This is a genomic window from Bacillus cereus group sp. MG1 (genome assembly GCF_040460035.1).
GTDB lineage: Bacteria > Bacillota > Bacilli > Bacillales > Bacillaceae_G > Bacillus_A > Bacillus_A cereus.
The window spans coordinates 1-57,671 of sequence record NZ_JARVGY010000007.1 but is presented as its reverse complement, the minus strand read 5'-3'; the positions used below and the strand labels follow the sequence as shown (position 1 = coordinate 57,671).

Genomic DNA, 57,671 nt, shown 5'->3' with positions numbered 1-57,671 from the left:
CATTAAAATGAAGAAAACATTAATTAGTTTAATGGGGATCGTTACAATTTTAACTTTTACAATAGGTTTATCTAATCCAGGAGAAGTTCAAAAGTTTATTCAGACTAAGGTTGCTGCATCCGAAGGCGACTATGGAGGGTAATAATTTTTCAGAGGTAAAGGAAATGGCTTTATTGTTACTTAACTAGGGCTCATGGCACGGGATGTACGGCAGTTGCCTACATTCCGTAAGCCACCGCTCCACCTTTACTCAACTCGATAACTACAGATTGTAGAAAAAAGATTAGCTGGCAGCTGCAGCTAATCTTTTTTACAATCTGTACGTTCCTGAGTTTCGCTTAACAAGGTGGACGGAGCGTAAAACCCGAAAAACAAAACCTAAACCCTTTAAAGGAAGCCAGGCTAGTGCCTGGCAAAAAAAGTACCTGGTATAGCAAGCCCATCCCCACCTGACTTTGAACGTGTGGGACCCCGAACCCTTCACGCTCAAAATCTAGGTGGGGAGCTCGTCTGTCAAGGGCAAGACAAGAAGCGGAATAGCCCAACTCTTACTGCTTTTGAGTTTCGTATGACCTACTCGTCATGCTTCCTCGTATCCCAACTCAACTAACAAAAGACTAGTAATCGTATAGCCTCTCCCACTTCCCTTGACAGACGAGCTCTGGGCTTGCTGTTAAGCTTCGCACCCCGTCGGGAAAAATAATTCCCAACGGGAAGGATAATACCAGGTATTTTTTTAAAAGAAAAAACAAATACCCCAATGGGCTATTTGCCTAATAACAAACAAACGTTAGCCCATTGGATCGCTAATATGATTAAACAATAGTAGATACAGCTTGTTTATAGATAAGTTGTTGTTTTCCATTAACGATCATAAGTATAGTAAATTTGTCTACACCTACAATTCGTCCTGTCATACGCACACCACTAATTAAAAACAGTGTAATTTCTTTTTTTGCTAATTTTAATTGCTCATATAATTCATTTTGAATATCTTTCATTTCAGTATTATATCCCCCATTCTAGTAATATTTACAATATAAATAAAATTCTATCGTTTAATTCTTACTATGGCCACTAAGAATTAAAACATGAAATATTAAACTAAATCATTTTCGTGATATTATTTATCGTTTTTATATAAAAACGATAAATAATACTGTATTTTTTAGGGGTATTATGCTATAATTATATATGTAAGGGAAATAGAAAAATTGAAAGGATTGAATAACTATGAATGAATTATCAATTGTTAAAGAAACAAATCTTATTATTTTAGAATCACCAAAAAGATATGTGAAAGCATTTGAGGAAGAAGCTACAACTAAAGTGGATTCAAATAATATGGATCTTACAAAAAACCAGTATAAATGTTTTTTAAATGCTGTTACAAGTTTAACATTTTTATTAGGTGAAGCACTGACACAAGAACAAAAGGATAAAATTATTAAAACAAGGCAGAGCATAATTAATATAGCAGGGGAATTAGGTTATAACCGCCATGAGATAGTTAGATCAGCATTATTTTATAGTGAAAATAAAGCACTTTTTAAAAGTGTATTATAGTTTACCTCTAACATATACCAAACCGATATAACGGAGGATGGAAATGAATATATTCGTTGTTGCAATTTCATACAATCTTAGTGTTAGTCAAAAAGGAAGGCAAGTATATGCGGAAGTATTTACTACATTTAAAGAAGCTTTTGATTATGCTAAAGATGAAATCTTTGATTTACAAGATGAAGGGATCGAGGTTGATTATAGAGAGGTTATAAATGATGAGTTAAAAGATAGAGAACATAACTTATCATTTTTAGTACAAGAACTAAATGGAACAGATTTTATACAAGTTACGATTAGACCTAAAAAGATATAGATAAATATAGAGATAAAAAATAACAAACAAAATAACAAATCATTAAGAAAAAAAGAGGCCATATATATGAACCAAATAAACGTAGTATTTAAACGTAGAGCTGTTACAGCAACAGTAGAAATTCGTCATAATAATTTTTACGTAGAATTCAATCATTTAACGGGATATCTGTATATTTGTAAATTTGAAAGAGGAATTTCATATTCAAGGTCAAATGAAGTGAAAATATACAAGGGATACATTAAGTATTCGGCTGATAATCCATTTGGAGCGATTCCTACTATTGAAGAAATGTTGAAGAAAAGTGACCTTGGTACAATCAGAATAGCAAGAAATTATGTAGAGGCTTATTATGTGGGCCATAATGAACAGTTAGAACATTTGTATCCAATTATAAAAAATGATTTATCTGTATATAAGGGTGTTTTTGTTGATGGATTAACAGTTAGAGAAGTGATAGAACAAACAGATTTTGATATGTTAAAGGATTTTAAGATGTTTAAAGTAGAACGTGTTTGGGATGCAATTGAACCTCATTTAATGAAAATTGAAGAGATGTTCTTTACAGAAATATACACATTCTTCAAAGGGAATTTTTTCAAAGTGAATTATAGAGATATTTGTACGAAGTTCTTTTCATAATAGAATCCCTCCTTTTTTTAGAAGGGGGATAAAAGGAGAAAATAAGATGAAAAAGTTTATATATATTACAAGTATTTTAATAGGCGGTTTATTAGGTAGCTATATATCACTAACTTACGCAAAGGATGCAACTTTATTTGAAAAAGCAGGAATGTATTTCCTTATTTTCCCTACAATCATAAATAGTTGTGCAAAATTATGCTATAAAGAAATTACTGGAAAAGGAGAAAAAAATGAAACATTATTTTTTCCTACGGTACATTGTGCCATTTGTTGGACAACACTATTGTTCTATATCAATATAAAATTGAATTTCCATTTTGTTTTAACATTAGTTCTAATAGTAAATATAATCGTTTGGGTAATTCTAACAATTACAGCATGGAAGCGTAAGCAAGAAAAGTTAATTGCAATAAAATAAAAGAAAATCAAAAATCTTTGACTTTAAGATATACCAAATAGATATAATAAGAAGTTGTAATTTAAAAAATGGAGGACTTTTTATGAGAAAAGTAAAAGTTATAGTTAATACACTAGAGGGAGAAGCTGGGAGAATTGCTTTTAAAGATGTTGGGTGCGCCGATGCCTTTATTATGGTAATGAACAGAGAAGCTTTAAAAACCAATCAATTAAATTGGAAAATTGAAGTTGAATTGGTTTTACAAGAAGAAGATTCTCGAAAAATTCTTAAATTATTTTATAAAGTTAATGAAAATAATGATGATTCGCCGATTCAGGATGAACTAATAAGAAGTTATATCCAAACCAAGAATGAAATGCAAGAAGAAAAGGATTTACAAAAAATTAAGGAACTAGAAGAACTAATTAAAAAGTATAAGTCTATTATAAGAGAGCTAATCCCTAATATTTTATAAATAATAATTCGAATATCATTATATAAATCTAAAAAGCTCTTATAATATACAAATTTTAAAATAGTAACATATTAGAAACCTGTTAGAATGGCCAACTGGAGAACAAATTATATCTTTGAGATCCAGTTGGTTGCAACAGGAAATAAAAATACTAAATACTATGAAAGGTGTAATGAATATGGGGGATTTTTTAATTGGTTTGTTTAGTGTTATAGTTGTATTAATCATATTATTCTTATTTTACATAGGAATAAGTTACACAAAGATAGTGGGAATTGTATTTGGAGCTTTTCCACTTGCATTGATTTTCTTATTTTTATTATATAAATTTTTAGAAACTACAGGTCAGCTTGTTAATGAAATATATAATAATGCAGGTGTTAAAGGAATTATAATAGGAGTCTTTGGTTTTTGTTTTATACTAGGCATAGTTGGATTGATAGTTAATGCTAATGAAAAACAAATACGTAAAGAAGAATTTTGATTATAAATTTATTTATATGGATTAAAGGTTATATAAATATAAAAAAGGGTGTGTTTTGATGGATAAGATACATGAAGTAGAAATGTTGGAAAAGAAGAGGAAATCAAGCCTTAGACAAACGACCCTTACTATAGTATTAGTACTTATATTGGGAATAGTTATAGAATATTTTTCTTTTTTTGCTGATTTATTTGGGCTTATGGGAATAGAAGGTTTTTTAAAATTCCTTTTACAAATTATATTTTTGGGGTTAGGAATGATTAGTGTTTGTAACTTTCTTATACTTCTTACAATAATTCATCAACTTGATAAAAAAAGGGACGATATTAAATCAAGTAAAACTTTATTATAAATAATAATTTATTAACTGTATAAAAAAGGATCACCCACCTGGGATGATCCTTTTTTATACGCCAGGAAAGAAGCGGCTCAATAGGAGCCGCTTCTTTTTATTTGAAAGGTTGGCATCGAGCCAACTTATGGAAATGCTATGCTATCGCACAGCATCTTTATTTAGAAGGTTAAGCGTCAAGCTTAACCAAACTAGAAACCGCCCTGTTCTCCCTTAGCATAACAAAATACCACTCCATGCAAGGGGCAAAAAATTTCTTTTCCACTTTTCTTCTTCCGTGTTTCGTTTGTCCTTTCGCTGCGCTCCGAGTTTTGATATTTCATTTTATCAAAACTCTCCACTTGCAAAAGCTCAACTCAACATCGAAAGCGTTCCAAAGAAATTTTTATGCTAATCCCTTGCATTCCGTTCTCCCATTTTGTTCAGCACGGTTCGAACAGGGCGGTAAAGAAAAAAACTAAAAGATTAAAAGACTAAAAAACAATATCGAAAACTATTGGAGGTTTTACAAAATGTTAAAAATAATTGAAAAGTCATTCGACTTATATCTATTAAATGAAAAGGAAGGTGAGAATATAGTAGAATGCATCTTACATTCTTATGAGCTATTCGGTGAGGTCGAAAAGAATGATGAGTATGTCGGTCATGTACTAATCACAATAGGGAAGCGCAAACCGTTTGATTTTGCCATTTGGAAGAGTGATTATGAACCAGGGGGAAATTGGACTAATCATTATGTGTGCTTACCTACGATGCTAGAGGAAAATGAAGATGATGAGCTAGAAATTATACCACTTGGTGATTTATTAGAAGGTATGGAAGAGGAAAATGATTTCAAAGATTCAGCAACTAAGGGGGAAGACCACATCGCTATCAAGTTAAGCTTATGCAAAGTCAATTTTAGGCGAGATTGTTTCTTTTTTCTAAGGAGCAAGTATAGGTGATTGAAAGATTTGCATACGAAATAAACCCTACCGGGTTTCACTTTTTTGAATTAAGCGGCTTGATTATCAGACATAGAATTGTAAACGACACCTAATATATCAAAGACCGTTTTTTTCTCATATCGATGAGATTTCCGCCCGTTTTGCTGTAGAAGATTGAACAGACGAAGTAACACCTTTGATAGCTCTTGGGTGTTTTTCTGTATAGTTTGGAATAGAAGAAGAAAATAGTCTTTAATCATATATATGGCTTTATACTCACTAAGCTCTCGTTTTTTCTTCATGAGGAGCAATTGGCGCATTTGAAACATGATAGAAGAACAGAGTAGAATGGCAATCAATTGACCATATAAATGGCACTCTAATCGTTCTGCTTTTATCTTTTTACAATGATGAATTTGAAAGAATGACTTCCACGTTTTAAATAAAATTTCGATTTGCCAACGCAAAGAATACCAGTCATGTACCTGTCCCATAGGGACAATATCTGTAGGGGTGTTTGTCATATATACATTGATACCGCTGAGTCGTTTACTACGAGGAGAATACTTCATTCCTTTCTTTTTTTCTCTTACAGCTTGATCTTGTAATCGTTTTTGTTGCTGTTGTTTTGTTAATCGATGAACAATTACACGAGCTGGCACTTTATCATTCATTCCTACATAAGCATCAGCTACTTCACACGTTTGTCCTGGTTGAAGGGAGTTCATTAACGTCTCTATATCTATCTGTATATACTCTGTACCTTTCTTAATTCTTCCATCTTGAAAATAATCAGGGTTAGGATTTTTTTGATACATACGTGTGTTCGACTTGATACGAGAGATATAGTAGGCCTCTTTATCTTGTATATATTGAAGGTCTTTTAAATGAAAATAACCTAAATCTCGGATACATAAATCATTTGCTGTCACAGTTGGGGCACACAAAGAGCCGTAAGTGCGATCATGTTGTTTACCTGGACCTGTATGAATATGAAGGAACTGTCCACTTAACAAATCATACTCAAGTTGAATTTTTATCCCAGCTGTATGGCTACATCCTCCTGCACCTGGATAAACCGATGAAAATACATCAGGGAGTTGAAATGCAGTTGAATCTAAAATACGAATACGCTTAAAAACAGAAGTATATGGAGAAGAAATCGGTATAGATGAGGTCAATTTTCGGCTTAGTAGTTCAGCTAGTATGTGTTGTAGAAATTGGACGGCTGCTTTATTAAATCGTTGGTTCAGTCCCTCGGGACTGATGAGCACTTCTGTCGAGGCTTCTAAACAGCTAGATAACTGAGTTAAAGACGTCGTAGCGATATTTTGGTTCATCCATACACATAAAGCGACTAAATCTTTTGCTTGGTACTTACTGGTTCGTTGTACGAAACCAACATCTCGAGCAAGATTCCGTAAGGTATTTGGAGATAAAAAACGTTGAATCTCTTGAGCAAATAGTTGTAATTCATCAGAAACAGACATAAAAAACGCCATCCTTTCCTATGATTCTACAGAAAGAATAGCGTTTTTTTCTCTTTATGGATACATTTTTTTAGCTCGATAGCGATGTGGTGTTACCTCAAATATAATTATTTTATTTGAAGGTCCCTTTTAAATTTTTATTAAATCTTTTCATAGGTTGATATACAAGGACGTGTAATGATAAACCTATCACTGCAGTAATGTTCAAAATAATACTTATAATCATTAAAGACCATTCTATAACTGGAGAAAAGTATCCGTTCGTGCTTAATGTAGAAGAACTGATACCTAGTAGTAAAATCACTATTAGTAAAGGTAAGTTTTTAACCAATTTGAATCCCCCTTTTAAATATAATATCTTTATATTATTATATCACACTGGATTATGTAATTAATATAAGATAGTTATCTATGAGAATTTAACATATTTTCTCTTTTTGGGGGTGACCTACTTCTTTAGCTTGATAGCGATGGGGGAAGACCAGCATGACAAATAAGCAATCTGAGTTATTAAATAAATTGGCTAGTGTTCTATTAGAAGTCAGCGAAGAGTGTGAGAAAAATGAAGATTTTCATAAAGAAGTCATACACTTAAATTTTTTTAGTCGCTGTATTGATGAAATAGCTTTAGACATTAAAAATCAATCTTATTACAAAAAAACGATAGTGGCCAATTGGACATTAAAAGATATGGAAAAAGTTCTTTGTGAGAAGGCTATAAGATATATCTGTGAGAACAATGTATTTAAAATTCATGATGTTAAATACTTAAGATATAAAGAGGGTAAATTTATTGGGTATGAACAAGAGACTAAGGAAAAAGTGTAAATGTCAAGATAAACATGTACATTTTCGCTTGTTTAAGCATGTACAAAATCAATCATTTTCTTTGCTAAAATGATCTTTAATTCGATAGGATTGTCCTACAATACTGACCACCGTGGCATGATGTAAGACACGATCTAGTATGGCATTGGCGAGTTTAGGGTCCTGGAATACTTCGTCCCAAGACTTGAAGTTGATATTGGTCGTTAGGATGGTACTACGCTTTTCATAACGCATATCGATTAATTGAAAGAATAATTTTGCATCCTCCGGATCAATAGGCAAGTACCCAATTTCATCAATAATAAGTAATTTGTATTTTGTATAGTGCTTTAAACGAGATTCTAGGCGATTCTCAATCTTGGCACGTTTTAAATTTTGAAGTAAATCATGACATTTAATAAAATAAGTACTTGTTCGCTTTTTAGCTGCTGCTATACCAATAGACGTGGCCAAATGGGTCTTACCAACACCACTAGGTCCTAAAAATACTATGTTTTCTTGTTGCTCTAAGAAACGTAGAGAAATAAAATCTAAGATTTGTTGTTTATTAATACTCGGCTGGAATTCGAAATCAAACTCATCAACCTCCTTTCTATGAGGAAATGCGCCCATTTTCACCATAGAATGAATCATATTTTGTTCTCGTACATCAATCTCATAGTTTGTCAGTTTAACAAGTGTCTCTACGAAGGATAATTCATTATTAATGCTAAAATCGACTACGTCACCTAAATGTTGTGCCATTTGTTTTAATTTTAAATACTCTAGGTTTGTTGTTAATTGTTGATAGCTATTCTTCATTTCTATATACCTCACCAATTACTGATAAATTTTGTTTCGCCAAATTGTCAATGTTCGGATATTTAGGTAGTGACTTAGCCAATGCTTTTTTATAATGTTCTTCTTTATAATTGAGCTTAGATTGGCTGATTTTATGTTGTACAATTAACTTCATGTTATGATAAACATATATTTGATTATCATATACTTGTAAACCGACGGTTTTACCTTGATATTCAGCTGGAACTGAGTATTGATTCGATTTGTAAGATATCATGCCTGATGTATTAACTTTTACAAGTTTATGCTTAATCATATAGGAATCTCTTATCGCGCTCTTCGGGAGTGGTTGTAGGAGATTCTTTTCCTGTTTTAGGGCAAACACTGGAATCTTACCAGTCCCTTGATGAAATGTTTGATTAATTCTTGCACATAATTTTTGCACAAATTCATGTAATTCTTCAAAAGTGAATCTTCCTTGATAAGCATGAATTTCGTCTAGAAGTTTCATTGGCGCTTCTACTTTCCCTTTGGTATTTGGTCGCCCTGCGATACAAGGTTGTACCTTAAATCCAAAATCTTGAGCGAATTGGGCAAACTTATTGTTAATCGTTCCTGTAAAGTGTTCTGTTCGAGCTTCATCCATTACCGTCTTCATATTATCCGTGACAATTACCTTCGGTACACCACCAAACATTTCAAATGCCTCTGTCATAAATGACATTAAAACACTTTGTGATTTTGAAATATTCAAATGAAAAACTTTAAATCTCGAGTAGGACAATAAAAGTACAGCTACATTCACATATACGATTTCGCCACTTTTGGTTTCAAATCGTATGCTTTCTTTCCAATCTAATTGAGCTTGTTCTCCTGGAGGTGTCTCATAACGGACACCCACTGAATGACCTGATAAAATACGCTTCCCCTCATCAAAATATGTTCTAAATTCAGGCTTTCTATTAATATAAGCACGAAATGCAGACTGTGAACATTTTAAACCGTGATTGTCTGTTAGATACTGCCATAACACTCGTTTGTAGTAGAAGATTTGTTTAGAATCACTAGATAAAAGAGCTGCAATCACTTCATAATATGTATCGATTTTCGATGTTTTATTTTTTGTCCCTTTTGGTGTAAAACCATTCAAATACTTATCTATGGTACGCCGATCCACATTCAATTCTCTGGCTAATTGACTTTTATTTATCTTCATTTTTAAGTTCCCCATTAGTTTTTTAAAATTTGGTAAGTCTGAAAGACTTTTAACCTCAAATTCTGTTTGAATATCTAGCTTAATATACATACTAACCACCTCAGAGTCAGTATGGAGAATCCAATTGAAAATGTACATATTTATTCAAGCGTTAATGTACATATTTAAGTTAGCATTTATAGAAAAAGTCAGTTGTATTTTATATGCATATGATTTTTCTGTAACGTTAAGATTTGAAAAAACTAGAGATTTAGAATTTCATATAGGAAATCTAATACATTCATAATTTATTCGAAGAACTTGCTATATTTCAGCGAGTTCTTTTGTACGCCAGGTAAGAAATAAATCTATACGATTTATTTCTTTTTATTGGAAAGATTGGCATCGAGCCAATCTAAAAATGAAAAACACGGATGTACCGTGTTTTTATCAAAGTAGCAAGCTAAAGCTTGCTGAATAAAAAAATAATTGATCTGCTTTATCTTGGTTTAGAACTATGTTCTAAACCAAGATAAAGCAGATAGTCAAAGAAAATTTGTTGAGTAACTAAGTGGATTGAAAATAAGGGCCTAAACGTAGGTTTAGAGATTAATTATATCCTTTCTGTACTTTTTGTTTAAATAAATTCCCAAATGTGATAGAGGGAGAGATAGGAGCCTTAAATTGCGTTTTTAAACTAATTGTTAGAGTGGAACAAAAAAATTGAAAATAAAAGTATTTAATTAGTGATTAGGGCTCATGGCACGGGATGTACGGCGGCTGCCTACATTCCGTAAGCCACCGCTCCACCTTTACTCAACTCGATAACTACAGATTGTAGAAAAAAGATTAGCTGGAAGCTGCAGCTAATCTTCTTTACAATCTGTACGTTCCTGAGTTTCGCTTAACAAGGTGGACGGAGCGTAAAATCTAAAGAACAAAAATTAATGGGCTACTCGCCCAAACCCAGCCAACGGTAGCCCGTTGGATCGCTGTTTATTATCCCCCCAGCCCCCGTTACATCGGGGGAGCTACCCTCGCCGGTAGGCAGGCCAAAACGAAAGGTTTTGGCAATGCCAAGAGGGTATTGGTGTAGTGAAATTGTCAACTCCTTATCCTCCCTCCCGTCGCTTTGCTATGGTCAGTCCGGTACCGTTGACAATGCTCTAGTGTACATGTCTTCGACTTTTTAAGTTAACCTGAATGCACACAAAAACCTTATTATAACTTAGGTTAACAAAGTTAACCTAAGTTAACTTGATGGAGTCGCTATACCATATGATGTCCGCTAATACTTGTTGCGTTATCCTGTTCCATTGCTACAAATACCCCTATAACTTGTCGCCATGTTTATTAAACATATCCTTAAAGGATTTTTAAATAAGATATATCAAGTCAACTAGTTTATAAGCTAGTTTGTCTTGGAACGATAGAACATGTTCGAGAACGTGTTCTATCATTTTTAACAGCTGTTCTTTAGAAGAACGTAAGTTGTTCGCCACCCAAATGCTAGTGGTTTCTTTTAACTTTGAAATAGTTATATGTATATGTATTATTTATTGTTTATTTATAAAAACGATAAATAATACATATATTTTATTGAATAACATATACCAATGTGATATAATTATATGTGTAAGGAAGAGAATTTAAAGGTTCTAAATTCAATTGAAATATAAAAATCAGTATATCATTATAATGGGATGGTGAATTTAAGTGAAGTATCCAATATGTCCGTATTGTGCAAGTGAACAAAAAATAAGAAATGGAGTTCTACTACCAAAATGTGATTTTTGTGGTGCGGATCTTAGAGATAAAAATACAGGTTGTCTTCGCCTAGTAAGTGATAAGGGAGAAAGATTTAACTTTCAAAAAATGAAAACTAATATTTTCGAAGAGCATGCGATGCAATCAGTAGAAATATTAAAAACATATCATAGTTTTGATTTATACATTTTATTAAAAGAGATAAGAGAAAAAAGAGAACTTTTATATATGGGGTATGAAATATTTTTAAAAGCAGCAAAGCAGGACATTGAATTTGAAAAAAATGCTGAAAAAGAGTTACTTGTTTTTAATGACTGGACTAGGCGAATGTATGTAATTGAAAATATTTTAATAGAAAGACAAGGTTATTTTCCTTCTAATATAACTGATAAAGTCCTTCAATACATGTGGGATCAAATGAAACATTCTAAACAAAATAAGATGATTGTACATAAAAATAATTGTAATGAACCTAATCATATAAATACTGATTGTGTTTAGAAATAAATAAAAACATTATTTCAATATATAAGAATTAAATAATGTTAAAACGATAAATAAATAATAAAGGAGAAATTCTAATGACAGTGCTTCAAAATCAAATGAAACAAAAATTAATAACTGAGGAAAATATAGATATGCTAAAAATTTTAGCGCATCCGGTAAGACTACAAATAGTCGATGTTTTAATGCGACATAAAAAATGTAATGTAACACAATTAGTGGAGTTATTACATATCCCACAATCAACGGTATCACAACATCTATCAAAAATGAGGGGAAAGGTGTTAGGATCTGATAGAAAAGGACTGGAAGTTTACTATTTTGTTACTAATTTAACTGCACAAAATGTAGTTCGAACTTTATGTGAAAAAAAGGAGCATGGGGGAAAATGAATTGTAGATATTGCAATACATATATAGATATTAATTTATGTGGAACATGTTCTTTTTGTAAGCACAATTTTATAGAATGTACGATAGGTCCTAAAAAAATAAAAAGATATGTAGATGAAAATGATGCTGTACAGCCTATAGAGGTATTAAGAAAGTATCATACATACGATCTAATAGTATGTTTAAAAATTATGAGAAAAAAGAAATCAGATTCATATTCATCGTTAGTTCAAGCTAATCATGATACGGATAGTACAAAACATGTAATTAAAGAAAAAAAGGAATTATATAGATTTTGGAAAAAGAGAACTTGGATAATTGAAAATTTACTTATAGAAATACAAGGCTATTTCCCTGAAAGAATTACTGATAAATATTTAAATGAACTATATAGTCAATGTTTTAAGTCAAGTCAGAAAAGAAGTAGGGAATTGTTGTCTAGATGTGTATCCTTGTAGTTTCAGTAACTATAGAAGGTGAATATAATGAATAAATTAACATATAAAGCAATTTTAAAGAAATATAATCCTGACACAAACAAAGCAGGTCGAGAGGTTCGTTCAATTACATTTTTCGCCAAAGATATTAAAGAAGCATGGAATAAAGCTTCTGATGAATTTGAAAAAGAAAGAGAAAGTAATGATACTATTGAGGTTAAGTTGATATAGTATTGTCTTCAGTTTGTTATTATGCTACTATGATTGATGGTTTAAGCTTTTTTTCTTATAGTTTGTTATTTTATCCTGGATTAAAACATCCAGGAATTTTTTTTTAATATTTAACTGGATGGATTTGGCAAAAAAAGAGGTGGTATCAAATGAAAACACAAATGTCATTTAATATTTATATTAATCAAATAAATGATTTTACGAAAATTGTTCCGGAGACTTTACGGGCACATACAATCTGTAAGTTTTTAAAAAAGGAGTATATTCCTTCTAAAATATTTAATGCATTTGAAGGTGAAGGTGAAGCTTATCAAATAAGAATGGATAAAGGCAGTATTAATAAATTAGATGAAATGGTCAAAATAGCAAATGAAAGCGGATTAAACGCTAAAAAAGACGTGAATCGATCAGCTATTATGAGAGATGTGTTTGAACAATTCATCAATAAATATAGACATATAAAATTTCCAAAGCCAGAACGAAAAAGGACGTTGCTGCACGTCGAAGCTGGTACAATAAACAATTTAGCTAAATATATAGATAGTTATGAACGAAATAAAACTATAGAAGAGTTTATTGTACAGGAATACAGTGGTCCGCTTATAACAGCTAAAGAATTAAAGAAACGATTACGTACTGAATCAGAATTAATTCCTATTACCTTGGATGCAACAACCTTTTTAATCTTGGATGAAATTGCAGAGGAATTTGGGGAAAATGTTAAACGTGCACACATTTTAAGAGATGCAATAAACCAATTATCACAAAGATTTAATGCATCTCTAAATATATAAGTGTAGGTCAAATAAATGTTCTATATAAAATAATATCCAGGTTTATTACATCTGAATAAGCAATAACCAATTAAAAATTTTAGAGGGGGGATTAATTCCCCTAATCCACTTAATCTATTTTAATCCATCCTTTTTTTAATGCTTTTAAAACGGCATTAAGTCGATCTTTTACTTCTAATTTTTTTAGTATACTTGAAACATGATTTTTTATTGTTTTATCACTTAGTTCAAATGTTTCCGTTAATTGTTGATTAGAATACCCTTTACCAAGTCCTTCTAAAATGTCCCACTCTTTATTCGTTAGTAAACCGTCAGGTCTTCCAGTGTTATGCTCGTAAATTTTTAAGCGATCTAAATTATCTTTTGTATTATCTAACTTCGAAGAAGTAAAATCAGTGTGGAAGAAGGCAACTCCTGGATCTTCAATAGTTTCTAGTACACACATTAATTTATTAATCTCAATATTTTTAAGTAAATAAACGTCTATATCATATTCATCCATTGCACAAAATACATCTTCTTGTAGGCTTTTGTTTGATAATGCAATTATTTTTAATGAGTAATTATCCTTTAAACTAGATAGTAAAAAGTTTCTTCCTTCAATAGTTTCGTAGTCTATAAGTAATATATGTGAGACACTATCTAGTCCTTTTTCTAGTAAGGTAGATTCTAATTCATTATAAGTAGATACATCCTGGATTTTTCGATCTAACTTGGCTTCTAATATTTGTTTTAGCCCAGCCCTGTATATTGGTTGATCACTCCAAATGATAATATTACTGTTATAAGGAATGTTTGTAGGTTCCATATCCTTATATCCCTCCTTTTATACTTTTAAACAACAATAAAATAACAATAGAAAAGTTATTAGACCCATATAAATATTAACACGTTTTGAGTGGAATTTATTTTTTTGAATATTGAAAAAGAATAAAAGTGAATTAGTACTATATTCTATTCGTACAACTATAATCCTATAATAGTAATAAGATAAAAAATACTGAGATTTTGTGGAAAATGCAAGAATAAAGAGTTTTGAAAGGATATAAGTAGGTATATGGGGGTATTTTGATGAAAAACAACTGAATTTGGAGGGATATTCGGTTTATTTAATAGGTAAAAATAACTATATAAAAACGTGTTTTTGTGGTTAAATAGTTCTATTTTAGGTATAATGGTGAAGGATACGTATTGTAATTTGGATGATATTTTAGTATTATTAGTATCGAAGATAAATATTCTACCAATTTATTTCCCGAATTGGTTGTTTATATTTAAAATAAAGATAATAAATACATATATAAATAAAAAAATATAAAAAAAGACAAATAAAAAAGGATGATGTTTCCCGCATCATCCATCATAGTAGTGAGCAACCCCGCTAAAAGTCGAGCACTACAATTCGCAATATTTACATCATCATAATATCATGTTTTATTTTGTGTGTAAAGTATATTTAAAATATGATTCTATAATTTTTTGCGAATAAAGTGTATTCTAAATATTAGATATTCGAAGACTATCGAGTGTTGTTTACTGCTGTAAAAAAAGCAGAGAACAACACTTTTTTGTTGTTCCAAAAGGAGTAGAAATCTAATGGAACAAGTTAAACATATTTTAGAGCCTATAACAGAGTACACATCGCTTGATGTAATGCGTTTTATGGTTCATGGTGCATTATATGAAAAATCACCTAAACATTGGACAATGGATGATAGAAAGAGAGAAATGCAACGTGAAAGATTAAGAGAGGTTGGAGTTGTTCATGTAACTACTGGAAAAGAGCAACTTTCTACGGGACAAAGTATTGTGGTAAGTAGTTTTGAGACATTAGAACGCTTAAACAATCATTTGACACACTGGACACCACAAGTCTATATGTGGGGAAAGGCCAATAATGAAGGGCGTAATTTTGAGAACATTCGTTTCATTACATGTGTTGGAGTAGAAATAGATAAAAAAATTAGTCTTGAAGAAATTCATTATGCAGCAGCAGTAAATAACTTGCCATCCCCAAGTGTTATTCTTTCAACACCACGAGGGTTGCAATGGTTTTATGTATTCTCTACACCATTTTTGACAGAAAAAGGCCGTAAGGCAGGTCGTTTTGTTTCTGAAGAAATTAAAAGAGCCTTTGTAAATGTCATGGATGCTAGTGAAGTAGAAGAAGGAACTACAAAACCTATATTTGAATTAGAAGCAGATCTTGGGGCCTATTCGCTAGGGTATTTTAGAATTCCACGAGAAGATAATATCCTTTACTTTAATGGACAAGCATTGAACTCAGAATGGGCTTTAGCATGGGCTAAAGAACAATCTAGGAAGCATAAAAGACCAGCGGTTGCTAATACTTCTTCAAGTAGAATGTATAAAAAGGTTGGTATCATGGAAGATCCAGCAATTCAAAGTATTATAAATAACGTATTTTTACGTGGCTGTAAAGGCAAGCTAGGCCGTAATAATGCTGTATTTATTTTATCTTTAGCTATGAAATATGAAGGTAAAACAGAAAGTGAAATTATTGACAAAATAGATGAATGGAATTCTCAAATAAAATCACCATTAAAGCATACTGAGATTCTACGTACTGTTAGAAGTGCCATGAATGATAAATATAATGCGCCTAAAAAGGATTATGTAGAAGAACTGGCTGAAATGAGAATGGAATTTGTCTTTGATATCCGTACACCAGCAAAGGAACGCTTAGACCGTCAGCAAAGCCATTATTCAGAATGGGAGCAAGATATTATAGAGATGGTAGAGCAGCAATGCACGTCTGATGCACCTTATTTATGCGGATCTCTACGTGCTTTAGCGCAAAAAATTGGTGAAGAGTCACCAGTAGGTAAAGCAATGAATAAATCTAGCTTATCCGATGTATTAAAGGTTTCTAAAAAAATAATTGTAAAGACTAATGGAAAGAAGGGCAGAAATGCTCGTACATATATTACAACAAGAAGTGTATTACTGAAATCCAATAAACATAACTTTAAAGCCTTTTTGTTAGGGAAATTAGCGTTCAATGAAGAGATCGAGAGTGCGACACTTGAAGTACAATTTCAAGGCCGAACAAGCGAAGCTGAAGCAAATAAAAATAGTGAAAATAAACGCTCTGGGCCAGGGGGATAATTTCAAAAAAATAAATGGCCGAACCCGTACATATATACCTATCGGTATAAGTTTGGTTTAGAGTATCCTGTTAGTAGGGACTAGGGAGTTCTATTTCTTATATGGTGTTTGTTTTAATATTTGCATACGGTACGTGAAATTTTACATATTTGTTGGCATGAAAAGGGGAGTTTTATCAGGTACTATATTCGGATTAGGGATTGTAAAAATGGTATGACAGCACGAATAGCCCAGCGGCGGCTATGATTTTAAAATCGTTTCCGCTGGGCAATAACATCCAAACACCGGATTGTTATGTACATATTCACATGTTACTTTTTAAGCGCGCTTATAATTCGCGAGCTTTCAAGAAAATGCAAAGGATATTTACGGCGCCAACCTTTTTCCCTACTCTGCTTACTATCGTTATTGACATAATTAAATGATTTTAAACACTAGAGAGGAGAATTCTATTATGGCATTTGTGATACGTGGAGAAGGTTTTATACTAACGGATTGTGAACCAGGAAAAGAAGAGCAAGAACTAGAATTTGAAACATATGAGGAAGCAGAACGCACGCTTGAACTTATACAATTCCCTATGAAAAAACCAAATGCACAAATAATTGAAATTTAATTTTTAATGTGACGGAAATACCGCCACATTGTGTGCTAGGGTGTAAAAAAAATGGAGGTGATAACATATGACTGAATTACTACTCAATGGAGAAGTCCTGGACTATAAAGATTGTGCAGAAAAGCAAGATGAACTATTCAATAAGTTAATACGATTCATAGAATTAAAGAGTCATCAAACAAGTAAGGATCGTGTAGAAGTTATTAATGCCTGTGATTATTGTGGACATGCATTACAAAAACCATATGACTCCTTTGCAAGCGAAGTAAATCCTTCCGACATGTGGGCCATATCCATATTAGATGAAAATGAAGAGGACTGGGTATTAATCATGGGTGAATATGCAGATTTCACTCAAGAGCAAGTACTGGTTTCTCGTTGTCAGGCATGTGGAAAATGGGAGATTTGTAACGATGGTTAAACATTCAAATTTAGTTCTTTATCTTGGAATAGGTGCCTGGAACATATTTTAAACAAAGGGGAAATGAGTATGTATTATGCAAATGAAAATCATAAACGTAACTATTTAAGATTATTAACTGAAAGAGGAACTAAACACGGTGAAGATCCTGAATATGAAGCAGCATTTTATATTACTGCTTATCCTGAAATTCACAAGTGTTTTGACTGGAATAAATTTAAAACTGAGTTCTCTCCATTAGGAGCATTATTGAGTAAAGAGCCGGAAGAACGTGGCGTAAGTACTGCGCCTTTAACTAGTTCTACATTACCTCTGGTACAAGCAGGGCAATCGCTTTTCAATGGTTACAAAGTAGATTTATCTGATCTTGCTTTATATAACGAAGAACTGTTCAACGTTTTTATGCAAGCCTGTAAAATACGTGGCAGAATGTAAAATAAACAAAAAACCCGTCATTTGACGGCTTTTTCACTGCATTTTGATAGTTCTCTACATGATATAAAATTGTTAGGATGCTACTGTTATTCTGGCCAAAAATTTTGACTCTCGATGTAAAGATATTTTTAAATTCTTTACATTATCTTTTGGTAAAGAATTTAAAAATATCTTTACATTATCTTTTGGTAAAGAATTTAAAAATATCTTTACATTATCTTTTGGTAAAGAATTTAAAAATATCTTTACATTTATTTTTGGTAGTAGTATAATATTAAGTAAGCAGAGGCACACTTAATACTACGTCAATTACTATATAAAGAAATGAACATTTAAATGTTCTGCTCATTTACAATTCGCTATAGGAGTATTAAGGATTAAATTACTGAGAAATAACAAAACGCAACACCTACGGAAAATAAAGAAGGATGTGTGTACTATGCAAATAAAAAATGAGAACAGAGGGTTAATTTCGTCTTCAGGTCAATTTACGTCTACTCTTTCTCAGAAAGGACAAGTCACAATACCAGCTAAGATTAGAGATTATATAGATGCAAAAGCAGGAGATCAGATTCAATTTGTGATTGAAGGAGACAATGTTTTTGTAAATGTAGTTAAAAAAAATTCTTTGTTGGCATTATTTGGTGCTATGCCACCTAAAGCTGGTGAGCCGAACTTGTCTTGGGAAGAAATTAGACGTGGAGCTAAAGAAGAAATGATTTCCTCCGAATAAGGGAGAGTGCAGTACATGCAATACGTAGTTGATACTAATGTCATTGTAAGATTTTTGACAAATGACGATGAAGAACAATCAAAGAAGGCTTTTGAAATCTTCAAGAGAGCTGTTAATCAAGAAATTACATTATTTTTAACACCAATAGTGATAATAGAGTGTACCTGGGTTTTAGGTATGAAAAGATATGGTTATTCTCATGAAGAGATTGCCGATAATCTTACAACAATTATTACTTCACCAGGCGTTAAAACATTGGAAAGTGATGTAGTATTAAAAGCATTACATGAATATAAAACAAATAGAATTGATTTTGCTGATGCTTATTTAGCAGCTGTATCTACTAAGAACGGAGTTCCTTGTTTAACATGGAATAGCAAGGACTTTAAAAAGTGTACTGGCGTAGAGCATTATCGTCCTGATGATGTTCTCTAATACATATTGAGTACGAAATTACTTTTCAAGAGAAGAACACGTTACAGAACATGTTCTTCATACAAAGCAAGTGAATAATGTGTTCGTGAAGCGAACGATTACTGTTCCCCTCACGAACACTATGTTTAAAAGTTAAGTATGGATATAAATTTTTTTATTATTAATTAAACTAGTTGATAAACTAGTTTAAACTAAACTATAAACTAGTTGTAGGAGGAAAATATAATGGTTGAGCAAATGCTATCTAAAAACATGTTACTTGGTGGTTTTGATACAGGTAATATTAAAGCGAAAATTAGTTTCTTGAATGAAAAAGGTAATATTGAATCTTTTGCTATTCCAACAGTAATCGCAGAAGCGCCGCCAGCAAAAATAGATTTAAAATCTGCACCTTCTAAGAAAAATGATTACGTAAATGAGAAAGATGAAGACATCGAGTTATTACATGTTCGTATAATTAGTAATTCTTTAGATGGTGATGCAAGAAGCAGAGCGTGGTATGTGGGAGCATATGCTAAAGATCAAGAAGACCGTCAAGAACCAACTGTAGACGAAATGGGGAAAACGGAAGATAAATTTAGCCAGAAAAATAAGAAGTTACATTTGATTCCATTGTTCACAAGTATGGCGGTGGCAGCAGCGAGAATTGGAAAAGAAGAAGTTTTTGTTCCTTTTAGTGGTGGAATGCCAATTGAAGATTATAAACTACGTGGGGAAGAACAAATTTTAGAAATGCTCTATGGAGAACATACTGTAGAATTTTTAGATGGTACATATGAGGGTAAAAAGATAAAAATTACGATTAATGATGGAACAATGAATGTTGAAGGTGTTTCCTCTGTCTTGGCAATACTATTTGACATTGTAAACGGTGAAATAGTGGAAGTTGAAGGAATGGATGCAGAAATTGGAGAATCATATGCTATCAATGATCTTGGTGCAGGTACTTCGGATAATGCTTTCTTTGAAGATGGAGAGTTAAATAAAAAATTATCTACAAATACGGATTTAGGAACAAATAAGTATATTGATGAAATTTTAAAGAATATAAAAGAACGTTTCATGGAAAATGAGATTTTAAAAAGTTTCATGACAGATGAAATTGAGTCACCTTTTAAAACAAGAGAAGATTTTATTCAAAGGCTAGTGATGCCTGAAGTAGAGAAAATGATTGAAGATGATACTTATAAGCCGACATTTAGTGTGAAATGGGGCCCTGTAAAAGAGAATGTTACAGATATTGTAATGGATGGGATGTTAAAATATGCAGAAGATCAAAAAGCATCTCTAATGAAGTTTTGGTTTAAAACAAATGCGGATAAAAACATTGTAGTTGGTGGTGGAGTTTTATTTGGTTACGCTGGTTTAAGAGATCTGAAGGAACAAGATGGCTTTATTTTACCTAAAAACATTCAAGAGTCAGCATACTTTACAAGTAGATCATATTTAATAGCTAATCTATTAGAGCAATTAAATAAAGAAGGCGTTGAAGCATAATAGAAGGTGGATTCACACCTTCTTCCTTGCTATATAAGAATATGAAGTGTGGTGTTATATATGAGTAACGTCGGTTATGAGGCAGGTAAGGGAAGAACATTTACACCTTCTATAGATGCTAAATGGATTAATGAATTTAATGAAATGAAATCGGAATTAGGTATAAGTCGAAATAAACTTACTGAAAAATTAATTCAAGATGGTTTGAAGTTCAATAGAAATAGCGGTAGTACAGGAGCATTGTATATCCCGTTAACTACAGAAAATTTGTCTCAGGGCCAAATTGAAATGCTATCTAGTAGTATAGGACAAGAGATGCTATTAAATTTAGCTTTAACAATGATTGGTGGTACATCTGAGCTTAACAAAATAATTAAAACTAATAATACGAATGAGATGCCGATTTCGGATAAAGAGGACGATACTATAGGCGGTAAGGTTGAAGTACCATCAGCTCACATCGCTCAAGAAATACCGTCTTCTGATATAAAGGGAAATGGTAATGAAAGTAATGTAAGTGAGCAAATAATAAAACCGAAGGTTTCAGAAATGGGTACTAAGCCAAAATCAGCAGCGCTTAAAGCTTTAGAAAAATACAATAAAATGAAAAGCGATATAAAAAATTAGCTATTAATAGCTAATTTTTTCAGGCTGTGGAGAAAGTCTTCTCCACAGCCTGTTTTTGTGTCTGAACCTCTTTTTATGTGTCAACACTGATAAAAAGAGGTAAAGGAGAGATTTTTTATGATGGGTGCTTTAAAAAATCATCGTGATAAACGTGTATCTGTTTCTGTAGAAGAGTTGGTTCCACAAGATCATTTCCTTCGTGCGATCGAAGCGACAATTAGTTTTGATTTTATTGAAGAGAAGTTACGCCCTTATTACTGTGAAAACAATGGACGTCCGTCAATCCATCCTATCGTTTTATTTAAAATGATGTTTATTGGATATTTTTACGGTATTCGTTCGGAGCGTCAATTGGAAAAAGAGATTAAAACGAATATCGCCTACCGTTGGTTTTTAGGGTTTTCTCTATCAGATACTATTCCAGATCATTCTACAATCAGTTGGAATCGTCGTACTCGCTTTATTCATACAAATATTTTCGAAGAAATTTTTGATGAGATCGTGAGGCAAGCGACAGAGCACCGGATGGTGGGAGGACGTGCGCTGATGACAGATTCTACGCACATTAAGGCCAATGCTAATAAAAATAAGTTTGTACATAAATATAAAAAAGAAAAGGCAAAGTTTTATATAGATGAACTAGAAGCTGCGGTAATTGAAGATCGTGAGGTACACGAAAAAAAGAATTAAAACCCAGAAAGGAAAGTGATACTCCCACTAAAAAAACTCGTATAAGTACTACGGATCCAGATAGTGGATTTTTAATGAGAGATGGAAAACCGAACGGTTTTCATTTCTTAGACCATCGTACGACTGATGCGAAGTACAATATTATTACAGATACTTATGTAACGGCTGGAAATATGGCAGATTCCGAGCCATATTTAGCGCGTCTACAAGCTCAAATTGATAAATTCGGATTTAAAGTGGAAGCTGTAGCTCTTGATGCAGGCTATTTTACAGGGTATATCTGTAAGAAATTATCGGAGAGAAATATATTTATGGTGATGGGGTATCGCCGATTTGGAAAACGAAATAAAGAAGTACCAAAAAGCCAATTTAAATATGTAGAAGAAATGAATGCATTTGCTTGTCCGGTGGGGTGTATTTTAGAGTATGCGACAACGGATCGTGAAGGATATCGTCACTATAAATCCAACCCAGAAGACTGCGCTGTTTGTCCGCTACGTGAGGTATGTTTTTCAAAGAAACAAAAACAAAAAGTTATCACTCATCATATATGGGAGAAATATAAGGATATCGCTAGAAAAAACAAACTAACAGTTACAGGGAAAAAGTTGTACAAAGTACGCTGTTCAACTATAGAGCGAAGCTTTGCGGACGCCAAAGAACTACATGGCTATCGATATGCTCGATTTCGGGGGCTGAAGTCTGTCCAAATGCAGGCTTATCTCACCGCAACTTGTCAAAACATGAAAAAAATAGCCCTCCATCTGACCAAAAAAGGTCTGGTGGAGGGCTATTTTTTTGAAACTCTATTATTTTATGTTGTTTTTATTCGCTAAAATCAAAATGATTCCAGAGTGTGGGGAACCCTAAAGGGTTTCCCAACACTCTGAAAAAATTAGCTATTAATAGCTAATTTTTTATAAATATAAATAAACTAGTTTATAAACTAGTTTAAACTAAATTGACAACTAGTTTAGTTTTCGATGTAATTTACACATAATAAATGTCGTTCTCCTTAAGAGCAACTAGTGTTCTTAAGAGGAAATATCTATACAAATATAATGCCACCTAGAACTCAGAATAAGAACACGTTCTCGAACGTGTTCTGGCAATATAGAGTACGGTTAACTGTTGTTCTTTGAGAGAACGCAAGGTGTTCTCTATATAAATTCTTGTAATTAATTCTTAACGTGGGTTTTATGTTAGTATGCTGGTTAGGGTAAAATCATAAAGAGAAAGTGCATAAGTGCTAGAAGGAAAAATATAAAGATAAGGGACAGTAAAGAAATAAGGGGCTGAGAGTAATGGAAAAGAAGTATATTGAATTTATTCTGGAAAATCAGGAACATATGAAGAAAATCGAGGAATTAGAGAAAATATCAAGAGAGTATATGGATTATTTATTGGATAAGCTCGAAATAACTTCTAATGGTGTTTCAATTTCTGATAGTAAAGTACACAATTGGGGTTATATTGAAAGTGAATTTGAGAAATTAATTGTAGATAATTACTTTGTTGACAATGAATGTGATTATTTCGGTATGATTGAGGACGGATACAATCAAGCATACTTTCATCATAGCCCACAAATGTTGATAGATGCTATTAAGAAGGAACAAAAGAAAAGACATACAAGGAAGAGACACCCTAAAAAGAGTTGGGAAAAATTAAAATCTTTCAGTCTGGAAAAAGTAGGAGAACAGATGCGAGATCAAGTCAACTAGTTTATAAGTTAGGTTGTCTTGATTGAAATGTTAGTAGTTGCTTTTAACTTGAAAACTGGTAGGGCTCATGGCACGGGATGTACGGCAGTTGCCTACATTCCGTAAGTCACCGCTCCACCTTTACTCAACTCGATAACTACAAATTGTAGAAAAAAGATTAGCTGGCAGCTGCAGCTAATCTTTTTTACAATCTGTACGTTCCTGAGTTTCGCTTAACAAGGTGGACGGAGCGTAAAATCCAAAGAACAAAAAATTTAATGGGGCTACTCGCCCAAACCCAGCTAACGTTAACCCGTTGGATCGCTGTTTATTCCCATCCCCTCGAAAAGGGGGAATAAGAAAGCAATCTTTCTTAAAAAGGAAGATTGCCGTTTTGTTTAAGGTTTTTCTTTTAATGAACTTTCTTGTGCTAACCTGGTTAGAATATCAGTTTCCTTAATAATAGCATCTAAATTTACTACAGTTGGGGATTTACTAAATTCATAACGTCCATAAAAATTGATATGCTGCCAGGCAATCTTACTAAAAATGAAGTTTGTAAAGATTGTGGTGAATTTGAGGCTACAGTAGAGTATCCAGTAAAACCTTGGGTAGGAGAATATAAAAATATTTGTTCGAATTGTTTTAAAGTGGAAATGGATCAAATGAAAGAAAAATATAGTAAAAATTAATTTAAGACGCGTAATGCGTCTTTTTTTATAAAGAAAAGACACCCTAAGGTGCCTTCCTTCGACTTGAACCATCTTAATTTTAATAATATGTATCTCGCAAATATAATTTTACCATATTTAGTTATTTCACACATTGAGAAATAACTAAATATGGGTGTTTTTGCCCATCCTTCGGGAAATCAAGACTAAAATGAAAAATAAACAGAAAATATAAGGCTCTTACTTTGTGGATATGACCACAAAGTAAGAGCCTTATTTCATTAAATTTGTTCATACATTTTTCCTTGTAGTCAATCAGTTGTCTAATTGCTTTCTCAACCTTTTGTAGGGTTTCTTCTCGCTTCTTTTTAGCCAAGGCTACAATAGCATCTGTAGATCGTTTATGTTTCATGATGATACACCTTTTTCTTTAATAATTTGAGCATCAAAGAGAATTTTTTTAGCACTCTCCCCCCGATGAGACTTGCCTTCGACAAGTTGGTTTCTAATTTTGATGAGGTTATCCAATTGTTCCTTGGTTTTCTCATTGTAAATTGGGTAGTTTTGTGTCATCTGAATATGTTCTTCCACTCGCCGGATTTCTCTTTCAAAGTCACACAGATTGTCAGGGGTTGTACAGAAGTTTGGGCATGTCAGACATGGGGTTACAACATAAGGACAACCTTCCTTCTTCGAAGCCAGGCAAAACCCAAGTGGTACTCTTATAGCCTCGATATTACTGCGTATATATTCCCAATGGATCAAGTCTTCGTCCATGGCCATTTCATTTACTTGACCATTATCTAAATTTACACGAAGGAGAGGTCCTTTTTTCTTTTGTGCCTTTTCCCATTCTCGTCTCAATGTATCATCGGCTATCTTAGCATAGACTAGTGTCATTTCTGGTGTAGAGTGGGCAAACCATTTCATAATGTGAGTAAGATTCATTCCTAGATTAATCAGCTCCACACCTTTGGTGTGCCGAAAGGCATGGTTTCGAAAATGATAGATACTTTCATCTTGATCCACAATGTTGTATCGTTTAGCCAAACGATTTAATGCTCGTGATATATTCCCACTACAAAATGGGTTCCCCTTACGTTTTCCTTTTGTATGAACGAATAAGTATCGATCAGGATTATTTTCTATAGTTGACATATCTTTAGTTTGTTCAATGACAGCTTGAATAATTAGTGCTACATCTTTATCTATAGGAATACGATGTTGTTTAACATCAGTTTTGGGAATATCTCCTTGAAGATAATAGTTTCTGTTCGTATCAGTAATTAAGCAATTATAGTAACGAATATTGAGTATATCACTTATTCGCCATCCTGTAGCCATAAGTAAAATGATAACAGGAATATATTTCTTATCGCTATCTTTCATAGGGGGATTGAGTTCATCAGGATTATGACTTAATAACAATTCTAACTGACTCATTACTGAGTCAGGAATATATTTAATCTCATTTTCATTCCATCGTCTTTGTTTTGGGAAATCTTCCTTGAAGAACAAAGTGAAAACAGGTGTAGTAGGTGCTTTAGGATGTTCAGTACGTTGTAAGTAATCTATAAATACTTTTACTCCATACAAATAATCCGCTTTAGTTCCTTCAGATAAATGGCCCAAATTATGGTTAACGTATAATAAATATTGTTCAATATGTGATCTTTGCAAATCAGTGATACCGTTCCAATTAGGATAATATTTTTGTAAGAACACTATAAAGTGTTTGATTCCTCTTAATATTGTTTGCAATGATGAAAAACTACGTGAAACCGTTGTAAACTTAGCATACTTTTTAACAGCTTCCCTATAGGATGGATGAATATCATGAAATGATATTCGATATTCAGCTTTACTTTTAGAATAGCGTACATTAGGAATATTTCTTACATCCCATATATCTTTTTCAAACTCTTCTCTTATGTCATAGAAATCAAACAGAAATTGATACGCTCGATTAAAAAAAGCAATAGCTTTACTTGAAATCTGTCCTTTTGAATTTGTGATGTTGACATTCCTATTAATTAAATAACTTTTGTATTTCATAAGACCACGTTCATATGGTATCTCTATAAAACTATGGATGTTAGGATAATGTTTGTTTAAAAAAGCAGCTAAATGTTTAAACGTAAATGAATAACTTAATAGAGTTCCAATAGTTACACTTCTATTTAATATTTCTATTGCAAAGAAATATTTTAACTCTTGTCGAATATAGAAAGAAAATGATGTGAAATCTATTCTTTTTTTATTTGATCGCCAAGATTCTTTGCTATCATATACTTCGAAGAAGTTATCCCTTAAATCCCACACATCGTTTATCCGATACCCCTGTAATAGCTGCAGTAATTCATCTTTTTTCTCTAATGTAACCTTCGGTTTATAGGATGTATTACTTACTATATTCATGATTCTCCTCGTCGTTCATCTTTTTTCTTCATTGCTTTCTCCCAATCTTCTTGTATATCTTCCATTGTGGGATGGACATACATTTGCATAGTAGTCTGTATATGAGCATGTCCAGCGCGCTTCTGAAGCGTTTCAGGTCTCATTTCTCCTGTCTTCCATAACTCCGTTATGTTGGTATGACGAAGCATATGAGGAGTTACTTCCATTTTAGTTTTTGTTTTCAAACGTTTGAAAAGGGACTGTACGCTTGCATAATCAAGTGGAGTTCCTTTCCGATCCCCTGTTAGTTTGATGAAAACAAAATCTGAATCTATCTCATCTGTATGTATCTCTAAAATATACCGCCGGTATAAATCAGCCAATTCTTTTGAAATATCTAGAGTCCGAGGACTACATACCGTCTTAATCTCAGCGCCATTAATCAATTCTCCACGATCCTGAATATGTATTTTTCTAATCGTAGGGACAATATCGGATAAATGAAGTGAAAGTGCTTCACCAATCCTCATGCCAGTTTCATATAAAAGAACCAGTAGAAACTTATCTCTGGTGTTACAACAAGCATCAATTAAGATTTGTACTTCATCCGGGGACAGTACTTTTAATGTCTCTTTTGAAACTTTTAGTTTGAGTATCTTAGTATCTTTCATTTTATTCTTAAAGGTATGATGAAGAAATCCCTTGAAATTCCCCCTTGAAGCTGAAGATTGCTTTTTTAATCGTTCTGATAAAGTTATCGAGTAATCTTCATGCCTCATAAGATAATCATAAAAAGCATAAATCTTGTCTAAATAGATATTAATTGTTCTTGCCTTACGCTTCTTTGAATTGTTACGAATACTTGTTACTTTCACATTCTGGAATGGATTTTGAAGCCATCTAACAAATTCAGCTAGCTCATCAATCCCCACATCTGTATAAGACAGTTCCTTTTGTTCTAAGAACTCAAAATAGAGTTTAAGTGCATAGCAGTAAGAACGAAGTGTATTACGTGCTGTACCTGTATTATCTTTATACTTTAGAAATTTCATCACAGGCATAATCATTTCCCTATACTGATTTACCAAGAGATAACGAATCTTATTATCGGAGATAATTACTTCCTCAACCTTCATCTTTTATTCCTCCTTTATCTGAAAAGACGTTTTCTTAAAGTACTTTATTTACGTTATTTTTTCAATATAGATATTTAGTAGATAAAGAAAAAAAAAGGAGCATTCCTGTTCGTTTAATACGTTCAGAACGCTCCTTAATTATAGTCTTGTTTTCCCGAAAAGGGGGATTAAGAAAACGTCATTGTACCCACTTTTTATAAGAGATAGCACCAGACATTTTACGAAATTCATACAATTAGATAACAATAAAACTTTAATCAGCCCTCCCAAATTGTGCTCTTAAAGACAGTTAATCTACGATCTAACATTATATCTGTATCCGTAATTAAATTGATAAATAAAATGCAGAATATTCGAATTATTAAACTGTAAATATCTTGAAACAGCGGTTTTAAAGGTAATAATCGTTGAATTTCATTATTTTTCCGCTTTCTGAAGGGTATATATTTTTATAGCTTTATGTATTAAGATAGAGCTGTGCTAGAAAATACCGGTAAAAAAGCATAAATAAGGAAAAGGGATGGGATTAAAAATGAAGACTGTATTAAGAAATATTGTATCGATGGCTCTCGTACTCGCTTTGTTTGCAACTTCTTTCGCTGGAATCTCCAAAGCTCAAGAGATTAATAGTGAAGAAGAAAAATTAGTACAAGAAGTAGCTGCACAATTGAAATTTGTTGTTGAAGAAGCTGCAATTAAAGATAAACATGGAAGAGTAGTAGATATTGATATTGATATGATAGAAAACAAATATGGTAAAACTGAAGAATTAGAACAATTGAGACAAGAAATCCAACGTGTAAATACACCACCTGGCTATGAAGATCCATTCAAACAAGAAACGGAAGCTGTAGATAACTGTATAGAAAGAAAACTTATAGCAAATTATAAAGAATTTCTATCAGTAGGCTTTATAGGTTCTATTATTGCTAATATTACTAACAAAGAATATGAATTAGCAGCTAGAAAAATGATTAGATTAGGCGTCAAAGGTAATTTAATTGGTTTAGCTGGTCAGCTTGCTTGGTATCTAGGTACATGTATTTATGAAGAAGAAGGCTGGACAGGAAAAACATGGTGATTAATAAAAAACAACCTCTTATTTTCTAGAGGTTGTTTTTTTTGAAGAAAATAACCACATCATAATTTCAAAAAACACTACTATAAATAGTGTTTTTATAAGGTTTTCAAACCAATTGAATTGATTATGATTAGCATAGTTAAAAGCTATCAATACAATATACAGTAGAACTATAAAAATTAACGGTCTCTTATAAGTGAAACTCAAATTATTCACCCCTTAAATACTTACTTAGGAAAGTTACCTTAATACTATGTTAACTCAAAGCGCAATCATTTTCAGTGATTTTCTATATTTCTCCACATTTGTAACACCCCCCTTTTTTAATAACACGTCCTCATAATAAATTTTCTTTGCTTGTTTATGCCCATTCACCGAAAAAGGGGGATAAGCTTAATCCATAAGAAATTTAAACCTGATGTCAAAAAATGTAACTTTTATTGATCCAATAGATGGTTAAATCAAGTAAAACGCAAAAACAAACTAGTTTATAAACTAGTTTGTTTTTGTGTTTTATAATATAGTGGCTAATATCTTCTCTGTTTTTTTGTAAGAATGCTAAAATACACTTAAAATATTTTAATATCATGGGGGGGAAAGTATTGTTATCTAACTTATTTATTTGGATTTCTTTAATACTATTTATAATTATTATGAAAAGTAAGATGCGACTATTATTTAGGATTCCTATAGCTATCTTTATAACTTTGCTAATTTTGTCCATTGGTGCTATTTATGAATTATATCCCAATTTGGAGAAAATTCAGGATGGATTAGAGGGGAATCAAGAAATTATTATTAGATGATGTTCCAATATGAGAAGAATTAATATGTGAATAACTGCATGAATATTATAAGGTGTGAAATACGTGAAAGATCATTTCGTTACACGAAGTGATCTTTCTTTTTTTTGCGTAAATCCAATAAATATATAGAAAAATCGGGGGATACGGAAGGACGGAACGAAGTGGAGCGAACGACATTTTTTTCGCTCTTTGAGCAAAAAAATTAGTAATGCAGGATAAGGGGAACGCCACATACGTGGCTACAACTACCAGGCAAAGCCTGGTATATCATGGTTTTTTCGTGAACACATTTGTGTTCATTCTACTTTAATAAAATGCTTTTATGTGGGAACAAAATGTGATACTATTTTACTAGTACTAAATAACTATGTAGCAACAAAGTATGGTGGTGATAATTATTCATAAAAATAAAAATAGTAGGTACAATGACCTACTAAGAGTCCGAGTTCCAACAGATTTAAAAGCGAAATTAAATGCGGTAGCAGAGGAGAGGGGAGAAGATACAGCAGATGTAGTAAGGCGTTTTTGTGAAGAGGGATTACACAGGCATTATGCAGAAAATAATATGGATTTTATTAAAGTTGAAATACGAGAAGCTTTAAGAGATGTACTGAAACCTTCGGTAGAACGTCTTGCGAAAATTGGTGCTAAAGGATCAGTTTCAGCAGGTACAGCGATGTATATGTTAGTTGAATCATTAGGTAGACAGAATTTAGATGTTAAAGACATATATTCTCGTGCACGGATTAAATCTGTAGAAAGTTTAAGGTCAAAAGGAGATATTGATGAATAATAAATTACTAATGTTTTAAAATTTTTGATTTGATTTATTGAAAGGTATAAAAAGAAGTATGAAAGCTCCATTTATCATGAAAACAAGTTTTTATTTACCTAGCACTTCTAATGCTAAAAAAAATAGTGCCCATGTTGAATACATAGGAACAAGACCAGGCGTAAGTATGGAAACAACAAAAGACTTTGAAGAGTTAGAAGAAAAAACAGATGCCGCACATCATGCAAAGTATGCTGGGGAACGCCCTGGATCACATGGCCTTTTTACCCAAAATAGTAATGAAGCTCTCGTTTTGAAAGACGTACAAAAAGAACTAAGAGAGCATGACGGGGTTGTTTGGCGAATGATACTTAGCTTAAAAGAAGAAGATGCTTTGAATCTAGGATTTACGGAAAAAAGGAAATGGGAAGATCTTCTTCGTTCGACAGTTCCAGATGCAGCAAAAAAAATGGGTATTACAGAAAGTAATTTGAAATGGATTGCCGCCTTTCATGAGGAAAAGGGCCATCCGCATGTTCACCTTATGATGTGGGAAAAAGAGACTAAGCGTGAAAGAGGGGCTTTGTCTAAAGGGGAACATAGAGATGTAAAAAATGTATTTATGAATGAAATATATCGTGAAGAAAGGCAGGAATTAAATTTAATAAAAACTGTAGAACGTGATTTCATTCGAGAGTTCGCTTTAGACAACGTTGTAGATGCAGTCAAAATGTTAAAAGGTTTAGATGAAGTAGATAAAACACAAGTTGGCATTGCACCACGCATACACACGCATGATATTGAAAAATTGCAGAAGTCTCTTTATGAACTTTCCAAAATGTTACCAGAAAAGGGCCGTATGAGTTATGCATTTATGCCAGATGAGGTCAAAAAAGAGGTTGATGAAATATCAAATTGGTTAATAAATCGACCTCAATTTATGGAATCTACAGAACGTTATTTATCATCCGTAGAAGGTCTAACAAAATTACATTCTCATGATACTGAAAAAATAGAATTAGCGAAAGAAAAAGCAATGAAAGACATTCAAAAAAGAGTTTCGCAGGTTCTTTTAAAGGGTGCATTAGAGACAAGGATTAATTTTCTACCAAAAGTTGACCAAGAAAAAGCGATGAAGGCACAAATGCAATTTATAAAAGCTAATGGTAAACCGAAACAAGATCTTAGTTATGATGTGACTAAAAAAAGTGCAGCATTATTAAAACATCTATCCTTTTCGGAAAATGAAATCAAAAGGGTTTTTGAAACCTGGTCGGAGAAAGCGGATTTGGGGGTTAGTGAAAAAGAAATTAGCAAAAGTATTGCTAATTCATCAAAAGAAGATATTAAAACTATTGATGAAAAAGACATTAAAACTGGAGCTGAAATACTAAAATTAGCAGGTTGGACAAATAATGAAATTATATCCAAGTTAAATAGATACGATGACGTTTTAGATGGGATTGAAAAAGTTTTAAATAAGATCGAAAAAAAAGCGAACTCTAACTTTGTATCGAAAAAAGATTTTAGCAAGATTGAGGAAATAACAGATGTATCTGTGGATTATCCATATAAATTAGTAGAACGCAGTGAAGTTTCAAAAGAAGATGTGGATAATATGATTGAAACATTTTCGCAAGGTATATGCAGGGATGAAGCGGCAGCTGGATGGACAGCGTTTTGCATGAGTGTTGCCCTAAAGCAAAGTGAAGTTTCTGAGAGTAAAAGAATTGATGTTGTTTCAGAGTGGATTCGTTCTAATGAAATAGCAGGAGTAGATTTGTATGCGATTAATGAAAAAATCGAAGAAGGATCTAATTTTTTACGTAAGAATACATGGGATAAAGTATTAGGAAATATAGGTGTTAAACCAGAAGATTTTAAATACCCATTCAAGACTTTTCAAGAATTAGAGTTTGACGAACAAAAAGCTGATGAAACTTTATTGCAGTTAGAAAATATTGTAGTCGAAAAAATGGAAGTGCCAGATAGAGAACATTTAACCGAGGTCTATGCAAGGATTTTAAGAGGCGTGGCATCTGACAATTCGTTATTTAAAGAAAAAATAAATGTTTGGGCTAAAAAAAGAAAGTTACCTCAAAGTTTAGTTACTAAGGTAATAAAAAAATATGAAAAAAGAACGAACGACATTGAATACTTAAAAAGACCTTTAAGAGTACAGGATATGACCGAAAAAACTATTCGGGATTACAGTAAGGTTCTATTTGCTACAGGCATGTCAGAAGAAAAGGTTAAAGATACCGTACTTGAATGGAATAGACGGGTGAAAAGTAATGCTCCACCCGAAAAAATCGAAAAAATAATTGAACAAGTAGGAGCTCTTAACGAGGAAAATCAAAGATGGGGAAAAGCAACCTATGTAAATAAAGAGAGTTATAAACAATTAAATGAGACTTTAAATGTTAAAGCTCCATATATTTATAAAATGCCATCATTCAAGAATCCGAACGCTTCAATTAATAAGATATGGAAGTCATTCTGGAATGAGTTAGAAAAAGAGCGTATGAAATCAGAAAAAGAAATGGAATATGCAAGAAAAAGAATGATGAGAGCAAAAGAACAAGAACAAAAACAAAGACAAGAAAGGGAAGAGAGAGGTTGAAATTCCGAATATTTTTAGTTGTGTTTGTGATTTTAGCTGATTTACTAATCTTACCAAAGATTGTATATAATTTAGACCTTTTATTTAAGGGAATTGATCTTCAAATTGTTATTAATAATTTAACTACATTTTCCGTTATATACCCATGGGTAATTTTGAAGCAATCTTATGGAACATTTTATTTAATATTACAGGGCTTTGTTGCCACAGCTATTGTTTTGATTATCTGGAAAGAAAATAGAGGCATAAAAAATAAAATGAAGAATGGTATTGGCGGTCCAGAGGCATCCGGTGGTGGGCAATTTGGGACAAGTAGGTGGCAAACTGAAAAAGAGAGAGATGCTAATAATAGTGTTTGGAAATATGAAAAAGAACCTATAAAAACAGCTGGTATAGTCCTGGGGGCTGATTTAAAAAAGAAAAAAGTATGGCTTGTATCGGAAGATGAACATACATTAATTATCGGTACAACTGGTTCAGGTAAAACACGAAGAATTATTTATCCTGCAATATGGACGTTAGCAAAAGCTGGCGAAAGTATGATTTTAACAGATCCAAAGGGTGAATTATATGCAGCAACCAAGAAATTCTTGGAAGAACAGGGTTACGAAGTAATAATGTTGGATTTCCGTAAACCTAAGGCTAGTACACATCATTGGAATCCAATAAAAGCTGTTGTAGATGCTTTAAAGGAAGATGATGAATCGAAAGCTTCTGAAGCAGCATGGAATATAGCAAACATGATCGTATATCAAAAAGAGCGTACGGGCGACCCTGTTTGGGCTACTGGAGCCGAAAGTGTTATTGCCGCATTGATTTTATATATAGCCATAGAATCAAAGAAAGATAGTCAAAAGCATATGGCTAGTGTGTTTCAATTGCTAGTTGAGTATGGGGTAGTTAAGAAACGTGAAATTGGTGATGGGATGATGGAGGAATATGTTCCCTTATTGGAATTGATTGAATCGTTAGAACGAGGCCACCTTGCAAAATTAGCATTTGCTACAGCTGGTATGGCTCCTGAAAAAATGCGTGGTAGCTTCTTTGCATCTGTTGCAGCAGATTTAAGATTATTTGCAGATCCTTCAATTGCATATATGACTAGTTTTCAAGATCACGATTTAAAACAACCTGGTGAAAAGAAAACAGCAACATTCCTTATTATCCCTGACGAAGTTAAGACTCGACATTTCTTAGCAACGTTATATATAGATCAAACGTATTTTGAGTTGGTTAATTTGGCAAATTCTAGACCAGAGGGACGAATTGCAATAAGAACTAGCTGTTTACTTGATGAGTTTGGTAATATGCCGAGAATTTCAGATTTTGACACTAAAATTACTGTTTCAAGGAGTAGGGGAGTTAGATATAACATTGTTGTTCAGGGATTGGATCAAATTAAAGAAAAGTATGGGAAATTGGCTAATACAATAACCGGAAACTGTAGAGTCTGGTTATACTTGTTGACTGGTGATAATGAAACAGCAGAAGTTATTAGTAAAAAATTAGGAACATACACAGTTGCAACCGATGGTTATTCAGCTACTACTAGAACGAAAGACTTTTCTGCTAGTTATTCACAGAATCTATCAAAACGTGAACTGTTAACACCTGATGAGGTAATGAGGTTTCCAGATTTTGAAGCGATTGTTATTAGACAACGTCAATATGCTACAAGAGTCCCTACTCCTGATATTTCGAAGTATCCTATTAAATTTATACCCATTGAAAGGGGTGATTTGGAAAAGAAAGATATTAGAGTTGATGTATTTGATCCATTTAAAGCGCAATGGGAAGGAGAACTTGAAGCAATTGAACAAGCTGCTAAGACAAATGATTTAGAAGAAATTACTGAGACAGAAGAATTTGAAGAAACAATGGATATTACAAACGAACCAATAGATGTAGCTGAACAAAAAGAAAGCTATATGGACATTATTTAGGAGGATTAGAGAATGGAAGAAAGTAAAGAATTGAAAATGACTAAAGGTAAAAAGAAAAAGATTAGTTTTAAACATTATTTAGCTTTTGCATTACCATATGTATTATTTGCAGCACTGTTTGTAATTGATACTTCAGCATATGCAGCTGATGAGCCAAAGATTTATTCTGGTACTAAAAAAATGATTGGTGATGCTACAACATGGCTTATCGCACTAGTTCCTATTGCGGGTGGTTGTATGGTTGCTTGGCAACAGTTTAAAAAGCAAATGTCTGATAATGATCCAGCTGATATTGCACATGCAAATAAACGTACTAAACAGATTTTAATTGCAACAGCAATTGGTGTATCGGCTGTAGGGTTAATTAAATGGTGGGCTAGTTACTATAACTAAGAAGAAGGTTAAAAAACATGGGATTCATATTAGATAAGATATTTAACAGTTGGATTAATGGAGCAATTGAATTTTTCTTAAAAATAATTGCCGAAATTGCCGGCGTATCTGTTTATGTATTAGAACTAGATATTGTAAAACAGGCCATAATCTATACGCAAGTTATTGCTCTATCCTGGGTTGTAGTTGTTGTTGCATTCCAAGCTATATACACTTATATACTTAGAATGAATGGGGATAGTGGAGCAGATCCTATGGCACTTATAAAAGGTTCTGGTCAAGCGGTAGCAGTTATTTGTACGATTCCTTGGATTGTATCTTATGTATATAAATTTGGTACACAGATGGCTGTTGATGTAGCTAAATTACCTGGAGCCAAATGGGACAAGAGTACTAGTGAAATAAAGCAAACACTGGATTTAATTGCAAAATCAACATCCGTTATACCTCTATTTGTATTATTATCGGTTATCGTGGCTGTTGTAGCCATTATTATTGTTCTTATACAAACATCTATTAGAGCAGCTGAACTAGCTTATGCAGCTGTAGCGGGGCCACTTTTGGCTACTGGATTGGTTACAAATTCAGGGATGTATTCAGCTTGGTGGAAAGATGTTTTAGCGATATCATTAGCCCAGGCTTCACAGCTATTTATGTTAAAACTTAGTTTTGAGGCTTTAAAAACAATGGTATACAAAGATTTTCCTATTATGTCGTTATTCCTATTCTTGGGGATTCTTTGGGTGGCAATCAAAGTACCGAAAACCCTTCAAAATTGGGTTCATAGTACAGGAACAGGGAGAATGGCAACAGGCGTAGCTCAGCAGGCAGCTACAGCAGTTATAATGAGAAAAGCAATGACGAAGGGAGCTTAATATCTATGGAAGATAGAGAGTTTGAGAATCCATATTTAATCCCTAAAAACATTAAAGCACGATTTGAATTAATACCTGGTTTTGGGTGGCGAGAAATTTTCGTCACCTTAGCAGGTGCAATAGTTGGATTTATGCTTTTACTGTTATTAGGAGTTTTCGGAATTCCTATAATTGTTAGGATATTCCTCGCTGTAATGTGTGCAGGTATAGGATATGGTATATCGGTGCAAAATCCACGTACTGGCGTGAACTTACTAGATATTTTAAAAATGATGAGGCAATTCAATGCGAGACCTAAACGATTTTATTACGTTTTTGGTGAAGGGAGAGAAAGAGATTAATGAGTCTTTTTAAGAGTAAATCTAAAAAAAATCTTTCACCGGAGCAAGTTGCAACTCAAAAAAACAAAGCAGTTGCTCAACAGTGGATGCCCGTGATGGATATTAACAATGAATTGCTTCATTTGAAAAACGGTTCGATTGTAGGATTTATAAAAGTTCAGCCTTTGAATATGGATTTATTATCAAAGAAGGAACAACGAAGAAAAATTAAAAGTTTAACTGAAGTTTATAACGGGATAACTCGTGGTCAACAAACATTAACTATTGCTAGACCAGTTGATTTAGATGGTTATATCTATAGGCTACAAGAGAAAAAGGCAAATGAAGAAACTCCAGTTAAAAGAAAAATTATAGAACAGGATATTAAGCGTGCAATTATGATGTCTAGTGGTGGTGAAGCGGTAGAACGTCAATTTTATATCATAATATCAAGCCGAAATAACAAAGATGATATGGATCAGGATCAGTTACGTAGAACATGTAATGAAATTGCACAAGAACTTAAAGGAGCAAGTTTATCCGGACAAGTATGTGATGATCAAATGATTCGTGATTTACAATTCTTATTTGGAAATTCAGCACAATCTTCAGTGGAAAGAGCACCAATAGATAATGGCCCATTTATACAAGCTTTTTATAATGGTAATGATACTGTAAATGATGAGGAAAATGAGGGAGCATAAAATATGGCGAAGGTAAAAGAAAAGAAAAAAAAGATTGCTGGCAAAAATCAATTGTCAGGATTCTTAGATGTAATTACACCTAGTGTGATAAATTTTCAGCCTAAACAATTAAACTATGGGGATAGATTTCAACGTGTACTTGTTATAACTGATTATCCTCAACGTGTAGGGGAAGCGTGGCTAAGTCGAATTGCAAATATTCCTGGTGTAGTAACTTCAATGCATACGGAACCTATTGACCCATATGATTTAGTAAATGAAATTCGTGTTTCTATGGGGGAACTTGGAGCCAAAATTGAAAATATGGGAAATCCAGTTTCAAGAGAAAGGGCACAGGATCAATATGATGATGCAAAGGCAATTTTAAAAAAGATTGATAGAGAACAGCAAAAAGTAATGTTAATGACGGTGGTACTTTTAGTATCAGCTGAAGATTTAGATGAATTAAATACGAGATGCCGAAGAGTAGAAAGTATGCTTGCAGCAGCAGGGTTAAGGGCAAGAACACCGATGTTTCTACAAGAAGAAGGTTTAAGAACTGTAGGCCCATGGGGGATGATGGAAAATCGAATTAAAGATATAGGAGCTAGAAATATGCCAGCTGAGTCCGTAGCAGCAGGCTTCCCATTTGTATATTCAGGTCTTAATGATGGTGAAGGTATTTTATTAGGTACTGATAAAGGTGGAGGGATTATTCTTTGTGATTTCTGGACTAGGCGAGAAAGCAGAACAAACTCAAATCTAACTGTTATCGGCCGCCCAGGTGTAGGAAAGAGTACAGCTGTTAAAAAGATTTTGCGTGGTGAATATGGTCGTGGAACAAAAATTATCATTATAGACCCAGAAGATGAATATGGTGATTTAGCAAGAAATATGGATGGGGATGCTATTGATTGTGGGGGATCACAAGAAAGTCGAATAAATCCCCTACAGATAAGAGATGTCCCATTAGATGATAAAGATGAAAAAGAAAAGTTATATGAAGAAGTTGAAGGAAATAATAGTGGCCCATTAGCGTATCACTTTCAATTCTTACGAACATTTTTCAAACTATATTTAGGTAATATAAGTAGAAGAGATATGAGTTTATTGGAAGTAGCCTTAGAAGCATTATATAACTCAAAAGGTATTAATTGGGCTACTAATCCACAAGACATACCTAATGAACAGTATCCAACATTAAAAGATCTGTACTTTATACTATTAGATTTATCGAAGGAAAATGTGGAGGAACTTACAAAAAAATGGGGAGACTTATCCAACGTTTCTCTAACGGGTGCAAATAGTAAGGATTGGCTTGATCTATCTATTTTATTAAGATCAGCAGCGGTAGGAGCAGATTCATTTTTATGGAGTGGACCGACTACAATTAATCCTAAATCAGATTTTGTTGTATTAAATATTAAGAACTTACTAGAGGCAAATGATGAGATTAGAAGGGCACAATTTTATAATGTGTTAGGTTGGGCCTGGAATGAGGTTTCAAAAAATAGAAAAGAAAAGGTTTTACTTGGTGTGGATGAATGTTACTTATTAATTGATCCTGAAGTCCCAGAAACAATTAAGTTTTTACGAAATACCTCAAAACGTATTCGTAAATATGAAGGCGGTTTAATGGTAATAACACAGGATTTAGTAGATTTCTTAGATCCAGCTGTAAAGCGATATGGACAAGCCTTACTAAATAACCCTGTATATAAAATTTTACTAGGACAAGGTGAAAAAGATATTGAAGCATTAGAAAAATTAATGACTTTATCAGAAAGAGAAATACATACATTATCAGAAGGGAATAGGGGAGAAGCTTTATTTATTGCTGGTAATAGACGAATGCATTTAAAAATAGATATTTCTCCAGAAGAATTAATTATGTTTGGTGAGGCTGGAGGCCGTTAATAGAATTAAGGTGAAATATAAATATATTTGTTCTTAAAAGAACGTAGAGTTTGTTTTATTAGGTAAATATTACTACTCTATGTTCTTTTTAGAACGTTTTAGAAGGTGAAACGGTGATTTACTTAAAGGCAGCTTTACTTTTAAAAGATTATTGGAAACCAATTTTGATGGTCTTGATAACTGGGATTGTTTTAGTGTTATTAGGCCCTTTTCTTTTGCTAACATCTTCAACTCCAGGTGGTAAAGAGGAAACTATTAAAAAATATATAGAGGTAGCAACTAATTTACAGATTAATTGGGTAGAACTGGTCGCATTTGATATGGTCAAGTACGAAAATCATTTAGACGGAAAAGATCCTCATGATTCAGCCTATCATTTTATAAAGCTTAAATATGAAGAATATAAAACAGAAGAAAAATGTATTAAAACAAACAAAGAAACTGGTCAATGTGAAGAGAAACAAACGCAGGAAATAGTTACATCTAGTAAAGAAATTAAAGGGAAAAAGGCAGTTCAAGATTTTTTTGCGAAATTTAATCTTTCAGGAAATAGTATAAGTAACAATATAAAGAAGATTAGCGATATGCCTGGAAAACGTGTAATAAGTTCCTCTGTAACATTAGATGAGGCGATGGATGATGCTAAGTTTACAAAGGAACAGAAAGAATATGTTAAAAAGCTGATTGAAGCAGGAACAATCCAGCAGATGTTTCCCGATGCAGGTACAGGAACAGGAGCAGTGTGTACACCAAGCGGTACATTAAATAAAGAATTAATTCGTCAGCAGATGGATAAAGCCGGTGTATTTAAAGGAATGACCGATGACTTTATAAGTATAGCTGAGAAAAATAAAATTGACCCAGTTCTCTTTATAGCAATTGCATTTCATGAAACAGGGAGAGGGACATCCCCGGCGGTAAAAAATAAAAACAATCCTGGAGGTATCATGGGGAGTGGTGGATTATGGACATTTTCTACTTTACATGAGGGATTAGACTTTATGGCTAGAAATTTATATAAATTATATATTTCACAGGGCCTTACGACAATTACACAAATTGGTGGTAAATATGCTCCAGTGGGGGCAAGTAATGACCCACAGGGAATGAATAAAGATTGGGTACCTGTAACAACACAAATAGCAAATTCATTGGGTGGACTAACGATGAATTGTGAAGCTGGAAATCAAGGTGGAGGTATAGTTTTAGATGGAAGTGGCGGACAAAAATTTGATGCTAATAAAGTATATACATCTATGGCACAATTCCTTGGTAGACCTTACGTTTGGGCAGGTGCCAATCCAGCACAAGGTTTTGATTGTAGTGGTTTAATGCAGTGGAATTTTAGACAGGCAGCTGGGATAAATCTTCCACGTACAGCGCAAGAACAATATAATGCCACAGCAAGAGTAAGTAAAGAACAATTACAGCCTGGGGATCTTGTATTTTTCTATGGAACATACGTAGGGCCAAAAGTCACACACGTTGGAATGTACATTGGAAATGGGAAAATGATTAATTCAAACAGTTCGGGTATAAAAATTGATAATGTATTTGAAGGATATTGGAATAGACAATATTACGGTGGTGGACGAATTGTTCGTTAAGTATCTAAAAGGAGAGGGACAATTTGAAAAGTAGAGTGATTATAAGCGTGGCAGTCATATTATTTATGACGGTTTCTTATTTATTTATATATACTTATGGAGAAAATCGACAATTAAAAAATGAAATTGCGAAATTCCATTCAGAAGAAGAGGTAAAAACAGAAATGAATGGATTTATTAAAGAGATGTCTGAAGGTAAATCCGAGGAATTTGAAAAGTATTTGATTGGTGAGGCTAAAAAGAATTTTTTAAGTATAAAAGAAAGAAAGCAAGAAGATTTAAAGGTTAAGCAAACAGACATCCAAGAGCTTAGGGCAATAGCGAAAAATAGTGAAAAAACTAAGATTACATCTTATGCAACATATAGGACTACATATGATGTAGGTACGGATGATATTCAATCCATTTATGTACAAGCTATTAGTGTAAAGGCTGAGTGGATTAAAACTGATACCGGTTGGAAATGTGAGCATTATGAAATTCATTTGTAGAAAGGTAGTGTGTAAGGATGGATGGTATTATAGCACGTCCTAAATTTGTTGAAGAGATAAAAGCTGCTCTCGAAAGAGAGGCTGCTTTTATAAAAATTGGTGAATTTGAAGAAGATAGTTTTAAGCAAGCTTGTTTTTCAGCAGCTCAGGTTTCGTTAAAGCTACTTTTAATTGATATAGGGGTTACAGATAGTGCTAGTTTGATAACTGGAATTAAATCTATTCGTGCTAGTAAGCCATCTATAAGAATTGTATTATTAGCGATAGATAAAGAGCCAGGCGATAAAACGGTAGCAGCTGTTGTGAGTATGGGCATTACAGATGTAATACCGTTATCGACTGAAACTATAGATGAAAAAGGGAAGGAGCGAGAAAACTTCACCCCTTTAATAGAAAAGCATATTAAGAGGAATACAACATATGCTGATGTTGTTAGATGGCATTATGAAGTAGGAAATGAATTTTCTACTTCTAATGAAAAGATAAAAACCAAGATACTTACAAAAAAGCAGGTTATAGAGAAAAAAATTTATGAAACAAAAACCGAGGTAGTATCCGTTGCAAATAAAAATATAGCAATATGCGGTTTAAGTTCGAAATCAGGTAGTAGTTTTGTGTCTATGAATCTTGCAATGGCAATGAGTGATTATGATCTAGCAATTTCTATAGTAGAACCACCAATAAATCCGTATTTTTTTGATACATTGTTACTACATGAACACGAAGAAGAGGATAATCAATTCATGTCAATTCCTCACATGATTAAACAAAATGAAATTGGAAACAGGGAGTTTAATAATAAGGTCTTTGATATTTATTGGAATGTAGCTGATACTAGAAAAAGTAAAATTGGTGAGTGGGGAATTAATGAATTAATAAAACAAATACATTTTGAGAAAAAGCCAATTAATATTGTAGACTTTGGAGAGAATGTACCACTAGATGCATTTAGCTATATGGATTATATATTTATTATAATAGATCCTCAACCTTATTTAATCGCCAAGGAAATAGATAAAGTAATGAATTTTGTAAAATTAAAGCAGGAAGGCCACCCAATATATTTTATCTTTAATAAGATGAATAAAGGGGTAGATGGTAAAGGCTTATGTAATTCTCTAGGATTAGAAGGAGTTATAAATATTCCGCATATAGATCCCGTAATTACATATAACTGTCTATACGATGGTAGGATTCCATTTGAGCATAAAGATATAGATGAAGAATTTGTAGATAGTATGGATATTATAATAAAAGAGATTATAGGTAATAAGTACTATAAGAAGGGGAGGAAAACTTCTCTGTTTAATAGATTTTTTAAGAAGTGAAATATAGTGAATTTAATTTAATATTTATAAAAAAAGAACTGAAATATAGGTTGATAGTCCTTGTGAACACCTATATTTCAGTTCTTTTTTATATTGATAAATTTTATTTGTAAAAAATGTGTACATTAATTTTAAATATGCTATAATGTTCCTAAAGGAACATTATTAGTAATATATAACTAATAAAAGAATTTTTATATAGTTACAAATACCTAATAATTAATTTTGAGTAGTTGGGGGTTGGTACATGAGTCTACTCATAGTTTCGCTGTTTATTACATATATGCTCTTTAACATTTATACAGATTTTCTGTACTTAAAAACTAAAGGTTACTGGCATCTTATATTTTTAGTTCTTTGTATCTGTCTGGGCGTAATAACTCATATAAAATTATTAGATCTAATGTGTGTAGTTTGCGTTTCACTAGTTGTAGGGATATTGCGAGAGAATATGAAACTAATTCGTTTTTCTCCTGGTGACACGAAGATGATTATTGTTGCATCTTTGTTTTATTTCCTAATTAGCCCAGAGGAAGGCGTATTATATACCGCATTAATGGTGCATATTGCAATTTTCATGTGCTCTTCAATTTTGACAGGATTTATTACTTTGTTATTGCTTTTCAAATCTTTTATACGATTTAAAACAATAACTGGATATCACAGTATTAAATTTAAAAAAATGAATATCTCGCTAGTGACAGATGGGTGGAAGGTAACTCGTATGTACTATTGTTTGCCGGCAGCTATTTCAGTGCTAGGGGGTGTTATACCATTAATTCTAATATCATTGAAATAGATGAATGCATTGCTGGTTTTACGCAATGATTGTATATTAGAATAATGGAATTAAAAAGGAGGAAATAAATTATGAAAAAGAAATTATTAACTACAGCAACAGCATTGACTATTATGGGGACAGCAGTTTTAGGCACAGGAGCTTCAGTTAGTGCAGCTGATAATACAGATTCATTAAAATATAATGATGTTCCAGCAAATCATTGGTCAACGAAGGCAATTTACGATTTAACAAACCGTAAAGTAGTGCAAGGGTATGGAAATAATGTCTTTGGTTTTGGTGACAATGTAACTCGTGGACAAGTAGCACGTATGATTTATACATACGTAAAACCAGCGGATGCAGATGCTGGCTTCAAAAATCCATTTACTGATATTAAAGGACATATGTTTGAGAAAGAAATCTTAGCACTTGCTAAAGCTGGACTTGTGAGTGGATTTGGTGATGGGAAATATGGCCCAGATGATATTTTAACTCGTGAGCAAATGGCACAAGTACTTACAAATGCTTTTAAATTTAAGGGTACGAAAACAACAAAATTTGCAGATGTTGATACAAATTCTTGGGCTTATGGTGCAATCAGTGCATTAGAAGAAAATGGAGTTACAATTGGTACAGGAGGTAATATGTATTCACCACAAATGCATGTAACACGTGAAGCATATAGTCAGTTCCTTTATAACTCTATTAATGTAGTAGAAAAGAAAAAACCTGAGACTAAGCCAGAAGTGAAGCCTGAGGAAAAACCTGAGACTAAGCCAGAAGTGAAGCCTGAGGAAAAACCTGAGACTAAGCCAGAAGTGAAGCCTGAGGAAAAACCTGAGACTAAGCCAGAAGTGAAGCCTGAGGAAAAACCTGAGACTAAACCAGAAGTGAAGCCTGAGGAAAAACCTGAGACTAAACCAGAAGTGAAGCCTGAGGAAAAACCTGAGACTAAACCAGAAGTGAAGCCTGAGGAAAAACCTGAGACTAAGCCAGAAGTAAAGCCTGAGGAAAAACCAGAAACAAAGCCAGAACAAAAATTACCTGAGGGGTTAAACCAGGAGTTAACAACACCAGAAACAAAGTTTAATGAAACAGCATTTAATAATTTACCGATTGCTCAAAAATCAGTTTCAAGTGGCGCTCAAAACATTGTTAAATCTGTCAATTCTACATACGGTACAAATTTGAAATTTAATGAAATTGGTGTATCAGTAGCACTTAAAGACCAGGGAATGTATTTACCAGCAGGTACATTTAATTCACAATTTTTAGTTGAAGGTGTAAATAAAGATGAATTCGAAATTTACTTTTTAGGAAATAACGCTGCAACTGTAGAACTTGCTAAACAATGGGTTAATCTATTAAATCCATCACTTAACTTAGATTCAGAGATTGATAGTGTAGTAGCAACTCATAAAATTAGTAACTATGAAAAAGAAAATAACAAAATAAGAATTGGGCTATCAACAGCGGATCAAATGCTTTATATCCGTGTAGAATCTAAATAATTTAAATTAATTTATGGCATACGAACTAGATAAAAATAAATTAAACTAGTTCGTATGCCACCAATACACGAAAGGAGGAAAATCGTGTATAGAGTAAGACCTTTGTTGTTTTTATTGATATTTATATTCTCGTTACTAGTTCCCAATGCAGCTAGTGCTAGAAATAATGATGTTCCATTCTATAATGGAACTCCAGATACGGAACTAACTTCTAGGCAGTTACAAATACCTGGTAAGTTACTTCGACCAGGTAAAGGATATACACCCCCAGGAAGTGAGAATATATATTATACAGCTGACATACATTATCCAGCATTGTATAATGGTGCATTTAATTTTGGTAATCATCATGAAAACTTGATTAAAAACACTGAATCTTCAGAGCCTTTTGTCAATTTAATTAATGATGGAGTTATAGGGAGTGGAAATCCTATAGGTAATCGGATGGTCACTGAAGTGGAAAGAATGAATGCTTCTATAGTATCCAATATTTATTTTGGTAATGGAGATTTTGTATTAGGTAATATAAATAAACATACTATATCCCATGAAGAAACAGGTAAAAGATATGGTAATTTTTATTGGATAAGAGATATAGCTTATTTAAGTGGGGGATATGCTGGTGCAGGTTTAAGTAGGGAAATTAATCCATATAACATATGGATTGTCAGGACGAGTTTCCCAGATATAACTAAATTCAGTGCAACAAATGGCTCCAAATCAAATCCAGTGTTTTTTGATCTAGAGGGCTATGAATATGTTTCAAAAAACAAAGGTTACACAGATAATGACCCGAATAGTACCACGACTAATCCATACGAAGAAAGTGCTGGGGAAAGAAACCGGGTACATTGGTTCTTAGAAATTTATAAAGATGGGGATTTGGTAGATAAGAAAAACGGATATATGCGCTCGAAACCAAAAAGTAATCCATCTAAAGCGAATGAGAAAGAATCAGGTCACTTTGTAAATGACAATGTGAATCCAATAGGGTGGCAACCTGAGTTGTGTGGAAGATTTACTGCTAAAATAAAGGTTCTAGATGGTGTTCAAAGGACTTCCCAGGAAAAAACAACTACCTTTACAGTCGATGGGGATTGCGATGATAAACCAACTACTAATCCGGATGATAATATGTGCAAAGATGATTTTAAGTATAAAATGGACTTTGCTGTAGATCGAATTGAAGGAGAAACAGCAGAAAAAGGAACAAATATTTCTACCCCTGTAAAAGTATCTAGAGCCAATTTTAAAGAGGAAAGGGATAAATATAGGGGTGAATTAAAAGAGAAGATTAACTCTCTACAATCAGAAGTAAATAGTCTTAAAGATGATAGAGATAGTACACGGTCTAATTTAAAGTCATGTCGTTTGGATCAAACTTGCTATGTGGATGAAAAAGGAAAACAGCATTGTTACCCAAGAGATTGTTCATGGTGGGAAGAACGTTTAGATAGTATTCTATTAAGACTTCAGAAAGCGGAAGAAAAATTAGAATGCGAAACAAATAAATTAAAACGACTTGAAACATTAGAAGCTCAGTACAATTCAACAGAACCTAACGTCACCTTAAGTTTTGATGGTGATAGGGTAGGGGCGCAGAATGTTACCTTAAAGGAAGGAGAGAGTAAAACCATAAGCTTTGATTGGTCATTAAAAAGATCTGGTCAAATAGAAGCTGAAATTAATCCGATACCACGAAAATATGATAACAGTAAAGATGTTAAAAAGACGAACTTTAAGAATAATAAACTAGATACACCTATATACACATCTAGTCATCAAGTGTCATTATGTTCTCGGCCTGGAGAAAAAGCTAGTATTCATGCTGTAGTAAGAACAATAAATGACAAGGGAACAAAGGATAATCTCTATGAATATCTGACAGGTGAGATAATTAATTTATCTAGAAAAACATTGAGATCGGGATATGGATTTAGTTATGAGGTGAAAACAACTTATTCTAATGAAGATCCTAAAAGTAGTGCAACAGGGCCTAAAAATACAGATTCATTTTTCCCAACAATGACTAAGCATTTGCAATATCCAAAAGTTGATGATGGATATAAAGTGCAAATGGAAAAGACGAAAAATTCTGTAAGTGAATCGGTTTGGTCACTCCCAATGACATATGTTGAAAAGTTTTCAGGTAATGTCTTTGATAAAGACTATAAAAATCACCCAGCTTATAATCCAAAAGAGATAATTCTAAATGGTGGTCGAAAGTGGTATACATCTTTTGATCAAAAAGATGGGAAATATGCTTTTAATATTAAATCTTATAATGCTGGAGTAAATAAATTAAACTTATGTCTAACTGGCGAAGTGATGATTGAAGGTTCATTTATTGGAAATAAAAAGGGCGAAGATGATTTTATTAGAAGATCAGTAAATCCGAGTAATCCATTCCCTGATAAGGTGGGATGGAATTGGCAAGGAAAAGAAACAATGTTAACAAGTTTAAATAATTGGTGGACAAATTGGAAATATCCGAATCCTAAAGATATTCCTCCAGGTTATCATAAAGAATCTTATAAAATTAGTCCTGAAATTTACCAATCTATTAAAGCATATAATAAATCTCATGGATTAAATGTGGATTTAAATAGTGAATTCTTTAGCAAGTTTAACCTTAAATAACCTAAAAAGGGTGATGTAATTGAGTGCCCCTAAGTTTGTAATAATGGCTCTTGTATTGCTTGGATTTACATTGTTTATTGCAAGTTCAAGTTATTTGTTTGCAGCTGATACAAATGAGGACAGAACTTTAGAACAGGCAGCAGCAAGCGCTATGAGCCAGGGTATTAATATGGGACAGGTTAGGGTGGATGAAGAAGTTACAGTTAATGAGGATGTAGTAAAAGAGGCTCTTGTGAGACAGTATGTAGAGCAATCAAATCTAAGTGATGGTGAGAAGCAATTACATATATATGCTCTTGCTTCTCAGCCATCCATGCTTGCTGTAGAATCTTATAACACTTTTGATCTTCCGATACGTAAATACCTAAAAGAAGAAGATGAAAAAGCTAGTGTTCGACAATTTGCTAACATTATATTTGAAGCAAAAAAATTGAAAAAACCTAATTAATAGGAGTTGGAAGATGTGAAAAAAAAGAGTACGCCTAAGAAGTTAGCTATTACTTTAGCAGCTTCAATAGGATTAGTAGTTGCGATTGTTGGATACGAGAATTATGCCGTTTCTAGCAAGGTCAATTTACAAAAAGTATATTTTACTAAGGTTGATATTCCACCTAGAACCAAGATAACCAAAGATATGTTACAAGTACGTGAAGTATCAAATAGCTCCATTCCCCCTAATGCGATTAAAAATCCGAATGACATTGTAGGGAAATATACTGTAAATGGTTTTGGGTTAGTCGAGAATTCATATGTTTTTAAGAATAAAGTGGTATCTAAAGATGAGCTTCCAGATGCAGCTATTTTAAACTTAAAACCAAGTGAAGTGGCATTTCCTCTATTAGTAGATATTGAGACTTCTTCAGGGAATAGTATTATTCCCGAAAGTCACGTGGATCTGTACTTTAAGGGAACAGTTAAGGATAAAGATGAAAAAGGTGAGGTTGTAGAAAAGCCTATCTTTGGCCGCATTGCAAAACATGTAAGAGTAACAGCGGTTAAAGATAGTAATGCAGCAAATGTTTTTGATCCTGCAACTATAAATGTGGAAGGTTCATATCAGGATAGCTTAAAAGAAGAAGCGAAAAATCGCCCTATGGCAAAGATTTATACATTCGCAGTGAATGAAGAAGAAAATACATTGCTAAATCAAGGTACATTAATTGGGAAAATAATCCCTGTTGCAAGTGGAACAGCATATAAAACAAATGTTGAAAAAACAGCAGATGAACAAATTGTAAAATGGATACAAAAACAATCGTACAAAGTGAAATAAGAGAGTGAGGGATAGACATGGGGAGTAATAATCCCAAAATTATCGGCGTATTTGGTATAGAGCAAAATATTGGTAAGGCTACATTATCTCATGCGTTATCAAAAATAATTGCAGAAAATCAACATAAAGTATTGTTTGTTGAGTTAGATTATTCAAATCCTTCGTTTGCCAATAAAACCCAAATATTTCTTGGTGATAGACATATGGGAAAATTTATGGAAGAAGCTATTTTGTATAATCAATTAAATCTTGAAAATTACATTTTTAGAAAAAAAGATATTCATAGTAACACAAAACAATTTGATTGGTTGCCCAGTTCATTGGATTTACTAGTTTATCCAAAGGAGTATCAAGCATCCGAATTTCCAGATTTTCAAAATGATAGCGAAGAAATTATCATTAAATTCGTAGAAAAATTAATGAATAGAATCAAGAGTTTAGACTACGATGCAGTTATTTTTAACCTTCCATGTGAAATTGACGATATTTTTGGATTACCAATATTACGTAAATGTGAATATGTGATTAATGTATTGAATGGTAGCCCTAAATATCTATCGAGATATATGGAATTAACAAATGTCTTTGAACAAGCTGATTTACAATACAAGAAATGGATACAAGTATTTAATCTTTGTAGTAGTAATATAGGTAAGGATATTTACGGAGAATTAACTGAGTTAAATATTTCTGAATGCATTCCGTATTGCAATGAACGAGCTGAATTTGAATTTGCTTTGAAGGTGGGCTCTCCTATAATTGATTTGCATTTGAAAACTATTTCTCGTCAACTTGGTTTCTTCATTAAACAAGAAGAAAAAAGAGGTGGCATTAACAAACTATGGAGATCGTAAAGAAAAATATTATCAATTTAGAGAAGTATGGTCATAGTCCAGGGAAAAAGAAAAAAATTGATATTGAGAAGTATATTTATACTATTAAAGCAAGTAATAGTATAGGTGTTAATCATGAAAAGGAACTACCGGAAGAATATTTAAAAGAAGTAAAAGATTTCTTGAAAAATGAACATAAATCATTACTTCAAGAATCCTTTGGTGATGAAAAAAAGAAAGCTGCACTAAGGAAAGTGGTTTCTCAATATCTTATTGAAAAACCTAATCTTCCAGGGTTTTCGCTAGATGAACTAACCAAATTATTAGTGGATGCTGTAGCTGGTTTAGATATTTTGGAAGCTTTTGCAGAGAATCCAAATGTAACTGATATTGTTTGTAATGACTATGATGAAATATGGATTACTGATCTTAAGGAAGGAAAGTACCTTTCTGATATTAAGTTTAAAGATAGAAAAGCATATGAAACATTATGTTATAAGTTTGCATATGCATCTGGGCAAACTTGGTCATATTCAAAACCAGAGTGTGATGCTTTTTTCCCTAACATGCGCATTAACTTAATGGGATTTGATATTTCACAAGAGGGTATTTCACTTGCGATTCGTAAGTTTACTAAGGGTTTAAGAATTAGTCGAGAGTCGATTTTAGAAACACAGCAAGCAAATGAAATTATGATAGATTTATTGAAAGCTATTGTGAGAACACGCAGTAGAATATTAATTTCAGGATCAACAGGAGCAGGTAAAACGGAATTATTAAAGTATTTAGTGGGTTACATTTTTAAATTGGATAGAGTTCTGATGGTCCAGGATAGCCCGGAGGTCTTCTTAAAATTTATTTATCCAGACCGTGACATTAAAACTTGGATAACAAGAGAAAAAGAAGGGGTTGAAAATGTTATTGACTTAGATCGACTAAACCGATCCGCACTACGCCAATTTATAAAATGGCTAATTATTGGGGAGTCTCGTGGTGGAGAAGCTTGGAGTATGGTTAAATCAGCCAAAACAGGACACCCAGTTATGACATCATTACATTCTTTTGGTGCAATTGATAGTATTGAAAGGGTTGTAGACATGTGTTCAGAGAAAGTTAATATGTCATTAGAGTCATTATATAGAAGTGTAGCAAATAACTTTGATTTCGGTATTCATCTAGAACAAACACTGGATGGAACAAGAAGAATTACGGAAATAGTTGAATACACAGGTTATAAAAATGGGGAAGTACAGTACAATAAGTTATTTTCTTTTGATATAGAAGCAGAAACAGAGTATGAAGATGAAAAAGGTAGAACTAGATTCAAAGTAGATGGATGTCATAAACAGACTGGCTATTTAAGTGATTTCAGAATTAAAGAGATGAAAAAGGCCAGAGTTTTTACTAAACAATTAGAAGATTTACAAAAGGATAGGGAGAAAGAAGACCTACCTAAGGGAGGGGCAGCAGTTGCAGTATCTTAAATATTTACCATATTTAATTATGATTGCAGCCATCTATTATGTTATCAATGCGAATCTAGATAGCATACAAAATAAAAAGAAAAATGCATTGAAATATGTTTTAAATAATAAATCAAAGGATAGTAAATTTATTGCATATCTTAAGAAAAAAGGATTATATAAGTGGATTAGCCCTAATCAGATTATTCATGAGGGTAAAGAATTCAATTGGAATTTAACAATTAAAGATTATAGTATGCTTTTAATTGTAGGTTCATTAATTGGGGTAATAATATTTTATGGGTTTTTTATCTCGGTGAATTTTGCTGTTTTTGGTGTGATAGTAGGATTAGTTTTACCGAGAATTATGATGTTTTATAAAAAGAAACGATATGAACTATATGTTGAAGAACAGTTGATGTTGTACTTAAATTCACTTGCAAATGCGATGTCAGCATATGAAAACCCTAGCTTTGCGATTAAAAGTATATTGCCTTTAATGCAGTCACCTATTAAAGAAGATGTTGAAAATTGTTTAATCGTACATTTAGAAGGAACTAGTATTAAAGAATCTTTTGAACCGCTGATTAACAAGTATAAATACAAGAATCTTAAGTTATTTCATGACATGTTGGATCTTATCTCTAAAACAGGAAAAGATGAAGATGGCTTGTTAATGAGAATAGCGGATGAATTTCAGCAAAAAAAGATATATAAAGCCAAATTAAAAGCAGGAATGGAGCCAAAACGATCTTCATTTAAAAAAATTGCTATTATGACAGCATCATTTCCATTCATGTTTTTAGCAGTTACAGCAGATGATTACATTGCTTTTGCAGGGACACCGACAGGGAAAATAATACTTACATTAATGATTCTTGTAAACATTATCTGTGCAGTTAAAGTCGAGCAACATTCATTCTATGATCCAACAGAAGGTATAAATAAAATAAGTTAAAGAAGGGGATAAAGTGAATCTATTAACCACGATTCCACTGTTTCTCTTGCTGTTCTCACTAATATATTTAGTAGTGGATTATGCATTTGAAAGAAGAAATAATAAAAAATTTCAAATACATAAATATATAGGACGGTATAGGAAGAATGAGGAAAATCGAACATTTCTATTCATGCTCTTTGAACCAATTCTAAAGCTTAAAAAAAATTGGATACCTCAAAGAATGGAAGAGGAACTAAATATAAAATTAGATAAAGCAAATCTAAAGATTACACCAATTGAATTTTTGCTAAAAAAATTAGTAATATCAATATTTGTTTTCCTATTTGCGCTTATATATGCATGGATATTTCCACAATATAAGCTAATTATCTTAACAGTAGGCTTAATAATTTCAGCTCTGGTTTTCTTTTATGAAAACGTAAGATTGAACAGTATCATTAAGTCTAGGGAATTAAGGTTGGAGCTAGAGTTACCAGAGCTCATGATTCCTCTAGGGTTTATGCTTTCTAAATTTTCAGCCTTTGAAGCGACAAAAAGATCAATTGAGTACGCATCTGATAGTATAAAACCTTATGCAGAGGAATTGGTTGCTAAATTAGAACTGGAACCTGGTAGCCATGAGCCTTATATAGAATTTGCAAAAGCACTAAATATTCCATCCGCTTATCAATTTATGGTAGCTCTAGAGCAATCTATGAAGATGGATGAAGAAAAAAGTAAAGAAATCATAAATGCACAAATTGAAGTAATGCAAAAACTACAATCTGAATCTCATGATAAGTTAGTTAAAATGAGACCAGGATTAGTTTCTAAATATATTATTTTTGCTTATCTAGGCATGGTTATTTTAATTATGGGAATATCATTTGTTTCTATATTTGATAAATTCGTCAATCTGTTTTAATAGAAGGAATTAATAAATTAATAAATTGCTATATGCAATTATTATAAAAAATACAAACCAAAGGGAGAAATTAATTATGAAAACATTAGCAATCGAAACAAAAAAAGGAACAGGATTTTTAAACAAGGGAAAAGATCTATTAAGAAAAAGTAAATCATGGTTATTAAATGAATCTTCAGATGAAACTACAGATAAAGCAGTATGGATGTATATTGGTGTAGGAGTTGCTCTAGTAGTTTTAACAATTCTATTAGTAGCAATGAAAACAGGAACAGGAAATATCGCTGACTTCTTTGTAAGTGTTACAAAAGGATCTAAAGTAGAACCTTCAGGATGGGGAAAATAATAGAATAATATTAGTGTAAGTTATACAAGAGGGGTAGTTTATTATAACTACCCTTTCTTTTTAGAAAAAGGAGGCCGAGATTAAGTGAGTGAGGCAATACAGTATGTTTTATTTTTCATTGCGTTAATGGCAATAATTTTCTTTGGTGCTGAGTTTGCTGGCCATACTGTATATAATACAAAAGCGAATGAGCTAAGTGAGTATGCAGTAAGTCTGGCTGAACGTGAAGGAGAATTTTCACCAACAGTTATAGAGAAAGTAAAAAAGAAACTTGATGATTGGAATATGGATTCTGATAAATGGAAAATGGATTATACAAAAGGTAAAGTAGACTTTAACCAACCTTTAAATTTTAAAATTGAAGGTGAGTATGAATATAAAGTATTCAATTTGATTCAAAGTGGAGTCGGTGTAAAGAAAGTATCTATTTCAAGTACCCGTAGTGGTTTAAGTCAAGTTTATTTCAGACCCTAGTTTTTTTAATAGAGATTAGTGGTATAAAAATACATAGTTGTCCCTTTATAAGTGCTTTAAAGAACATGTAAGATACCTTATACTGAAAGGAGAATGAAAAATAGAAAATGAGGAATATGGTATGGATATTAAAGATTATAGTATAAAAAAATATAGAATTAGGCCCGAAGCAATGAAGCTAATTAAATATTTGAATTGGAAAGAGACTTCTCAAAAAGAAGAAGAGGATAAGTTTTTCTTAGATAAAATTGTGAATACATATTTCTCACAGATTTTGGCGGGACAAATTTTAATTCAAAAAGAAAAGATAAGTGGACGTAAAGATAGATCATTATTATTAAAAAACGATACTCATCAATTAATAGATAAAAAGCATTCCAAAGCAAAGTGTACAATGGGTGAGACGATAGAATTTAGCCTATTTATTTATGCTCAGGAAAATTTAACTTCAGAAGAATTAAAGATGAATGATTTAAATGCATGGAATATAACATATAGAAGGGTAAGAAAATAATATTATGTTCAAAAAAATATTAAATAATGTTGGAATGATACTATTGGGATCGGCAATTGCTATATGTTTAATATAAAGAATAAAAGCAGGTATTTTATAGTCAAACTATAGAATATCTGCTTTTATTTTTGTGAAAATGCCTATTTTCAGAAGACAAATAAAAAATGGGTTTTCAGATTCCTTTATATGCGTGTTTCAAAGGAATATCCATGGTTTTGGTTTAGAAGGACAGAAAATGTATTTAAACGAAGAATAAGAACAGTATAGATAATTCGATAATTTCACGTACCCTATTTTTCTATTTTTTTAACAATAACTATTTTCCCAGATGTATGGTTAATCTTTGGGATGAGGATACCTTTATCTAAAAAATCCTTCTTACTTTTTAATTGAGCTTGCACTAAATCCTCTATGGGATTTTTTTTAAATGTAAAACGCTTTTTAGATCGCTTATAATATTTCCAATAAAACGTAGTACTTTTTAACCGTTTATTTTTTTTAGCTAATGTTTTTAAAGAAAATCCTTTAATTTTTCCAGAAGAGCTATTAGCAACAATAAATTTATTTTCTTTATTATCATAGCCATATAAGGGAATCCAATGTGAAATCATAGATCCTTTTTTTAAGAATCTGTATAATTTAATCGGATTCCACCAGGAAATAGGGGTAGCAATGCTGAATAAGACAAAACAATTTTGTTTTTGTATGTCCTCAATAACACTGATATCATCTAAATAATTAACATCTTTAATTTTAATATCATAATCGATATTTTTATAGATGAAAGTATTTTTGATTTTATTAAGAAAGGAGATATACGATTCAAAATCAAAAAATTCACCTACAAAAGTAGTTCCTGTTTTAATATTTGAGTCATCTTTAACAATATTAGCCTCTAAGAATGAATACACCATTTTATCAGCTTGTTCCTTTGAAACATCTTTCTTCTGATTAATATGGTACATTCCATTTATAAAAGCATAAATTCCACAAGTGGGACCGGTTTGTTTAATACATTGAGCCATTAAGACCCCCCTTTTTTCAAAACGTTGATTTAAAAACAAAAGGCAGCCGTAATTCACAGCTACCTTTTCAATTATTTGATAAAACACCAGGTAAATTATGAAGCTAAACGTCCCTCAATTTCATCATATTTAACTTTTGCAGTTTGTAGAACTTTGTCTAATTTAGCTAAAATTTCATTTTCTTCATCAAGGGAGAGTGCTGATTCTTGACGGCTAAAACCATTTAATTCTACTTCAATAAGTAGTAATTTTTCTGTAATATCATTATGTATAGTGGAAGTATCATTGCATATATCCCTAATCTGTTTCGCTAGCTCACTATACTTACTTTGATAGTTAGTACCACGAGCTTGCATATCACGAAATTTTTCACTCCCAATAGTCCTTATTTCAGAAATACTAGTGGTGACCACTTGAAGTATTTTTTCTAGCTCAGATCTTTTTTTATGATCATTTAACTTATCTAGAAGAGCACTTGCTGTATTAGCTGCTGTTGAGGCTCTTTTACTGCTAAATGTACCCCATGCAGCAGAACCAATAGCAATGGCACTACTAACTATACTAACTGCATTATTAGTATTACTTACAATATCCCATACAGACATTACTAAATCTCTCTCTTAACATATTTGTATTTTTCCATACCTCTATAAAGCTCGTTAAACACTTCTTCCCAACGCTTGTTTTCCCAAAAAGCATAAGTAATAGCTTCAGCAAAATGATAACCGTGATCAGGCACAATAGCATTTATTTGCATTTCAAACTCATGATGAGACACTTGTCTACCTTCACCAATCATTTTTCTGTATTCGTCCATAAGATCCATTATTTGTGTGAATTGTATTTGAGTGAGATCGTAATCAAATACTAATCGTTCTACACTTCCATTGGTAAATAATAAATTTTGCTTAAATGTTAAATGTGCAACTTGTTGTTTTAGCTGTTCAATTTCATCTAATAGTGCTTTGTTTTCCATATATAGTTCCTCCAAATTATTTTGTATTTACTATGGTTTTTTTTACCCAATCATTATCTTTAATTTCTTCATCAATTAAATTTACAATTTCTTGTAGGGCATCATCTAATGTTTTAAAACAAGAGGGATTACAAACAGCTGTACTAACTTCTTTATTAGTTTCAATAATTTTAGCTTGAGCAGCATACTCGTTTTCATCAAAACATAATATTTCTATTGTGGCCATTGTTCTTCCAGCGACTACAATATTAAAATGTTTTTTCTCAAACAATTGAATTGGTAGTGTAGATTTAATATGTTTCATAAAATCATCCTTTCTAGAAAATGTTTATATTATTTATTATAAAGCTTAATATTTACATATACCATTTTTAATTATTTATTGAAATTAGGTTGAAAAACTCTAATATTGCTTATTAAAAACCAATGGATAAAAACGATAAATAATATTTATTATTTATCGTTTTTATGTGGAATTCTATTGAAAAACGATATGTGGAATTCTATTGAAAAACGATAAATAACAATGTATAATAGAATTATAAAAACGATAAATAACAAATTAGTTTTAGAAAGAAGTTAAAGGTATAATTAGTTAATGTAGTTTGTAAAAGAAATAATACATGACTAAAGTTTTTCAATTTATATATTAATTTACATTAATTTAATATATAAATTAAATAATTTATTCAAAAGGAGAGAAACAAATGCAGATAATTTTTGAAATGATTAGAGAGGGCCAAAATCCAAATAGTGAATTGAGCAAGCTTGTTGTCGAACCTTATATTGCGGCAACAGGTGTTAAACGAGAAGAAATTAACCTAAGCGATTTAGCAAAATGGATGGAGGATAAAGTGAAAAATGAAAGATAATAAGGAAATAACATATAACAAAGAAAAAATCATTACATTTATTGATGATATTTCTTTATTACAAGATAAACTACAAGAGGAACGAGACGAATTTAGAGCTAGTTGTTCTTTGATCAGGGAGTCTAGAAATATGATGCTTTATCTTGATAAGGAGAAGGTTAGATAGTCTAAAGTTATAGGTTTAGAAGCAGAA

General features: G+C 32.5%; 64 protein-coding genes (1 of these 64 running past the window's edge). 51 read left to right on the top strand and 13 right to left on the bottom strand.

Annotated features, from left to right (window positions below):
- Both QCI79_RS34175 and QCI79_RS34170 read left to right on the top strand, forming a co-directional pair.
- Positions 1-11 carry the 3' end of a response regulator aspartate phosphatase gene (locus QCI79_RS34175; protein ID WP_000287771.1) on the top strand. Its footprint begins 1,102 nt before the window's first position, so 11 of the gene's 1,113 nt are visible here — the last part of the coding sequence; its start codon lies beyond the left edge, outside the window; its stop codon occupies positions 9-11.
- The gene (locus tag QCI79_RS34170; protein ID WP_000751811.1) at positions 8-142 is read left to right on the top strand and encodes a hypothetical protein; all 135 of its coding nucleotides are present in this window, start codon (positions 8-10) and stop codon (positions 140-142) included. The genes QCI79_RS34175 and QCI79_RS34170 overlap by 4 nt, the downstream gene beginning before the upstream one ends.
- A gap of 673 nt (positions 143-815) precedes the next feature.
- On the opposite strand, the gene hfq is transcribed toward QCI79_RS34170, so the two are convergent.
- A complete protein-coding gene (gene hfq, locus QCI79_RS34165) occupies positions 816-1,001 on the bottom strand; it encodes an RNA chaperone Hfq (protein WP_000651963.1) in 186 nt (61 codons plus the stop codon).
- A gap of 232 nt (positions 1,002-1,233) precedes the next feature.
- Between hfq and QCI79_RS34160 the strand changes: the two genes are divergently transcribed.
- The 8 genes from QCI79_RS34160 to QCI79_RS34125 all read left to right on the top strand — a co-directional run bounded on the left by QCI79_RS34160 (position 1,234) and on the right by QCI79_RS34125 (position 5,176).
- Positions 1,234-1,566: a hypothetical protein gene (locus tag QCI79_RS34160; RefSeq protein ID WP_001004370.1), complete on the top strand. Its 333-nt coding sequence runs from the start codon at positions 1,234-1,236 to the stop codon at positions 1,564-1,566.
- Between the two features lie 43 nt (positions 1,567-1,609).
- Positions 1,610-1,879: a hypothetical protein gene (locus QCI79_RS34155; protein WP_001020422.1), complete on the top strand. Its 270-nt coding sequence runs from the start codon at positions 1,610-1,612 to the stop codon at positions 1,877-1,879.
- A 66-nt stretch (positions 1,880-1,945) separates the two neighbouring features.
- Entirely contained in the window at positions 1,946-2,521 is a 576-nt protein-coding gene (locus QCI79_RS34150; protein WP_001071855.1) for a hypothetical protein, read from the top strand.
- Positions 2,522-2,567: 46 nt separating this feature from the next.
- Positions 2,568-2,942: a hypothetical protein gene (locus QCI79_RS34145; protein ID WP_000713590.1), complete on the top strand. Its 375-nt coding sequence runs from the start codon at positions 2,568-2,570 to the stop codon at positions 2,940-2,942.
- 82 nt (positions 2,943-3,024) lie between these two features.
- The gene (locus QCI79_RS34140; protein ID WP_001233378.1) at positions 3,025-3,396 is read left to right on the top strand and encodes a hypothetical protein; all 372 of its coding nucleotides are present in this window, start codon (positions 3,025-3,027) and stop codon (positions 3,394-3,396) included.
- 160 nt (positions 3,397-3,556) lie between these two features.
- Positions 3,557-3,880 carry a hypothetical protein gene (locus QCI79_RS34135; RefSeq protein WP_003272604.1) on the top strand — a complete coding sequence of 108 codons (324 nt, stop codon included), beginning with the start codon at positions 3,557-3,559 and terminating at the stop codon, positions 3,878-3,880.
- 58 nt (positions 3,881-3,938) lie between these two features.
- Positions 3,939-4,232, top strand: a complete 294-nt coding sequence (locus QCI79_RS34130) for a hypothetical protein (protein ID WP_000357794.1) — start codon at positions 3,939-3,941, stop codon at positions 4,230-4,232.
- Between the two features lie 512 nt (positions 4,233-4,744).
- Complete coding sequence (locus tag QCI79_RS34125; RefSeq protein WP_000912542.1) at positions 4,745-5,176, top strand: hypothetical protein; 432 nt, start codon at positions 4,745-4,747, stop codon at positions 5,174-5,176.
- A gap of 50 nt (positions 5,177-5,226) precedes the next feature.
- Here QCI79_RS34125 and QCI79_RS34120 read toward each other — a convergent pair whose 3' ends face one another.
- Positions 5,227-6,648 carry an IS4-like element ISBth4 family transposase gene (locus QCI79_RS34120; RefSeq protein WP_000116413.1) on the bottom strand — a complete coding sequence of 474 codons (1,422 nt, stop codon included), beginning with the start codon at positions 6,646-6,648 and terminating at the stop codon, positions 5,227-5,229.
- 112 nt (positions 6,649-6,760) lie between these two features.
- The gene (locus QCI79_RS34115) at positions 6,761-6,979 is read right to left on the bottom strand and encodes a hypothetical protein (RefSeq protein ID WP_000240401.1); all 219 of its coding nucleotides are present in this window, start codon (positions 6,977-6,979) and stop codon (positions 6,761-6,763) included.
- 155 nt (positions 6,980-7,134) lie between these two features.
- On the opposite strand from QCI79_RS34115, the gene QCI79_RS34110 reads away from it, so the two are divergent.
- Entirely contained in the window at positions 7,135-7,476 is a 342-nt protein-coding gene (locus tag QCI79_RS34110; RefSeq protein ID WP_000182642.1) for a hypothetical protein, read from the top strand.
- Between the two features lie 48 nt (positions 7,477-7,524).
- On the opposite strand, the gene istB is transcribed toward QCI79_RS34110, so the two are convergent.
- Both istB and istA read right to left on the bottom strand, forming a co-directional pair.
- Positions 7,525-8,277: an IS21-like element IS232 family helper ATPase IstB gene (gene istB / locus QCI79_RS34105; protein WP_000798699.1), complete on the bottom strand. Its 753-nt coding sequence runs from the start codon at positions 8,275-8,277 to the stop codon at positions 7,525-7,527.
- Positions 8,267-9,562, bottom strand: a complete 1,296-nt coding sequence (gene istA / locus QCI79_RS34100) for an IS21-like element IS232 family transposase (RefSeq protein ID WP_000275580.1) — start codon at positions 9,560-9,562, stop codon at positions 8,267-8,269. The genes istB and istA overlap by 11 nt, the downstream gene beginning before the upstream one ends.
- Positions 9,563-11,167: 1,605 nt before the next feature.
- Between istA and QCI79_RS34095 the strand changes: the two genes are divergently transcribed.
- From QCI79_RS34095 to QCI79_RS34075, 5 genes are all read left to right on the top strand, one after another.
- The gene (locus QCI79_RS34095) at positions 11,168-11,719 is read left to right on the top strand and encodes a hypothetical protein (protein WP_000876891.1); all 552 of its coding nucleotides are present in this window, start codon (positions 11,168-11,170) and stop codon (positions 11,717-11,719) included.
- Positions 11,720-11,799: 80 nt separating this feature from the next.
- Positions 11,800-12,114 (top strand): ArsR/SmtB family transcription factor, encoded by a 315-nt coding sequence (locus QCI79_RS34090; RefSeq protein WP_000217374.1) that lies wholly within the window; start codon positions 11,800-11,802, stop codon positions 12,112-12,114.
- A complete protein-coding gene (locus QCI79_RS34085) occupies positions 12,111-12,572 on the top strand; it encodes a hypothetical protein (RefSeq protein WP_000995822.1) in 462 nt (153 codons plus the stop codon). Before QCI79_RS34090 ends, QCI79_RS34085 begins: the two co-directional genes overlap by 4 nt.
- 27 nt (positions 12,573-12,599) lie before the next feature.
- Entirely contained in the window at positions 12,600-12,782 is a 183-nt protein-coding gene (locus tag QCI79_RS34080) for a hypothetical protein (protein WP_001038273.1), read from the top strand.
- Between the two features lie 149 nt (positions 12,783-12,931).
- Positions 12,932-13,576 (top strand): hypothetical protein, encoded by a 645-nt coding sequence (locus QCI79_RS34075; protein WP_000856972.1) that lies wholly within the window; start codon positions 12,932-12,934, stop codon positions 13,574-13,576.
- 109 nt (positions 13,577-13,685) lie between these two features.
- Here the strand turns inward: QCI79_RS34075 and QCI79_RS34070 are convergent, their stop codons facing one another.
- Complete coding sequence (locus QCI79_RS34070) at positions 13,686-14,384, bottom strand: response regulator transcription factor (RefSeq protein WP_000433841.1); 699 nt, start codon at positions 14,382-14,384, stop codon at positions 13,686-13,688.
- A gap of 788 nt (positions 14,385-15,172) precedes the next feature.
- On the opposite strand from QCI79_RS34070, the gene QCI79_RS34065 reads away from it, so the two are divergent.
- The 10 genes from QCI79_RS34065 (at position 15,173) to QCI79_RS34020 (ending at position 23,883) form a co-directional block, all read left to right on the top strand.
- Positions 15,173-16,705, top strand: a complete 1,533-nt coding sequence (locus QCI79_RS34065) for a primase C-terminal domain-containing protein (RefSeq protein ID WP_000438659.1) — start codon at positions 15,173-15,175, stop codon at positions 16,703-16,705.
- A gap of 454 nt (positions 16,706-17,159) precedes the next feature.
- On the top strand, positions 17,160-17,321 hold the full coding sequence (locus tag QCI79_RS34060; RefSeq protein WP_000896208.1) for a hypothetical protein: 162 nt from the start codon (positions 17,160-17,162) through the stop codon (positions 17,319-17,321).
- A 67-nt stretch (positions 17,322-17,388) separates the two neighbouring features.
- Positions 17,389-17,742, top strand: coding sequence for a hypothetical protein (locus QCI79_RS34055; RefSeq protein ID WP_000137768.1), 354 nt, complete (start codon positions 17,389-17,391; stop codon positions 17,740-17,742).
- A 69-nt stretch (positions 17,743-17,811) separates the two neighbouring features.
- Complete coding sequence (locus QCI79_RS34050) at positions 17,812-18,177, top strand: hypothetical protein (RefSeq protein WP_000291036.1); 366 nt, start codon at positions 17,812-17,814, stop codon at positions 18,175-18,177.
- 439 nt (positions 18,178-18,616) lie between these two features.
- A complete protein-coding gene (locus tag QCI79_RS34045) occupies positions 18,617-18,910 on the top strand; it encodes an AbrB/MazE/SpoVT family DNA-binding domain-containing protein (RefSeq protein ID WP_001165986.1) in 294 nt (97 codons plus the stop codon).
- A 15-nt stretch (positions 18,911-18,925) separates the two neighbouring features.
- Positions 18,926-19,345: a type II toxin-antitoxin system VapC family toxin gene (locus QCI79_RS34040; protein WP_001200537.1), complete on the top strand. Its 420-nt coding sequence runs from the start codon at positions 18,926-18,928 to the stop codon at positions 19,343-19,345.
- 225 nt (positions 19,346-19,570) lie between these two features.
- Positions 19,571-20,842 (top strand): ParM/StbA family protein, encoded by a 1,272-nt coding sequence (locus QCI79_RS34035; protein ID WP_000230190.1) that lies wholly within the window; start codon positions 19,571-19,573, stop codon positions 20,840-20,842.
- A gap of 60 nt (positions 20,843-20,902) precedes the next feature.
- Entirely contained in the window at positions 20,903-21,469 is a 567-nt protein-coding gene (locus QCI79_RS34030; RefSeq protein ID WP_000072992.1) for a hypothetical protein, read from the top strand.
- Between the two features lie 117 nt (positions 21,470-21,586).
- Positions 21,587-22,995, top strand: a protein-coding gene (locus QCI79_RS34025; RefSeq protein WP_209291804.1) for an IS1182 family transposase whose coding sequence is annotated in 2 segments (ribosomal slippage) — positions 21,587-22,145 and positions 22,145-22,995 — 1,410 coding nt in all. Because the reading frame shifts where the segments join, the coding sequence is not laid out codon by codon here.
- 468 nt (positions 22,996-23,463) lie between these two features.
- Complete coding sequence (locus tag QCI79_RS34020; RefSeq protein WP_000412868.1) at positions 23,464-23,883, top strand: hypothetical protein; 420 nt, start codon at positions 23,464-23,466, stop codon at positions 23,881-23,883.
- Between the two features lie 792 nt (positions 23,884-24,675).
- Here QCI79_RS34020 and QCI79_RS34015 read toward each other — a convergent pair.
- The 3 genes from QCI79_RS34015 to QCI79_RS34005 are packed head-to-tail and all read right to left on the bottom strand — an operon-like array spanning position 24,676 to position 28,066.
- The gene (locus tag QCI79_RS34015) at positions 24,676-24,945 is read right to left on the bottom strand and encodes a hypothetical protein (protein WP_353842276.1); all 270 of its coding nucleotides are present in this window, start codon (positions 24,943-24,945) and stop codon (positions 24,676-24,678) included.
- Positions 24,942-26,951 (bottom strand): tyrosine-type recombinase/integrase, encoded by a 2,010-nt coding sequence (locus QCI79_RS34010; RefSeq protein WP_001028548.1) that lies wholly within the window; start codon positions 26,949-26,951, stop codon positions 24,942-24,944. Before QCI79_RS34010 ends, QCI79_RS34015 begins: the two co-directional genes overlap by 4 nt.
- Positions 26,948-28,066 carry a tyrosine-type recombinase/integrase gene (locus QCI79_RS34005; RefSeq protein WP_000861877.1) on the bottom strand — a complete coding sequence of 373 codons (1,119 nt, stop codon included), beginning with the start codon at positions 28,064-28,066 and terminating at the stop codon, positions 26,948-26,950. Before QCI79_RS34005 ends, QCI79_RS34010 begins: the two co-directional genes overlap by 4 nt.
- Positions 28,067-28,586: 520 nt before the next feature.
- Between QCI79_RS34005 and QCI79_RS34000 the strand changes: the two genes are divergently transcribed.
- The 23 genes from QCI79_RS34000 (at position 28,587) to QCI79_RS33890 (ending at position 54,605) form a co-directional block, all read left to right on the top strand.
- Positions 28,587-29,147 (top strand): hypothetical protein, encoded by a 561-nt coding sequence (locus QCI79_RS34000; protein ID WP_000523415.1) that lies wholly within the window; start codon positions 28,587-28,589, stop codon positions 29,145-29,147.
- A gap of 1,188 nt (positions 29,148-30,335) precedes the next feature.
- Positions 30,336-30,746 carry a hypothetical protein gene (locus tag QCI79_RS33995; RefSeq protein WP_000260289.1) on the top strand — a complete coding sequence of 137 codons (411 nt, stop codon included), beginning with the start codon at positions 30,336-30,338 and terminating at the stop codon, positions 30,744-30,746.
- A gap of 76 nt (positions 30,747-30,822) precedes the next feature.
- On the top strand, positions 30,823-33,348 hold the full coding sequence (mobP3, locus tag QCI79_RS33990) for a MobP3 family relaxase (protein WP_015406566.1): 2,526 nt from the start codon (positions 30,823-30,825) through the stop codon (positions 33,346-33,348).
- The gene (locus tag QCI79_RS33985; RefSeq protein WP_000672077.1) at positions 33,345-35,291 is read left to right on the top strand and encodes a VirD4-like conjugal transfer protein, CD1115 family; all 1,947 of its coding nucleotides are present in this window, start codon (positions 33,345-33,347) and stop codon (positions 35,289-35,291) included. Before mobP3 ends, QCI79_RS33985 begins: the two co-directional genes overlap by 4 nt.
- A gap of 12 nt (positions 35,292-35,303) precedes the next feature.
- Complete coding sequence (locus QCI79_RS33980; RefSeq protein ID WP_000392872.1) at positions 35,304-35,684, top strand: hypothetical protein; 381 nt, start codon at positions 35,304-35,306, stop codon at positions 35,682-35,684.
- Between the two features lie 17 nt (positions 35,685-35,701).
- Complete coding sequence (locus tag QCI79_RS33975; protein WP_000505795.1) at positions 35,702-36,559, top strand: conjugal transfer protein TrbL family protein; 858 nt, start codon at positions 35,702-35,704, stop codon at positions 36,557-36,559.
- Positions 36,560-36,564: 5 nt separating this feature from the next.
- Entirely contained in the window at positions 36,565-36,900 is a 336-nt protein-coding gene (locus QCI79_RS33970) for a PrgI family mobile element protein (RefSeq protein WP_000390116.1), read from the top strand.
- Positions 36,900-37,583, top strand: a complete 684-nt coding sequence (locus QCI79_RS33965; RefSeq protein ID WP_000051765.1) for a TraC-like domain-containing protein — start codon at positions 36,900-36,902, stop codon at positions 37,581-37,583. Before QCI79_RS33970 ends, QCI79_RS33965 begins: the two co-directional genes overlap by 1 nt.
- Before the next feature lie 3 nt (positions 37,584-37,586).
- Entirely contained in the window at positions 37,587-39,479 is a 1,893-nt protein-coding gene (locus QCI79_RS33960; RefSeq protein WP_001151311.1) for a VirB4 family type IV secretion system protein, read from the top strand.
- Between the two features lie 113 nt (positions 39,480-39,592).
- Complete coding sequence (locus QCI79_RS35115; protein ID WP_000639715.1) at positions 39,593-41,086, top strand: C40 family peptidase; 1,494 nt, start codon at positions 39,593-39,595, stop codon at positions 41,084-41,086.
- Positions 41,087-41,109: 23 nt separating this feature from the next.
- Positions 41,110-41,577, top strand: coding sequence for a hypothetical protein (locus QCI79_RS33950; protein WP_000842367.1), 468 nt, complete (start codon positions 41,110-41,112; stop codon positions 41,575-41,577).
- 17 nt (positions 41,578-41,594) lie between these two features.
- The gene (locus QCI79_RS33945) at positions 41,595-42,905 is read left to right on the top strand and encodes a response regulator transcription factor (protein WP_000348691.1); all 1,311 of its coding nucleotides are present in this window, start codon (positions 41,595-41,597) and stop codon (positions 42,903-42,905) included.
- An 870-nt stretch (positions 42,906-43,775) separates the two neighbouring features.
- Complete coding sequence (locus QCI79_RS33940) at positions 43,776-45,197, top strand: S-layer homology domain-containing protein (protein ID WP_000728043.1); 1,422 nt, start codon at positions 43,776-43,778, stop codon at positions 45,195-45,197.
- Between the two features lie 84 nt (positions 45,198-45,281).
- The gene (locus QCI79_RS33935) at positions 45,282-47,837 is read left to right on the top strand and encodes a hypothetical protein (protein ID WP_000286439.1); all 2,556 of its coding nucleotides are present in this window, start codon (positions 45,282-45,284) and stop codon (positions 47,835-47,837) included.
- 19 nt (positions 47,838-47,856) lie between these two features.
- A complete protein-coding gene (locus QCI79_RS33930; RefSeq protein ID WP_001275763.1) occupies positions 47,857-48,285 on the top strand; it encodes a hypothetical protein in 429 nt (142 codons plus the stop codon).
- Positions 48,286-48,300: 15 nt separating this feature from the next.
- The gene (gene cpaB / locus QCI79_RS33925; protein ID WP_000730537.1) at positions 48,301-49,110 is read left to right on the top strand and encodes a Flp pilus assembly protein CpaB; all 810 of its coding nucleotides are present in this window, start codon (positions 48,301-48,303) and stop codon (positions 49,108-49,110) included.
- A 17-nt stretch (positions 49,111-49,127) separates the two neighbouring features.
- Complete coding sequence (locus tag QCI79_RS33920; RefSeq protein ID WP_000535383.1) at positions 49,128-49,964, top strand: AAA family ATPase; 837 nt, start codon at positions 49,128-49,130, stop codon at positions 49,962-49,964.
- Positions 49,952-51,427: a TadA family conjugal transfer-associated ATPase gene (locus QCI79_RS33915; RefSeq protein WP_000407060.1), complete on the top strand. Its 1,476-nt coding sequence runs from the start codon at positions 49,952-49,954 to the stop codon at positions 51,425-51,427. The genes QCI79_RS33920 and QCI79_RS33915 overlap by 13 nt, the downstream gene beginning before the upstream one ends.
- 19 nt (positions 51,428-51,446) lie before the next feature.
- Positions 51,447-52,364 (top strand): type II secretion system F family protein, encoded by a 918-nt coding sequence (locus QCI79_RS33910; protein ID WP_003272645.1) that lies wholly within the window; start codon positions 51,447-51,449, stop codon positions 52,362-52,364.
- A gap of 13 nt (positions 52,365-52,377) precedes the next feature.
- On the top strand, positions 52,378-53,271 hold the full coding sequence (locus QCI79_RS33905) for a hypothetical protein (protein ID WP_001050939.1): 894 nt from the start codon (positions 52,378-52,380) through the stop codon (positions 53,269-53,271).
- A gap of 76 nt (positions 53,272-53,347) precedes the next feature.
- Complete coding sequence (locus QCI79_RS33900) at positions 53,348-53,617, top strand: hypothetical protein (protein ID WP_000853325.1); 270 nt, start codon at positions 53,348-53,350, stop codon at positions 53,615-53,617.
- Positions 53,618-53,701: 84 nt separating this feature from the next.
- On the top strand, positions 53,702-54,091 hold the full coding sequence (locus tag QCI79_RS33895) for a DUF4320 family protein (RefSeq protein ID WP_001287332.1): 390 nt from the start codon (positions 53,702-53,704) through the stop codon (positions 54,089-54,091).
- 121 nt (positions 54,092-54,212) lie between these two features.
- Positions 54,213-54,605: a hypothetical protein gene (locus tag QCI79_RS33890; protein ID WP_000351728.1), complete on the top strand. Its 393-nt coding sequence runs from the start codon at positions 54,213-54,215 to the stop codon at positions 54,603-54,605.
- Between the two features lie 290 nt (positions 54,606-54,895).
- On the opposite strand, the gene QCI79_RS33885 is transcribed toward QCI79_RS33890, so the two are convergent.
- From QCI79_RS33885 to QCI79_RS33870, 4 genes are all read right to left on the bottom strand, one after another.
- A complete protein-coding gene (locus QCI79_RS33885; RefSeq protein WP_000035978.1) occupies positions 54,896-55,630 on the bottom strand; it encodes a hypothetical protein in 735 nt (244 codons plus the stop codon).
- Between the two features lie 95 nt (positions 55,631-55,725).
- A complete protein-coding gene (locus tag QCI79_RS33880; protein ID WP_000118032.1) occupies positions 55,726-56,235 on the bottom strand; it encodes a hypothetical protein in 510 nt (169 codons plus the stop codon).
- Positions 56,236-56,237: 2 nt separating this feature from the next.
- Positions 56,238-56,606 carry a hypothetical protein gene (locus tag QCI79_RS33875; RefSeq protein WP_000428062.1) on the bottom strand — a complete coding sequence of 123 codons (369 nt, stop codon included), beginning with the start codon at positions 56,604-56,606 and terminating at the stop codon, positions 56,238-56,240.
- A gap of 16 nt (positions 56,607-56,622) precedes the next feature.
- Positions 56,623-56,910 (bottom strand): hypothetical protein, encoded by a 288-nt coding sequence (locus QCI79_RS33870; RefSeq protein WP_000680543.1) that lies wholly within the window; start codon positions 56,908-56,910, stop codon positions 56,623-56,625.
- Positions 56,911-57,313: 403 nt separating this feature from the next.
- Between QCI79_RS33870 and QCI79_RS33865 the strand changes: the two genes are divergently transcribed.
- Positions 57,314-57,478, top strand: coding sequence for a hypothetical protein (locus tag QCI79_RS33865; RefSeq protein ID WP_001165641.1), 165 nt, complete (start codon positions 57,314-57,316; stop codon positions 57,476-57,478).
- Complete coding sequence (locus QCI79_RS33860; RefSeq protein WP_000654323.1) at positions 57,468-57,644, top strand: hypothetical protein; 177 nt, start codon at positions 57,468-57,470, stop codon at positions 57,642-57,644. The genes QCI79_RS33865 and QCI79_RS33860 overlap by 11 nt, the downstream gene beginning before the upstream one ends.
- Positions 57,645-57,671 lie beyond the last annotated feature (27 nt).

What these genes read in the sequence shown, in the direction of transcription:
- QCI79_RS33970 (WP_000390116.1), top strand. Translation starts at nt 36,565, where the DNA reads ATGGAAGATAGAGAGTTTGAGAATCCATATTTAATCCCTAAAAACATT.
- QCI79_RS33965 (WP_000051765.1), top strand. Translation starts at nt 36,900, where the DNA reads ATGAGTCTTTTTAAGAGTAAATCTAAAAAAAATCTTTCACCGGAGCAA.
- QCI79_RS34120 (WP_000116413.1), bottom strand. Translation starts at nt 6,648, where the DNA reads ATGTCTGTTTCTGATGAATTACAACTATTTGCTCAAGAGATTCAACGT.
- QCI79_RS33980 (WP_000392872.1), top strand. Translation starts at nt 35,304, where the DNA reads ATGGAAGAAAGTAAAGAATTGAAAATGACTAAAGGTAAAAAGAAAAAG.
- QCI79_RS34070 (WP_000433841.1), bottom strand. Translation starts at nt 14,384, where the DNA reads ATGGAACCTACAAACATTCCTTATAACAGTAATATTATCATTTGGAGT.
- QCI79_RS34055 (WP_000137768.1), top strand. Translation starts at nt 17,389, where the DNA reads ATGACTGAATTACTACTCAATGGAGAAGTCCTGGACTATAAAGATTGT.
- QCI79_RS34110 (WP_000182642.1), top strand. Translation starts at nt 7,135, where the DNA reads ATGACAAATAAGCAATCTGAGTTATTAAATAAATTGGCTAGTGTTCTA.
- QCI79_RS34170 (WP_000751811.1), top strand. Translation starts at nt 8, where the DNA reads ATGAAGAAAACATTAATTAGTTTAATGGGGATCGTTACAATTTTAACT.
- QCI79_RS33920 (WP_000535383.1), top strand. Translation starts at nt 49,128, where the DNA reads ATGGGGAGTAATAATCCCAAAATTATCGGCGTATTTGGTATAGAGCAA.
- QCI79_RS34090 (WP_000217374.1), top strand. Translation starts at nt 11,800, where the DNA reads ATGACAGTGCTTCAAAATCAAATGAAACAAAAATTAATAACTGAGGAA.
- QCI79_RS33915 (WP_000407060.1), top strand. Translation starts at nt 49,952, where the DNA reads ATGGAGATCGTAAAGAAAAATATTATCAATTTAGAGAAGTATGGTCAT.
- QCI79_RS34050 (WP_000291036.1), top strand. Translation starts at nt 17,812, where the DNA reads ATGTATTATGCAAATGAAAATCATAAACGTAACTATTTAAGATTATTA.
- QCI79_RS34145 (WP_000713590.1), top strand. Translation starts at nt 2,568, where the DNA reads ATGAAAAAGTTTATATATATTACAAGTATTTTAATAGGCGGTTTATTA.
- QCI79_RS33865 (WP_001165641.1), top strand. Translation starts at nt 57,314, where the DNA reads ATGCAGATAATTTTTGAAATGATTAGAGAGGGCCAAAATCCAAATAGT.
- QCI79_RS34010 (WP_001028548.1), bottom strand. Translation starts at nt 26,951, where the DNA reads ATGAATATAGTAAGTAATACATCCTATAAACCGAAGGTTACATTAGAG.
- istB (WP_000798699.1), bottom strand. Translation starts at nt 8,277, where the DNA reads ATGAAGAATAGCTATCAACAATTAACAACAAACCTAGAGTATTTAAAA.
- QCI79_RS34020 (WP_000412868.1), top strand. Translation starts at nt 23,464, where the DNA reads ATGGAAAAGAAGTATATTGAATTTATTCTGGAAAATCAGGAACATATG.
- QCI79_RS34005 (WP_000861877.1), bottom strand. Translation starts at nt 28,066, where the DNA reads ATGAAGGTTGAGGAAGTAATTATCTCCGATAATAAGATTCGTTATCTC.
- QCI79_RS33880 (WP_000118032.1), bottom strand. Translation starts at nt 56,235, where the DNA reads ATGTCTGTATGGGATATTGTAAGTAATACTAATAATGCAGTTAGTATA.
- QCI79_RS33960 (WP_001151311.1), top strand. Translation starts at nt 37,587, where the DNA reads ATGGCGAAGGTAAAAGAAAAGAAAAAAAAGATTGCTGGCAAAAATCAA.
- QCI79_RS34125 (WP_000912542.1), top strand. Translation starts at nt 4,745, where the DNA reads ATGTTAAAAATAATTGAAAAGTCATTCGACTTATATCTATTAAATGAA.
- QCI79_RS33890 (WP_000351728.1), top strand. Translation starts at nt 54,213, where the DNA reads ATGGATATTAAAGATTATAGTATAAAAAAATATAGAATTAGGCCCGAA.
- QCI79_RS33870 (WP_000680543.1), bottom strand. Translation starts at nt 56,910, where the DNA reads ATGAAACATATTAAATCTACACTACCAATTCAATTGTTTGAGAAAAAA.
- QCI79_RS34140 (WP_001233378.1), top strand. Translation starts at nt 3,025, where the DNA reads ATGAGAAAAGTAAAAGTTATAGTTAATACACTAGAGGGAGAAGCTGGG.
- QCI79_RS33995 (WP_000260289.1), top strand. Translation starts at nt 30,336, where the DNA reads ATGGTGGTGATAATTATTCATAAAAATAAAAATAGTAGGTACAATGAC.
- QCI79_RS34075 (WP_000856972.1), top strand. Translation starts at nt 12,932, where the DNA reads ATGAAAACACAAATGTCATTTAATATTTATATTAATCAAATAAATGAT.
- QCI79_RS34160 (WP_001004370.1), top strand. Translation starts at nt 1,234, where the DNA reads ATGAATGAATTATCAATTGTTAAAGAAACAAATCTTATTATTTTAGAA.
- hfq (WP_000651963.1), bottom strand. Translation starts at nt 1,001, where the DNA reads ATGAAAGATATTCAAAATGAATTATATGAGCAATTAAAATTAGCAAAA.
- QCI79_RS34060 (WP_000896208.1), top strand. Translation starts at nt 17,160, where the DNA reads ATGGCATTTGTGATACGTGGAGAAGGTTTTATACTAACGGATTGTGAA.
- QCI79_RS34085 (WP_000995822.1), top strand. Translation starts at nt 12,111, where the DNA reads ATGAATTGTAGATATTGCAATACATATATAGATATTAATTTATGTGGA.
- QCI79_RS33900 (WP_000853325.1), top strand. Translation starts at nt 53,348, where the DNA reads ATGAAAACATTAGCAATCGAAACAAAAAAAGGAACAGGATTTTTAAAC.
- QCI79_RS33975 (WP_000505795.1), top strand. Translation starts at nt 35,702, where the DNA reads ATGGGATTCATATTAGATAAGATATTTAACAGTTGGATTAATGGAGCA.
- QCI79_RS34150 (WP_001071855.1), top strand. Translation starts at nt 1,946, where the DNA reads ATGAACCAAATAAACGTAGTATTTAAACGTAGAGCTGTTACAGCAACA.
- QCI79_RS33860 (WP_000654323.1), top strand. Translation starts at nt 57,468, where the DNA reads ATGAAAGATAATAAGGAAATAACATATAACAAAGAAAAAATCATTACA.
- QCI79_RS33945 (WP_000348691.1), top strand. Translation starts at nt 41,595, where the DNA reads ATGGATGGTATTATAGCACGTCCTAAATTTGTTGAAGAGATAAAAGCT.
- QCI79_RS34155 (WP_001020422.1), top strand. Translation starts at nt 1,610, where the DNA reads ATGAATATATTCGTTGTTGCAATTTCATACAATCTTAGTGTTAGTCAA.
- QCI79_RS34035 (WP_000230190.1), top strand. Translation starts at nt 19,571, where the DNA reads ATGGTTGAGCAAATGCTATCTAAAAACATGTTACTTGGTGGTTTTGAT.
- QCI79_RS34045 (WP_001165986.1), top strand. Translation starts at nt 18,617, where the DNA reads ATGCAAATAAAAAATGAGAACAGAGGGTTAATTTCGTCTTCAGGTCAA.
- QCI79_RS34135 (WP_003272604.1), top strand. Translation starts at nt 3,557, where the DNA reads ATGAAAGGTGTAATGAATATGGGGGATTTTTTAATTGGTTTGTTTAGT.
- QCI79_RS34130 (WP_000357794.1), top strand. Translation starts at nt 3,939, where the DNA reads ATGGATAAGATACATGAAGTAGAAATGTTGGAAAAGAAGAGGAAATCA.
- QCI79_RS33940 (WP_000728043.1), top strand. Translation starts at nt 43,776, where the DNA reads ATGAAAAAGAAATTATTAACTACAGCAACAGCATTGACTATTATGGGG.
- QCI79_RS33875 (WP_000428062.1), bottom strand. Translation starts at nt 56,606, where the DNA reads ATGGAAAACAAAGCACTATTAGATGAAATTGAACAGCTAAAACAACAA.
- QCI79_RS34065 (WP_000438659.1), top strand. Translation starts at nt 15,173, where the DNA reads ATGGAACAAGTTAAACATATTTTAGAGCCTATAACAGAGTACACATCG.
- istA (WP_000275580.1), bottom strand. Translation starts at nt 9,562, where the DNA reads ATGTATATTAAGCTAGATATTCAAACAGAATTTGAGGTTAAAAGTCTT.
- QCI79_RS33910 (WP_003272645.1), top strand. Translation starts at nt 51,447, where the DNA reads ATGATTGCAGCCATCTATTATGTTATCAATGCGAATCTAGATAGCATA.
- QCI79_RS34040 (WP_001200537.1), top strand. Translation starts at nt 18,926, where the DNA reads ATGCAATACGTAGTTGATACTAATGTCATTGTAAGATTTTTGACAAAT.
- QCI79_RS34000 (WP_000523415.1), top strand. Translation starts at nt 28,587, where the DNA reads ATGGGATTAAAAATGAAGACTGTATTAAGAAATATTGTATCGATGGCT.
- QCI79_RS33885 (WP_000035978.1), bottom strand. Translation starts at nt 55,630, where the DNA reads ATGGCTCAATGTATTAAACAAACCGGTCCCACTTGTGGAATTTATGCT.
- QCI79_RS34030 (WP_000072992.1), top strand. Translation starts at nt 20,903, where the DNA reads ATGAGTAACGTCGGTTATGAGGCAGGTAAGGGAAGAACATTTACACCT.
- mobP3 (WP_015406566.1), top strand. Translation starts at nt 30,823, where the DNA reads ATGAAAACAAGTTTTTATTTACCTAGCACTTCTAATGCTAAAAAAAAT.
- QCI79_RS34015 (WP_353842276.1), bottom strand. Translation starts at nt 24,945, where the DNA reads ATGAAACATAAACGATCTACAGATGCTATTGTAGCCTTGGCTAAAAAG.
- QCI79_RS34080 (WP_001038273.1), top strand. Translation starts at nt 12,600, where the DNA reads ATGAATAAATTAACATATAAAGCAATTTTAAAGAAATATAATCCTGAC.